Source organism: Amycolatopsis sp. cmx-11-12, assembly GCF_046269425.1.
Lineage (GTDB): Bacteria > Actinomycetota > Actinomycetes > Mycobacteriales > Pseudonocardiaceae > Amycolatopsis.
This window is the reverse complement of the sequence record NZ_JADNQM010000020.1, coordinates 1-57,671: the sequence shown is the minus strand read 5'-3', so window position 1 is coordinate 57,671 and position 57,671 is coordinate 1. Positions and strand designations below refer to the sequence as shown.

The 57,671-nt window shown below is 65.2% G+C and carries 49 protein-coding genes and 2 pseudogenes (1 of these 51 running past the window's edge); 39 read left to right on the top strand and 12 right to left on the bottom strand.

The genetic code is table 11. The annotated features are described in order from the left end of the window. A protein-coding gene (locus tag ACLARN_RS25575; protein ID WP_409493992.1) for a BTAD domain-containing putative transcriptional regulator crosses the window boundary here: on the bottom strand, window positions 1–1,116 show its beginning. The gene continues 1,797 nt to the left of window position 1, outside the view; only the first 1,116 of its 2,913 coding nucleotides appear in the window; it begins with the start codon at window positions 1,114–1,116; the stop codon falls past the left edge of the window. A gap of 158 nt (window positions 1,117–1,274) precedes the next feature. On the opposite strand from ACLARN_RS25575, the gene ACLARN_RS25570 reads away from it, so the two are divergent. Both ACLARN_RS25570 and ACLARN_RS25565 read left to right on the top strand, forming a co-directional pair. Continuing rightward, window positions 1,275–1,919, top strand: coding sequence for a vWA domain-containing protein (locus ACLARN_RS25570; protein WP_409493991.1), 645 nt, complete (start codon window positions 1,275–1,277; stop codon window positions 1,917–1,919). Then, complete coding sequence (locus ACLARN_RS25565; RefSeq protein ID WP_409493990.1) at window positions 1,916–2,800, top strand: hypothetical protein; 885 nt, start codon at window positions 1,916–1,918, stop codon at window positions 2,798–2,800. Before ACLARN_RS25570 ends, ACLARN_RS25565 begins: the two co-directional genes overlap by 4 nt. On the opposite strand, the gene ACLARN_RS25560 is transcribed toward ACLARN_RS25565, so the two are convergent. Next, window positions 2,797–3,378, bottom strand: coding sequence for an adenylate kinase (locus tag ACLARN_RS25560; protein ID WP_409493989.1), 582 nt, complete (start codon window positions 3,376–3,378; stop codon window positions 2,797–2,799). The two genes, ACLARN_RS25565 and ACLARN_RS25560, sit on opposite strands and share 4 nt — an antisense overlap. Window positions 3,379–3,412: 34 nt before the next feature. After that, window positions 3,413–4,065 (bottom strand): annotated as a pseudogene (locus ACLARN_RS25555) (SRPBCC family protein). A gap of 481 nt (window positions 4,066–4,546) precedes the next feature. Between ACLARN_RS25555 and ACLARN_RS25550 the strand changes: the two are divergent. The 6 genes and pseudogenes from ACLARN_RS25550 (at window position 4,547) to ACLARN_RS25525 (ending at window position 14,199) form a co-directional block, all read left to right on the top strand. Next, window positions 4,547–5,275 carry a hypothetical protein gene (locus tag ACLARN_RS25550; RefSeq protein ID WP_409493988.1) on the top strand — a complete coding sequence of 243 codons (729 nt, stop codon included), beginning with the start codon at window positions 4,547–4,549 and terminating at the stop codon, window positions 5,273–5,275. A 133-nt stretch (window positions 5,276–5,408) separates the two neighbouring features. Further along, window positions 5,409–5,627 (top strand): annotated as a pseudogene (locus ACLARN_RS25545) (helix-turn-helix domain-containing protein); the annotation flags it as partial. Next, window positions 5,628–6,698 (top strand): hypothetical protein, encoded by a 1,071-nt coding sequence (locus ACLARN_RS25540; RefSeq protein WP_409494087.1) that lies wholly within the window; start codon window positions 5,628–5,630, stop codon window positions 6,696–6,698. Between the two features lie 61 nt (window positions 6,699–6,759). Next, window positions 6,760–8,004, top strand: coding sequence for a hypothetical protein (locus ACLARN_RS25535; RefSeq protein WP_409493987.1), 1,245 nt, complete (start codon window positions 6,760–6,762; stop codon window positions 8,002–8,004). Then, entirely contained in the window at window positions 8,001–11,324 is a 3,324-nt protein-coding gene (locus ACLARN_RS25530; protein WP_409493986.1) for a hypothetical protein, read from the top strand. The genes ACLARN_RS25535 and ACLARN_RS25530 overlap by 4 nt, the downstream gene beginning before the upstream one ends. A 28-nt stretch (window positions 11,325–11,352) precedes the next feature. After that, complete coding sequence (locus tag ACLARN_RS25525; RefSeq protein ID WP_409493985.1) at window positions 11,353–14,199, top strand: RNaseH domain-containing protein; 2,847 nt, start codon at window positions 11,353–11,355, stop codon at window positions 14,197–14,199. Window positions 14,200–14,501: 302 nt separating this feature from the next. On the opposite strand, the gene ACLARN_RS25520 is transcribed toward ACLARN_RS25525, so the two are convergent. From ACLARN_RS25520 to ACLARN_RS25500, 5 genes are all read right to left on the bottom strand, one after another. After that, a complete protein-coding gene (locus tag ACLARN_RS25520) occupies window positions 14,502–15,710 on the bottom strand; it encodes a DNA adenine methylase (RefSeq protein ID WP_409493984.1) in 1,209 nt (402 codons plus the stop codon). Then, a complete protein-coding gene (locus ACLARN_RS25515; RefSeq protein WP_409493983.1) occupies window positions 15,707–16,906 on the bottom strand; it encodes a hypothetical protein in 1,200 nt (399 codons plus the stop codon). The genes ACLARN_RS25520 and ACLARN_RS25515 overlap by 4 nt, the downstream gene beginning before the upstream one ends. Before the next feature lie 200 nt (window positions 16,907–17,106). Next, a complete protein-coding gene (locus ACLARN_RS25510) occupies window positions 17,107–19,149 on the bottom strand; it encodes a helicase HerA domain-containing protein (RefSeq protein ID WP_409493982.1) in 2,043 nt (680 codons plus the stop codon). A gap of 559 nt (window positions 19,150–19,708) precedes the next feature. After that, window positions 19,709–20,182, bottom strand: a complete 474-nt coding sequence (locus ACLARN_RS25505; protein ID WP_409493981.1) for a GNAT family N-acetyltransferase — start codon at window positions 20,180–20,182, stop codon at window positions 19,709–19,711. 8 nt (window positions 20,183–20,190) lie between these two features. Then, entirely contained in the window at window positions 20,191–23,244 is a 3,054-nt protein-coding gene (locus ACLARN_RS25500) for an orotidine 5'-phosphate decarboxylase / HUMPS family protein (protein ID WP_409493980.1), read from the bottom strand. A gap of 284 nt (window positions 23,245–23,528) precedes the next feature. Between ACLARN_RS25500 and ACLARN_RS25495 the strand changes: the two genes are divergently transcribed. The 11 genes from ACLARN_RS25495 to ACLARN_RS25445 all read left to right on the top strand — a co-directional run bounded on the left by ACLARN_RS25495 (window position 23,529) and on the right by ACLARN_RS25445 (window position 34,154). After that, complete coding sequence (locus tag ACLARN_RS25495) at window positions 23,529–24,608, top strand: thymidylate synthase (protein WP_409493979.1); 1,080 nt, start codon at window positions 23,529–23,531, stop codon at window positions 24,606–24,608. A 326-nt stretch (window positions 24,609–24,934) separates the two neighbouring features. Continuing rightward, window positions 24,935–25,987, top strand: a complete 1,053-nt coding sequence (locus ACLARN_RS25490; protein WP_409493978.1) for an NAD-dependent epimerase/dehydratase family protein — start codon at window positions 24,935–24,937, stop codon at window positions 25,985–25,987. After that, window positions 25,984–26,946, top strand: coding sequence for a thymidylate synthase (locus tag ACLARN_RS25485; RefSeq protein WP_409493977.1), 963 nt, complete (start codon window positions 25,984–25,986; stop codon window positions 26,944–26,946). The genes ACLARN_RS25490 and ACLARN_RS25485 overlap by 4 nt, the downstream gene beginning before the upstream one ends. Then, window positions 26,943–28,670 carry a carbamoyltransferase gene (locus ACLARN_RS25480; RefSeq protein ID WP_409493976.1) on the top strand — a complete coding sequence of 576 codons (1,728 nt, stop codon included), beginning with the start codon at window positions 26,943–26,945 and terminating at the stop codon, window positions 28,668–28,670. Before ACLARN_RS25485 ends, ACLARN_RS25480 begins: the two co-directional genes overlap by 4 nt. Continuing rightward, entirely contained in the window at window positions 28,655–29,710 is a 1,056-nt protein-coding gene (locus ACLARN_RS25475; RefSeq protein WP_409493975.1) for a hypothetical protein, read from the top strand. The genes ACLARN_RS25480 and ACLARN_RS25475 overlap by 16 nt, the downstream gene beginning before the upstream one ends. Window positions 29,711–29,760: 50 nt before the next feature. Further along, entirely contained in the window at window positions 29,761–30,282 is a 522-nt protein-coding gene (locus ACLARN_RS25470; protein ID WP_409493974.1) for a DNA topology modulation protein FlaR, read from the top strand. A 25-nt stretch (window positions 30,283–30,307) separates the two neighbouring features. After that, window positions 30,308–31,129, top strand: coding sequence for a class I SAM-dependent methyltransferase (locus tag ACLARN_RS25465; RefSeq protein ID WP_409493973.1), 822 nt, complete (start codon window positions 30,308–30,310; stop codon window positions 31,127–31,129). Further along, the gene (locus tag ACLARN_RS25460; protein WP_409493972.1) at window positions 31,126–31,836 is read left to right on the top strand and encodes a phosphotransferase; all 711 of its coding nucleotides are present in this window, start codon (window positions 31,126–31,128) and stop codon (window positions 31,834–31,836) included. Before ACLARN_RS25465 ends, ACLARN_RS25460 begins: the two co-directional genes overlap by 4 nt. Continuing rightward, window positions 31,833–32,204, top strand: coding sequence for a hypothetical protein (locus ACLARN_RS25455; protein WP_409493971.1), 372 nt, complete (start codon window positions 31,833–31,835; stop codon window positions 32,202–32,204). The genes ACLARN_RS25460 and ACLARN_RS25455 overlap by 4 nt, the downstream gene beginning before the upstream one ends. Before the next feature lie 77 nt (window positions 32,205–32,281). Beyond that, on the top strand, window positions 32,282–33,565 hold the full coding sequence (locus ACLARN_RS25450; RefSeq protein ID WP_409493970.1) for a UDP-glucose dehydrogenase family protein: 1,284 nt from the start codon (window positions 32,282–32,284) through the stop codon (window positions 33,563–33,565). A 130-nt stretch (window positions 33,566–33,695) separates the two neighbouring features. Then, a complete protein-coding gene (locus ACLARN_RS25445) occupies window positions 33,696–34,154 on the top strand; it encodes a histone-like nucleoid-structuring protein Lsr2 (RefSeq protein ID WP_409493969.1) in 459 nt (152 codons plus the stop codon). Between the two features lie 31 nt (window positions 34,155–34,185). Here ACLARN_RS25445 and ACLARN_RS25440 read toward each other — a convergent pair whose 3' ends face one another. The 3 genes from ACLARN_RS25440 to ACLARN_RS25430 form a co-directional block, all read right to left on the bottom strand. After that, entirely contained in the window at window positions 34,186–34,446 is a 261-nt protein-coding gene (locus ACLARN_RS25440; protein WP_409493968.1) for a DUF397 domain-containing protein, read from the bottom strand. A 110-nt stretch (window positions 34,447–34,556) separates the two neighbouring features. Further along, a complete protein-coding gene (locus ACLARN_RS25435) occupies window positions 34,557–34,775 on the bottom strand; it encodes a DUF397 domain-containing protein (protein WP_409493967.1) in 219 nt (72 codons plus the stop codon). Between the two features lie 4 nt (window positions 34,776–34,779). Then, the gene (locus ACLARN_RS25430) at window positions 34,780–35,706 is read right to left on the bottom strand and encodes a helix-turn-helix domain-containing protein (protein ID WP_409493966.1); all 927 of its coding nucleotides are present in this window, start codon (window positions 35,704–35,706) and stop codon (window positions 34,780–34,782) included. 251 nt (window positions 35,707–35,957) lie between these two features. Here ACLARN_RS25430 and ACLARN_RS25425 point away from each other — a divergent pair, with 251 nt between their 5' ends. The 6 genes from ACLARN_RS25425 to ACLARN_RS25400 all read left to right on the top strand — a co-directional run bounded on the left by ACLARN_RS25425 (window position 35,958) and on the right by ACLARN_RS25400 (window position 42,633). Beyond that, window positions 35,958–36,365 (top strand): hypothetical protein, encoded by a 408-nt coding sequence (locus tag ACLARN_RS25425; RefSeq protein ID WP_409493965.1) that lies wholly within the window; start codon window positions 35,958–35,960, stop codon window positions 36,363–36,365. Then, the gene (locus ACLARN_RS25420) at window positions 36,362–36,691 is read left to right on the top strand and encodes a hypothetical protein (protein WP_409493964.1); all 330 of its coding nucleotides are present in this window, start codon (window positions 36,362–36,364) and stop codon (window positions 36,689–36,691) included. The genes ACLARN_RS25425 and ACLARN_RS25420 overlap by 4 nt, the downstream gene beginning before the upstream one ends. Before the next feature lie 350 nt (window positions 36,692–37,041). Continuing rightward, window positions 37,042–37,893, top strand: a complete 852-nt coding sequence (locus tag ACLARN_RS25415; protein WP_409493963.1) for a DUF5753 domain-containing protein — start codon at window positions 37,042–37,044, stop codon at window positions 37,891–37,893. Between the two features lie 966 nt (window positions 37,894–38,859). Then, the gene (locus ACLARN_RS25410) at window positions 38,860–39,765 is read left to right on the top strand and encodes a sigma-70 family RNA polymerase sigma factor (RefSeq protein ID WP_409493962.1); all 906 of its coding nucleotides are present in this window, start codon (window positions 38,860–38,862) and stop codon (window positions 39,763–39,765) included. 223 nt (window positions 39,766–39,988) lie between these two features. After that, entirely contained in the window at window positions 39,989–41,356 is a 1,368-nt protein-coding gene (locus ACLARN_RS25405) for an MFS transporter (protein WP_409493961.1), read from the top strand. Between the two features lie 86 nt (window positions 41,357–41,442). Beyond that, a complete protein-coding gene (locus ACLARN_RS25400) occupies window positions 41,443–42,633 on the top strand; it encodes a GGDEF domain-containing protein (RefSeq protein ID WP_409493960.1) in 1,191 nt (396 codons plus the stop codon). Here ACLARN_RS25400 and ACLARN_RS25395 read toward each other — a convergent pair whose 3' ends face one another. After that, a complete protein-coding gene (locus ACLARN_RS25395; protein ID WP_409493959.1) occupies window positions 42,634–43,029 on the bottom strand; it encodes a winged helix-turn-helix transcriptional regulator in 396 nt (131 codons plus the stop codon). Window positions 43,030–43,330: 301 nt separating this feature from the next. Here ACLARN_RS25395 and ACLARN_RS25390 point away from each other — a divergent pair, with 301 nt between their 5' ends. The 14 genes from ACLARN_RS25390 (at window position 43,331) to ACLARN_RS25325 (ending at window position 56,805) form a co-directional block, all read left to right on the top strand. Continuing rightward, complete coding sequence (locus tag ACLARN_RS25390) at window positions 43,331–43,969, top strand: methyltransferase (RefSeq protein WP_409493958.1); 639 nt, start codon at window positions 43,331–43,333, stop codon at window positions 43,967–43,969. A 1,297-nt stretch (window positions 43,970–45,266) separates the two neighbouring features. Beyond that, window positions 45,267–45,557 (top strand): hypothetical protein, encoded by a 291-nt coding sequence (locus ACLARN_RS25385; RefSeq protein ID WP_409493957.1) that lies wholly within the window; start codon window positions 45,267–45,269, stop codon window positions 45,555–45,557. Between the two features lie 78 nt (window positions 45,558–45,635). Beyond that, the gene (locus ACLARN_RS25380; protein WP_409493956.1) at window positions 45,636–46,334 is read left to right on the top strand and encodes an SAF domain-containing protein; all 699 of its coding nucleotides are present in this window, start codon (window positions 45,636–45,638) and stop codon (window positions 46,332–46,334) included. Window positions 46,335–46,359: 25 nt separating this feature from the next. Further along, on the top strand, window positions 46,360–47,202 hold the full coding sequence (locus tag ACLARN_RS25375; protein ID WP_409493955.1) for a hypothetical protein: 843 nt from the start codon (window positions 46,360–46,362) through the stop codon (window positions 47,200–47,202). Next, a complete protein-coding gene (locus tag ACLARN_RS25370) occupies window positions 47,199–48,725 on the top strand; it encodes a CpaF family protein (protein ID WP_409493954.1) in 1,527 nt (508 codons plus the stop codon). The genes ACLARN_RS25375 and ACLARN_RS25370 overlap by 4 nt, the downstream gene beginning before the upstream one ends. Continuing rightward, entirely contained in the window at window positions 48,722–49,648 is a 927-nt protein-coding gene (locus tag ACLARN_RS25365) for a type II secretion system F family protein (RefSeq protein WP_409493953.1), read from the top strand. Before ACLARN_RS25370 ends, ACLARN_RS25365 begins: the two co-directional genes overlap by 4 nt. Beyond that, window positions 49,645–50,550: a type II secretion system F family protein gene (locus tag ACLARN_RS25360; protein ID WP_409493952.1), complete on the top strand. Its 906-nt coding sequence runs from the start codon at window positions 49,645–49,647 to the stop codon at window positions 50,548–50,550. Before ACLARN_RS25365 ends, ACLARN_RS25360 begins: the two co-directional genes overlap by 4 nt. An 81-nt stretch (window positions 50,551–50,631) precedes the next feature. After that, window positions 50,632–51,639, top strand: coding sequence for a hypothetical protein (locus ACLARN_RS25355; RefSeq protein ID WP_409493951.1), 1,008 nt, complete (start codon window positions 50,632–50,634; stop codon window positions 51,637–51,639). Beyond that, window positions 51,632–51,886, top strand: coding sequence for a hypothetical protein (locus tag ACLARN_RS25350; RefSeq protein WP_409493950.1), 255 nt, complete (start codon window positions 51,632–51,634; stop codon window positions 51,884–51,886). The genes ACLARN_RS25355 and ACLARN_RS25350 overlap by 8 nt, the downstream gene beginning before the upstream one ends. Window positions 51,887–51,922: 36 nt before the next feature. Then, window positions 51,923–52,345: a hypothetical protein gene (locus tag ACLARN_RS25345; protein WP_409493949.1), complete on the top strand. Its 423-nt coding sequence runs from the start codon at window positions 51,923–51,925 to the stop codon at window positions 52,343–52,345. 107 nt (window positions 52,346–52,452) lie between these two features. Continuing rightward, entirely contained in the window at window positions 52,453–52,815 is a 363-nt protein-coding gene (locus tag ACLARN_RS25340; protein ID WP_409493948.1) for a TadE family protein, read from the top strand. After that, window positions 52,812–53,261, top strand: coding sequence for a TadE/TadG family type IV pilus assembly protein (locus ACLARN_RS25335; RefSeq protein WP_409493947.1), 450 nt, complete (start codon window positions 52,812–52,814; stop codon window positions 53,259–53,261). Before ACLARN_RS25340 ends, ACLARN_RS25335 begins: the two co-directional genes overlap by 4 nt. After that, window positions 53,258–53,671: a hypothetical protein gene (locus tag ACLARN_RS25330; RefSeq protein WP_409493946.1), complete on the top strand. Its 414-nt coding sequence runs from the start codon at window positions 53,258–53,260 to the stop codon at window positions 53,669–53,671. Before ACLARN_RS25335 ends, ACLARN_RS25330 begins: the two co-directional genes overlap by 4 nt. Next, window positions 53,668–56,805, top strand: coding sequence for a BTAD domain-containing putative transcriptional regulator (locus tag ACLARN_RS25325; RefSeq protein WP_409493945.1), 3,138 nt, complete (start codon window positions 53,668–53,670; stop codon window positions 56,803–56,805). The genes ACLARN_RS25330 and ACLARN_RS25325 overlap by 4 nt, the downstream gene beginning before the upstream one ends. Window positions 56,806–57,671 lie beyond the last annotated feature (866 nt).

The window sequence follows — 57,671 nt, the reverse complement described above, 5'->3', positions numbered from 1 at the left end:
CTCCGGCAACAGCGGCCGTACCTGCTCCGGCGTCGCCGCGTTGTCCAGCACCACCAGCGTGCGCGTGCCGTACAACATCGTCTGGTAGAGCGTGACCTTCCGGCCGACAGTGGCCGGAATCTGCTCGACGGGCACACCCAGTTCGGTCAGCAGCTCGGTCAGCGCCTCGGACACGCTCGCGGCGGGGAGGCCTGGCGTGAAGCCGTTCAGCCGGGCCATGAGCTGCCCGTCGGGGAACCGGGAACGCAGCCGGTGTGCCGCTTCGACGGCCAGACCGGTCTTGCCGGCGCCCGGCGCACCACTGACCCAGACCGCCCGGGTGCCGGACGCCGCGGCCTTCTCGATCGTCGCCAGTTCGGCGGCGCGGCCGGTGAACTCACCGGGCCGGGACGGCAGCGAGCTCGGCGGTTCACCCTGCTCCGCCCGCGCGGCGAGGTTCCGCAGCACAGTGCCCGGCTCGACGTCCTGCTCGGCGAGCGCGGCGCGGGCGGTACGGAAGACGCGTAGCGCCGCCATCCGGTCGCCCCCGGCGAGCAGCGCGCGCATGAGAAGCTCGGCGTGTTTCTGGTCTGCCGGATCGGAGTGGACCAGTGGCCGCAGCCGATCGCGGGCCGAGCGGTAGTCACCAGTGGTCAGTTCCAGCTCGGCAAGGTCGCCGACGGTGTCGGTGCGGCTTTCGCAGGGGAAGAGCACCTCCGTACCGCCCACCCGGTCGATGTCGATGTCCTCGAGGAATCGCCCGCGCCACAGTCGCACCGCCTCCCGCAGCAATTCGATGGCCCGGCGTGGATCGCTGGTCCGCACCTGTCCGGCTTCGGCGCGTAGCCGCTCGAACCGGACGGTGTCCAGCTGGTCTTCGCCGAGCCGCAAAAGGTAACCGGTGGCAGTCGTCTCGATGCTGACGTCGGAGTCCTGGAGCACGCCGCGCAACCGTTTTATGTAGGAGCGCACCAGGTTCGGCCGGGTTTCGCGGCCGGCCCAGACAATCTCGGCGAGCCGGGAAGGGGATACCGGCCGGTTGGCGTGAAGGAGAAGCACGACGAGGACGAATCGCTGCTGTTGGTCCCCCAATGAGACGGGTGCGCCGTCGTGCCATGCCTCCAGTGGACCGAGCATCCGGAACTCCATTTGGCCTCCCGGATGCACCTTGGTGGGTGCAATCGTCCTCGCGCAATCGCCCTTCCGGGTTCGGTCGATGCGCTTTTCTTCCACGTTCGATGCACACCTGTCGGACAGACTCCGCCGACCGACTCGGGGTGTGAAGGAGTGACTGGGTGGAGTCCGACGTATTGCCGTGTTATGTGGTCTGTGATGTCTCGCTTTCGATGACCGACCATTTCGGTGCGCTGAACGCCGGATTGCGTGAATTCCGCGGGGGGATCCACGCCGATCCGTCGGTCGCCGAGCGGGTGCTCTGCTGCGTGGTGGGCTTCGCGGAGACGGCGTACGAGGTGCAACCGCTCTATCTGATGGACGACCTTGCCCCTCTGCCGGAACGGGGTGAGTCCGCCGGGACCGGTTTTGGGCCGGCGTTCGTCTTTCTGCGGAAGGCCATCGCCGGTGACGTGCGCGCCCTCGAGGCCCACCGGCTGAGGGTGCACCGTCCGCTGATGTTCTTCCTGTCCGACGGTTGCGCGACCGATCCGATGACCTGGCCCGCCGCGTTCGCCGCGTTGACGGACCCGGCCTGGGCGAGCCGGCCTCGGGTAGTGGCTTTCGGAGTGGGCGACGCCGACGAGGAAACACTCGGCCGGATCGGTACGTTCCGCACGTTCCTGGCCCGTGATGGCGTACGGCTGGGGCCCGCGTTGATCGCGTCGGTGATGCGGGCGCTGCCCCGGAGCGTGCACGATCTGTCCACTTCCCGTCCACACGGCGCTCGCACCATGTCCCGAAACGAGAAGGGGGCAGGACTATGAGCGGGCGTGTGCAGCTGATCCAGGAATTGAAGTCGCTCCGCAAGGGGCGGGGTCTGCTGGCGGGCAGGATCGAGGAGCGGGTCGGCCCGACCTTGCGATCCGCGTGCGCGGTAGCGGATGGTGACGGGCTCACGGTCATCCGGCACAAGGTCACGGCCCGGCTGGTCGAGCTGGCGGAGCAACTGCCGGACGATCTGCGCCTGGCCGCGCTGGCGGCGTTCGCGATCTGCGCGGACGCGGACCAGCCGCTCTACAAGGATCGCCTCCGGTGGACGGCGACGCGGGTGGACCGCGAACCGCGCACGGTGCGCCGCCGGGTGGACGAGGCGATCACGATGCTCGCCGACCTGGCCGCGGCAAGCGAAAAACGCGCCGAGCGAACGGCCCGCTGGCATACGACGGAGCTGAACGTGGCGCTGGTACTGAGCGGCCCGCGCCCGGAGGTGTTCGAGCACCACCGCGTCACCGCCGGCCAGGACGACCTGTGTGAGCTGGACCTGTCGATCTCGGTCCCACCCGACGAAGCAACGCTCTTCCACGGCGGCACACTGACCACCACCCACCACGGCGGCGTCCGGCTGGCGCTGCCGAAACCGTTGTCCCACGGCGAATCCCACGAGTTCGCCATGCTGTTCCACCCGCGACGGCTGAGCGGGCGACTGGCGTACGTCCCGAGCAGGATGTGCGAGCGATTCGACCTCAGAATCCGCTTCGGCGAAGCACCCGAGGAGATTTCCAAACTCGACGGAGTGTTCCAGGAGGACCTCGCCGGTCGTCGCCACCGTGGTGAACTCTGCCGGCTGAACCCGGCGGACGAGGTACACCTCCGCTTCGGCACCCTCACTCCGGGCCTGGCCTACGGAGCCCGCTGGGACCGCTAGCGAAGATTCCGGGCGAAGGCGCCGTCGAGCCAGCGGTCGACCTGACGCTGCCCGCGCAGGCGGACGATGACGAGGTCCGGATACCGGTTCTCCTCGATGACCTTGTGCACGCGAGCCCGGATCAGCGGGTGGTAGCGCCAGGCGAGCTTGACGATGTGGTCGCGATCGGTGAAGAAGGTGCGCAACGGACCCTCGACGTTGCCACCGGCGATCTTCGAACCGCGCCCGACACGGCGTTTCAGCGTCCGGACGACCGTGCGGGTCACGGTCATGGCGCGCGGATGATCGAGCCAGACCAGCGCGTCCAGCCGTTCGGTCATCCGCTCTCGGACTTCTTCGCCCTGCCATTCGATGGCCCACTCGTCGCCGTCGAGGAATTTCAGGACGTCAGCCTGCCAGTCCTCCCGCACCGTCCAATTCGGTCCGTGGAAAAAGGACTCGAACTCGACGAACGGCAATTCCAGGCGCTCGCACAGGGTTCGCGCCAGTGTCGACTTGCCCGATCCGGCCGGGCCCGCCACCGCGATCCGCCGGATCCGTCGTCCGGGAAGGGCATCGTCCGGCCCGATGATCTCCATGGCGGGGAGCATAAGGAGTGGCCGGGGCGGGCTCCTACCGGTTTTCGGCGGCTGTCTTCAGGTCCTTCAACCAGATTTCGAGGCCCTGGCCGAGCATCTCGGTGGAGTTGGGCACATCCTTGTCGACCTGCGGGCCGGTGCGGCTCTCCTCGGTGCGGACGATGACGCCACCGAGGACCTTGACGAAGTTCCAGACGTGGACGCCGTCGATGTGCATGCCGCCGGGGCCGTCGAGGGGCCCGGTCCAGCGGAGGCGTTTGCCGGACTGGAGTTGCCGGACGGTGGAGGTGATGATCACGTCACCGGGCGGGTAAGGCATGCCGGGCGGTACCGGAATGGTCCACCGGAACTGGGAATGCTTGCGCAGCGGGCCCGGATCCAGCCGCTTCATCTCGATGGGGATGGCGGGGTTCTGCCAGGACGGCCAGGCTTCCACGTCGGTTGCAGATTCCAGATGGTGCGCAGTGGGGCCTTGATGAAGGTTTCGGTGCGGTAACGCACCTTGGCCGATCGGTCGATGCCTTTTCCTTGGCAGGTAAGCGAAGTCGACCTGGTGTGGTGATCGGGCGTGGTGGCCTGGGCGGGCGTCGTGACGCCGAGGACGCCGGCGAGCGCCAGCGGAACCGCGAGCAGGGCGGCACGTGCGCCGGTTCGGCGACGTGAGGTTGTTGAGCGAGCACGGAACATGATCTTCGCCTGTTAGGCGAGTACCTATAGAAATTGTTAGAGCCTATAGTGATCGCTAGGTGGGCGTCAACAGGACGGTCTTGGTCGATCCGTGGTCGCTACCCGCTGAACCGACGTGGTCTCGACCGACATGATCAAGGTCTGAGCCCGTCGCGACTCAGTGACGAATCATCACCCCGGGCCGGGTCTCGACAGCGAACCGTGGCGCAGGATAATTACGCGCGGCCGGATCGAACATGTCGAACCAAGGAAACGTTTTCTATTCGTCGTGGTCCGAAGTATTTGCCGGATGTCCGGTTCGGGCGCCGCGAAGGTGATGGATACCAAAAACCGCGCTAAATGTGCTTTAGCGCGGTTCGTTGTGCTGCGTGCCCTCGGCAGGGCTACCAAAGGATGGGAACGGGTCTGACCTGGGGCTTTACGTTGGCACGTTGGTGGTCGAGGCGAGCTTCGAGCTTCCGGGCTCGGGTGGGAGCCCGTTATGAGCGCCAACTCACAGGCTGTAGCTCGGTTCGTCACGGTCATGATGGGGCTGGTCATTGGTCTCACGTTCCTGTTTGGGTTCGGGAACGTGTTGAACCTGGCGTTGAAGCTGCAGGTGCCGGTGTTCGTGGCGCCGCTGGTGGCGCCGGCTGTTGACTTGACGGTGCTGGGGTTGCTCGTCGGTACGCGGCACCTTGCCCTGTCCGGGGCCAGTGAGGACGTGTTGCGGCCAGCACGACGCCTGCTGCTGGCGGCGAGCGTGGTGACTCTGCTGCTGAACATCGCTGACCCGGTATGTGCTAGTCAATGGGGTAAGGCGGCGTTCGACGCGGTCGGCCCGTTGCTTCTGATCGGATGGGCAGAGGTGGGCCCTGGCCTGCTCCGCGCGCTGAGCGCGGCAAGTGATCCTGGAACAGGGCAACAATCCAACAGCTCAGAGCCGAAGGACGACAGCGTCGAGCAGGGGGAGCGCGGGCCCAGACCACTGCGTCGTGACCAGCAGGTGGGCGCGGCGCACGGCCGGGCCAGTGATCTCGACGAGGAACTCGTCGAGCGGGCTCGTCTTGCCGACGCCGACCATTGGCGACGTTACCAGCGCCCGATATCCGCGGAGACTCTTCGCAAGCAGTTCAGGGTTGGCGCGACGACATCGCGGGCTTTGGTGGCGAAAGTGCGGCCGGAGAGTGGCCCGCAGGGCGCGACGAGCACGGAGCTAGAGGTCGCCTAGCTGTGGTGGTCTGTCCTGTGTTCCCTATCTGGGCTGATTCAGTCCAACAGACCGCGGCTGAAGGCGTTGACAGTAGAAGGCCGGTTGCCGTTCGTGTTCGAGTCCAGCGGCTCGGAGATCCACTTCAGTTGCGATGAAGTCTTCATTCACCTTGTATGTGGGTATGCCTCTTCCCTTGCGTGGGATCGACCCGTCGCGGCTTGTAGCGCGGCGTGTGGAGTTGAGTCTCACGCGTGAGGCGTTGGCTGCCCGAGTTGGTGTTTCGGCCAGGATGATCTTCTTTTACGAGGAGGGTAGGCATACACCCACGCCAGCGCGTCTTGAGCGCTTGGCTGCGGCGCTGGACTGTGGAGTGGATGTGCTCACGGGCACTGCACGAGGGCAGGAGACGCTCATCGATTTGAGGTATGCGGCAGGACTGACCCTGGAGCGGGTTGCGGCGTTGCTGCGTGCGTCGCCGGCGGGACGCGAGCTGCGCGTGTCCGCGTCCAAGATCTCTTCGTTGGAAAACGGTCGGTCGGTCCGCGGACGGCGCTGGCAGGACCCGGACGTGACGGGGCAGCTTGTTGCTCCGCTGGCCAAGGCCTATGGGGTTCCGGTGCGGATGATCGTGGACGCCTGGATGCGGACCCGCCATGGCGAACAGTCACCGACTCTGGCGCCACGGAAGATGCCCGAGGCTTCCGCGAAGGCGTTGGCAACCTGGGAGGCGTTGAATGAACGTCAACAGACCTATCTCGGGGAGATCATGCGGGAGGATCGCATGACGGCGACCGAGATGTGGATGCGTCGGGTTCAGAGACTACCCGCGCCGAAGGCTCAGCAGTGGCGGAGCTTGCCGTTGGCTGTGCAAGCCCCATCGTCGGTGGTCGGGCACACGCGGTTGCAGGAGCGGTTGCGTCGGCGCGGCGTACACGACCCTGGCGTCGGGTCGACGGTGCACGCATTGGAGCGGCGTGGTCTGGTGGTAGTTACCGAGGATTCGGTCGAACACCCGGCTGGTGGCACGGTCGTACGGGTGCTGGTCGAGATCACGCGCCGTGGGCGGGCAGCAGCCAGGGCGGGGCTGGGTGAACCACGCGATCCAGGGCCGGCAGCACACCTGCTCTCTGAGTGGCTTTGGGGGGTCGTGGCGCGCGTTGCCGCTGCTGAGCCTGACGGGCTGGAAGACGACCTGCTGGCTGGCCGCTCACTGTTCTTCATCGGTGTGGGCTACCGCGGCAAGAGCGGAGGACGAGCGAGTCGCGGCCTGGTGGACTCGGTGCCCGTCATGGCACCCGGTGGGACGCACGTCGCCGAGTACCGGTGGCGCCTGACCCGGCTGGGCCGACGACACGTCGCCGAGTATCTCGATATCTATCGCGAACTCTATTCACATATCGATACCACTGGACTGGATGGGATCGCGGACGAACAGCCGTAGCGCGGAGGCCTAATTCTCGCGGTCGCTTTTTTGTCGGTGGTGCCCTCTATGCTCTCGGCCCGTGACGAGTTCCACGGACGACGGCGCGCAGACCCTCGATGATGTCCGGGTCCGGTATCTGGTAACCAGGGCCGCTCTGCGTGCGGCGAAGACGATGACTGCGCCAGAGGCGAAGCCCGAGAAGCGCCTGGAAATCCTGATGGAATGCCACGGAATGATGCAGGCGGCGCGTGGGCCGGGCAGCCCGCTGTCGTTCGGGGAGTTCCGACGTGCACTCGGGGGTGACCTGGCCGTCTTGTTGCCCGATGGTGTGACGCCGTTGGACTTGCAAGGCACGCGTGTGGTCGACCAGGACGGGCAGGTGACCGAGGACGCGCTCGATCTCGATCTCGAGCAGGAGATGCTGCTGCGGTTGCTGCACAAGTTCGGAAAAGCCGCGGCTGTGGTCAGCGATCGGGAATTCCAGTCGGAACTCGACCAGGAAACGGTTTTCACGCTATTGCGCAAACATGGCGACCAGGCCATGTATGAGGCCGGCCGCAGAGATCTCATCCGCTGTCCCGCAGGCTCTGTGAATGAGTTGGCCGACCTGCGATTGCCGCCGCTGGTCGCGGACTTCTACCGAGAAATTCCCTACGACTCGGCCTATCGGGGCTGGTGGTTTGCCTGCCCGATCTGCCGGTGGCCTATGCGGATCACCATCCGGAAAAACGCGGGAACCCCTGTGGGCGTGGCGCACTGTTGGCACACACCCCACGCCGAGATGGGCGCCTCCTACCTGTTCAGTCTGCCGACGGACACCAGCGCGCCGCGGCTGCTGCCCGAGCCCGCACCGCCGCGCCCCGGGGGACGCGAAGCGGTGCTGTATCCGGATCTCGGCGACGTCCCGACGGCACTGGCCGCCGAAGGCCACAAGGCGCTCACTCGGGGGATCTGGCGCTACACCACCATTCCCGGCCTGCCAGAGCTGGCGCTGCATGACCAGTTGGCCGCACGAGGGCTGAAGGTCAGCTTGTGGCCGGGACTGGATGCCTTCGACCTGCTGGTCGAGGTGGGCCCGAAACGAGGCAAAAAGATCCCGTTCAAGGTCGACATCAAGGACTACACCTCGGCGATGACGTTGGCCGCCCTCATCCACGCCCAGGAAGGCGATCGGGGCGGAGCCGACTGGCTCGTGCTGCCCGACTACCACGGCGGTCACGTGCCACTGCTGTCGGGAGTATGCGCGAAGTACGACATGCAGGTGACCACCGCCTCGGAGTTCGGCGAGATGGTCTGCGAGAAGGCTGGGGTGAGCTGGGCATGAGTGACCTGCCGATCGAACAGACCGCGGTCTACGCCGCGTTGGCCCTCGCGACCCACTACTTCCCCCAGGCCGTCGATGGGGATCCCCGCGGCGCCGCGCCGTTCGCTGAAGCCGCTTTCCTACTGTCCGGGAAGTACCGGGCATGGGACCGCTGGAGCGGACTGCCCCACGATGAGAAGCAGCGGATTGCCCAGGTCTGCTCCATCGCTCCCAGCGAACTCGCCGACATCCCGAAATTCTCGGTCGTGGCACGGTCGCTGCTGGCACAGCTGAACTCCGACGAACCGGGCGACTCGTCGGTTATGGCGCCCTTCGAACTGCCGGGCGGCAACCCGTTCACCGCCACCGCCGCGCTACCCAGGCTCGGAGGCGACCCGCTCGGCTACGTCGACCGTCTGACCGCGCGGTTCCGGCGTCCGAGCGCTCGCCCCAAGCCCGCGGAGTTCGCCGGACCTGGCACGTGGAAAACCGGGGAGATCTTCGTCAAGGACGTTGGGCAGATTCATGGACAGTTGACGATCCCCGCCTATCCCCAGTTCACCGAAGCGTTCGGTCACGACAGTCTGCCCTCCGTCGCGACCGTGCCGCATCTGGCGGACCTGCGCATCCCTACGCCCGAGCTGCTGGATCTCGCGAAGAAGATCGACTCGCGATACCCGGAGGACAAGCGCTACCTGCACCGCGTCCTCGCGCAGCTATTCGCCGTGCTCAACACCACCGACACTGTGTCGCCCGCGGAGGCGTTGACGCTGACCGCCGGCGGCATGGAGATCTTCAACGCGCCGACCGGCACCGGCAAGAGCGTGCTGGTCCGTGTCATGGCCGCATGGTTCGCTGCGCGCGACCTGCGCGTGGCGATCGTCCTGCCGGACATCAAGGCGTGCCTGGCCCTAACCCGGAACGTTCGCGAGGACCTGGACCACCTGCACCGTAGCGAGGTCATCGATCACAAAGCCACCTGTGCGCATCTGATGTCGTCCTCGGGGATGCACGACCGAGCGATCAAGCTCGCCTCCTTGATTAAGGAGGATCCGGACGCGCCGGGCGAGTGGGGCGAGCGAGCCGAACGCGATGTAGACCCCCTTGCGTACGGATGCGCCCTCAAGACATTCCTCGACGCCACCGGCGACTATCCACCAGGCCGCGAACCCTGCCTGTCGCTGCACCGCCAAGGAGTAGGGGCGGCAGCCTGCCCCTGGATCCCCACCTGCGGGAAGTACACCCCCGTGTACGAGTCCGCTAAGGCCAACGTCGTCATCATGAACCACTTTGTGTTCATGCAGGGCAACCTGCGCATCGGCGTCAACCTCGACGGCCGTGCCGTGCGCGGTATGACTGCCGCCGAGTTCGCGCTGCGGAGCTGCCACGCGGTTCTGGTCGACGAGGTCGACCAATTCCAGTCCCGGGCAGTGGACAAGTGCGCCAGCGAGATCATCCTGCACTCCCGCCGGCACTGGTCGGCCGCGCCCCAGGAGATCGACACCGACGCCAAGCGGCTGCCCCTCGACGACGAGCACAACCTCCTGCCCGCGGTCAGCCACGTTCGGCTCATGGCCGAGTTCCTGCTGCTGAGCATCTGCAAGAGCGCCCTGAGCCTGCACCTCACGGAGGATGACCGGGCGCAGGCACGTATCCCGGACCAAACCAGCACTCGCTGGCACCTGGCCCGTGGACGTGACCGCGTCCTGCTGCGGCTGCTGTGGCCGGACGAGGCCGCAGAAGACGAGACGTCCATTCCGGTCGAGCTGTTCCAGAAGCTCAACGCCCTCATGCCCGCCAGGTACCAGCGCCTGGATCCGCTCGGTGGGCAGACCAGCATGCTTGAGCCCGACTTGCCCGAGGTGCGGGAAGCGCTCACTGCGCTGGTCGCACCCCGGGGCGAGCACCTGCTCGACCAGGTCAAGATCGAACTGCATCGTCTCCTCGAGGACAGCGTCAAAGACCCGCACCGACGCGCCCAGGCCATCAACCTGCTGGTCACCAGAACCGCCATGATCGAACTGGACGAGGCACTGGCGGTACTGCAGGGCAAGGCCCACGACTACCGATCCTCGGGCCTGCGATCGGCCCACAGGATCGTGGAAGGATTGCAGCCCAGCGCCGTCTCCGCGGTTTTGCCGCTGGGCATGCTGGGGCGCTCCATCACCGGCTACCGCGTCACCGGACTCGACGACAAGGAGAAGAACGCCGCCTTGGTCGCCCAGACCATCGCCGGCGACCCACACACCTTCACCGCCGAACTGGGCGGGATCGTCTCGCTGGTCCTGGCCGGTGTCGAGCGGCCGGTGATGGGGCTGTCGGCCACCGCCTACTTCCCGGAGGCGGTTCGCGAGCATCTGCACGCCCCGGTGCGCTGGTGGATGACCGATGCCCAGGCCAACTCCATCCGGGCCAGGAAGCACCGCATCGACTACGGCGAGGGTCATCCCCTGTTCGGCGAGCCCATCAAAGTGTCCGGAACCCATCCCAGCCGTAAGAAGGACGCACTCGTCGAACTCGGCAGCAACCTGTACGACCAGCACATCCATCGCGAGCTCAACCGCGCCAGCAAAGACGACCGGGGCCGCGTCCTGGTCGTGGCCAACTCCTATCAACAGTGCGCGTGGCTGGCCCGCGGTATCGCTCAGGCCGGACGATACGACGGCGGACTCTGCCTGGCCGTGCGTGCCGAGGATCTGCACAGCGCCGACCCCGACCTGCCCAGGCAGAACGTCGCTGTGCGTCTGACGGCCGAGGAGTTCGAAGACTTCCCACGCCACGGGAAGATCCTTGTCGTCCCTTTGTCGTTGATCGCCCGCGGGCTCAACATCGTCATCGGCACCCGTTCGGCGGTCCGGTCCGTGTACCTGTGCGTACGTCCCCTCGCGCTGCTCAACGAGCCTGCCGAGATGTACGGCAGCATCAACGCGGCCGGACTGCGCGCCTTGCCGGAAGGAGGGTCTTCGGTCCCGTCACAGGCTTTGGCCGAGGCAAGTGATGCGGCATGGGAACGGCTGGCGCTCCTGTTGCGCACGGCTCCCCAGTTCACGGCGATGCACAAGTCACTGCAGGACGAGGTCGTCGCGGGCATGATCGTCGACTTGATCCAGCTCGCAGGACGTGCCCGCCGCGGCGGGACAGATGCCGTGCTGCACATGGTCGACTACGCCTTCCACGAAGACACCTGGAGCGCCGACCTAGAGACCGTCCTGTGGCGCATCCACTCCCTGTGGCCTCCCGAAGTACGGCAAAAAATGAACGACCTGTACGGGGAGGCACTCAATGCCTTCCTCTCCTACGCCGGCATCGAAGCCCCCGCACCCGGCCACCAGAGCAACTGACCGAAAGCACGAGAGAGAAACAAAACACGTGATCGAAGACGCCCCCGCCCCTGGCAAGTACCTCAACGCCCTCGCCGTCCGTTGCACCCCCGAGCTGGTCGGCAACGCCGTGGTCCACGTGCGGCACCTCGACGAAGTGACCTGGAAACTGTGGGACGATTTTGACCGGCACTGCAAAAAGAGGTTCAACAACAGCGACGCCCAAGCGCCCTACTCCATCGCCACAACGGTCTTGAGCGTGATCAGCGGCGGCTACGTCCACTTCGACCCGGGCCGCCGCGCCCCGTTCCTCGCTTCACTCAATCCGATCGACGACGCGCTGCTGCGCCGCGTCATCACCCTCACCTACCACCTTGCCCTCGGGCAGGACGTTGGCACGATCGATCTCACCGCACCGCCAGAGCTGGCCAAGCGGATCGCTGACACAACCGAGCACAAGTACCTTCTGTCGGACCACCTCCAGCCCGCCCGCAATAGCCAGCCCACAGCTCCCGGCTGGCTATTCCGCACGGTCGCTTGGGAACTCGCCGAGCGCATCTCTTCTCAGCCCTGGTCGATCTCCGAGCACAGGGCCATCACGCTTCGGCCAGACTCCACGGGTGGACTCGTCGCGTTCGACGATCCCTGGCAGAACGAGCAAGGTGGCCGCTACGCGCTGTCCCGGACCGCGCTGAAACTGAAGACCGTTCCCAACATCCACGATCCCGTGCTGATGCTGAGTTCGCGAGTGACCCGCATCTCCTCCTCTCTCGTCTTCTCGAAAACCGCGCTCGCCGAGCAGCCTGGTCGGGGGCGTCCCCTGCTGGAGGTCAGCCTCACCGGCCGAGGCGGTGCCCGAACCATCAACCGCCTGGCCCTGCAGGCCCTCGGCCGGCTGGAGATGGACTACTCCATCCTGCGCACCATCGACGAGCGGTCGAGGAGGGAGCAGAAACTGCTTGCCGACGCGAAGGAGAAGAAGGAATCGGTCCGCTTCCCCCGCGGACATCCCGGGCAGGTCTGGCCGATCCTGCCCAAGAGCTACTCGTTTCCCATCGGCACCGGCACCGGCATGCACCACCTCAGGCTCCTGCATCGCCACTTCACCAACGTCTTCGCCGACACGGCAGCGCCGCTGGAGATCCGCGAGGTGCGCATGAGCATGCCGCACCGCCCCACCGACGCGGAGAACATCTCCAAGCAGGAGTACTTGCGCCGTAAACAGGAACGGGCCGACCATCCGGAGCCGAAGACGCTAGGTCCGATCCGTGCACGCGGCAGTCTCTTCCCGACACCGGAGTCCATCACCGCTTCTATCGAGACCGCTGGCTTCGCGAAGCTGCGCGTCGTCTGCCTGTGGTACCGCGACGACACCCGCTTACGGATGCTCGACACTTTTTGCAAGAACTTTGACCTCGATCCCAAAGGCCTGGACCCACACGACGGCAAGGAGTTCGCCCTCTACGGCGACCACATCACCGCGGTGTTCCACCACGCCGAAGACTTCCTCAAGCCCGGACCCGCCGGCAACCGCACCGCGGCGCTGGCCGCTACCGGGGCTTCGCTGCTCTCCCAGGACGGGGTGCTCGTCGGTGCCTGGTGCGAGACCGAGATCCCCGCTGCCGCCGACATTGCCGACGGCAGCGAGGCAAGCATTGACGACGTCGACGCTAAGCCACAGACCAAAAAGATCCTCGCGGAACGCGGCGTGCCCAGCCAGTATCTGCGTGGCAATGACGACAAGGGCGTCATCAAGCCCAAAGCCAAGGACCATCCCGCCGAGATGGCCCTTCTCGACCTCTACCGCTCGTTGGGCATCATCGATGACCGGATCGCTAACGCTCTCCGGCCCGAGAAGGCGGGCTACCCGGTCGATCGCATTGCCCACGTCGGTATCTACGTGCGGCAGCAGAACAGGCGCAAGGGAGAGTTCGGCCAACCCAAAGTGATCATCACCGCATCCGCTCTCGTCCCCCCGCAGGATGACGGCGAGGCCTGGACCATGCTCGGCTGGAGCTCCATTCGACCGGATTGGCAGCCCTACCGCACCGCTCAGCCCGCGTTCCACGCCAGTGCATACCCCGAGGGCACAGGCGACAAGAAGAACTACCGGCAACGCTGGGACGACGCGGCCGAGACTGTCGAACGCGCCCTCGCCGACCTAGCCGACGAGTTGGACGGCACCCCGTACGTCGTCACAGTGGACTCCCTCGCTTCCCGACGAATGTGGGACGGCCTGCAGAACATGCACCTGGGCGGCTCGCCTGAGAAAGCGAACAGCCGCTACTGGCTCCCCGGCAGCACCCTGGCCCGGGACGAGCGACCGCACGGCATCATCCGCATCAACATCGACGACGAAGAAGTCCTCCAACCGGTCGGCACCACCTACATCGCCAAGGGCAAGGACAGCGAGCCCGTGGAAAAGGAGACCGCGAGAACCCTCTACAAAGTCACCACAGACTTCAGCACCCCGGTCTGGATCCTATGCAACGTGCCCCGCGCCTTCGACGGCGACGGCGCGGGCCGACTGGGATCGAAGTACACCCGATGGGACGCGAAGCCCTCCGTCTCCTCCGAGAAGAAAGAGGAACGACGCAAGGGCGAGATGCCCCAGAACTGGTACTCCATGACAGCCAGCGAAATCTACCCCCTCGCATGCGCCGACGGCGTGTCGCTGGAAGCTCTTGCCATCACCACGGCGAAGCTCTGCCACCAAGCCCAGTTCTGGGACGGCCGCTCCCGTTTCCCCGTCCCTCTTCACGCCGCGAAGCAGATGGACCTCGACCACCCCCAGTACCGGCGTACTACCGCCCCGGACGAGAAGGTGAGCACCGAGCCGGGCGCCGAGGACCTGCTCGTTGAAGGCGGAAAGGGCCAGGACGAGCAGCTGGCGTAGAAACTCTGCGTTCCAGCGCGGGTATCAATCGACAGGTTGTCGCGGTCGGTCCGGGTACCTCCGACGCCGGACCGCCGATCGCGCTCCTGATCAGACAGTCCGTATCTCGTGGACACGCCCTCGCGCAGAGGTTTGGCACTTCCGCCAGCGACCCTATTTGGGCCTGTCCGGACGATAGTCCGGACAGGCCCGTGCAGGGAGCCTATGGACGGGTCCTAATCTCTGTGTCCCGCAGCATCGGAGTCGCCAAGTACTGTTCATCGAACAGCGTGATCGACTCCTGGAAAGACCTCCGAACCCGACTACATGGGCAGCTCTCGCAGCTGATGATCTATAGGAACGGTGGAAGAAGGGAGGGTTGTGATGAGAAGTTCGTCGGCGTTGCGTTTGCCGGTTTTGCCACTAGCCGTGTAGCGCATCTTCACCAACCGTTTAGTTAGGTTCCAAGAGCGCACGCCGAGTGTCTCGCGGTCCTCTTTGCTCGGCGTCATGCGTGCGTGCGCGTAGAGCCACGGGCTGTCAGTCAGGAGCGGGTTGTTGTCGTAGCTAAGCAGCCAACGGAATTGAGCCTTAGTGCGCAGGTATGTAGCGAGCTGTATATGGAGCATGTGGTCGTTTGGTCGCGACTTACCTGCCCCATCTCCGCCATATCCACCGCTTGGATCGAAGGACGTGCGGTATAGGTGTGAGGCCTTCTCGAGGTACGGCGGGTCGAGGTACGCGACGACTCGGGACGGGATGAGCTGCGGGTAGTGCTCGGGCACGTCAGCGAGCGTCTGTTTCCAGTCTTTACGCCAGACGTCGACGAGTCGGCCGGTCTCATACAGGTGACCGATGTATCGAAGTCGTTCCTCGATCGAGGCAGGGTTCCAGCGACATCCGATGCCGTACTGGCTTTCCTGCTTTCGCCCGCCGATCGGGCCCGCCTTGCCATGCAAGATCCCCGAGAACGTCGTGCGGTTTAGGAACAGGCACTGTACAGCCAGGCCGAGCCGAACTGTGGCGGGTTTCGCGTTCCGAGCGGGCGTCCATGAACGCCAGTAGTCCCACCGTTCCACTCCGGTCATTCCGCCCGGCTTGACGTACCGGCTCCACTCATCATGCATACGATCGATGAGCGAGTCCGTGTCGGCGGCCGCTACCTGCCAGAAAGCGGTAACCAGCGGATCGACATCGGCTAACAGCACCCGGTCGACAATCCCGTGGCCGACGAGTCGTAAGGAGGCAGACGCTCCGCCGGCGAACGGCTCGACCAGCAGGTTGATCTCCGGAACCTGGCGCGACCCCTTGGCGGCCTCCAAGATCCGGGCGATCATCGGTGCAAGGGAGGACTTTGCTCCAGGGTAGCGCAACGGCGACTGATAGCGCCCGGTCGTGAGGCCGTGGTTGAGGGTACCGAGCGGCGAAACGAGTCGACGAGCGTTGTCGAGGATGTGCGTCGGAATAGCGGGCGTGGCAACGGAGGCGACTCGCCCGGGCACGACCGCCGACACGTCCACATTCCTGATCATGGAGCAGACCGTACCGGACTCCTGGCTCCACCAGGCGAGTCGAGACCGAGTCGAGTGGTGGCCACTAGGCGGAGTACGTCAGTGCCTACGCCGATTGGAAACGCCGCCTTCCCGTGCGCGGCCGCCACCGGGATGATGCCATCGACATACATTGAGGAGCCGGTGCGGTCGATCACGTCGAGGATCGCTGGCAACGTCGGGTAGTCCGAGGGGTCAGCTTTGCCGCCATTGGCATCGTATGGTGCACCGGTTGGCGGTGGCACGGTCAGTACGACGACGCGACCATCGAGCGCGCGGTAGACGAACTTGCGGCCCCAGTAAGTCTCCTTACCATAAGCGCGAGCATTGTTGGCGTTAACGACGCGGGCGATGACCTGTTCGTCGCATATCAGCAATTCGCCCCGCTCGATAATATCGTGACGAGCCAGTTGTCGTGCGTAATCAACCAGAGTTCCCGTTTTCTCGATTCCGCAGACATACGGTGCTATACCCGGCGCAGAGTTGCCCATCGCCTGGAAGTATTCAAGGGCACGCCCGCGCAGCTTCGCAGGCGTGCCGAACACAGCTAGTGGCCCATCGACGATAAACAGAGTCTTGGGCAGAGCCTTCTGGCGAGACTGTTCCCACAGCAATGTCGCCAACCCTGTGAGCACTAACAGTTCGATGACGGACATAAGGCGCCCGAGTGCGGACTGGTTCGTGCCTTCTTCGCCGACTTCCTCATGGATACGGAGAACGTCGGTGGGATAGAGGTGCACGTCGCATGCATTGCAGCTGATGCCAGCGGACGGCACGGGTACGTCCTTCTGGCAGTCAGGGGTCGGGCAGTTGACTGGCACGGTTGCTGCTGGTGCACCGGGGGCACCGTGGAGAAGGAAGAGTAGGTCAACCAGCGACTGGTCGAGGCGATTGACGTCGATCTTTTTCTGTCGGAACAGCTCATTGATCGCCTCGCGCCACGACGTCACGATGTCAACGCCAGGACGCGTGTACGCGCCGGCTACAGGCAAGTCCAGCGTCACGATGGCGGTGTTCAGCGCTCGCTCAATCCTGTAGGGATCGACGAATCGCTCCGCCCGCTGTGACTCGAGGATACCGAGATCCACGTACGCAGCGGCAGCCTGTGCGAATCCGTAAAGAACCGACGGTAGGCCGTCACGGACCTGCTCGACGACGTGCGAACCATCGATCGCCAAGGCGGCAGTGAGGCGCACTGCTCCAGACGGGACGGAGAAGTCGCTTCGCGGGCGGATTCTCTCGCGTATTAGATCTGGGTCTTGGATCGCCTCGGCAGGAACGTGGAAGGTGCGTTGGTCCGCGACAGCCTTAACTGCCGCTGCTGAATGGCCCAGTCGCGACGCGATTTCGTGGGCCCCGCCGACGGTCTCATATGGCATCAGGACGCCGTCCCATTCGGTGGCAACGCTGGATCGCCAGCTGCGGCCCGCGCCTCGTTGACGAGCGCGACGTCGTATCGGTCAATCTGAACAGGGACGATGTAAGGCGAGGACAAGGTTTTGAGCCGTACGTACCCGCGGTCCTCGGAAGAGATGATCGCATCCGAGAACGCTCCGAAGTCATAGAACTTGGCCAGCTCGCGCACTTCTGTTGTGTTGTTCAGGTGGGCGACGACCCAGTTGGCGGTGTTCGCCTTGACTTGGTGTGCAACGCCGGAGACCTCCTGCGTTGCGTATGTCATACCGAGGTTCAGCTTGCTGGCTTCCTTAGCGAGCTTGACCCATACATCGAGGGCGTCCTTGTAGCGGTCGGATGAGAACAGGTTGTGAGCCTCCTCCAGCATCACTTGGATGTGCGGTGGCTCCTCCCCAGAAGTGAAAACCTCGGTTTGCTTGGAAAGGAGCCGACGCGTAATCGACTCGCTCAGCGCCTTCGTTACGGCCTCGGCGCCGACATGCAAGTCGACGATCACAATGCGTCCCTGGACCAGCTCTTCGTAAATCTCGACCGCAGGGTCATTCTGGGTAGCTGGACTGTGAAACGGACGCAGGGGCCCTAGGTTTCGGTAGCCTCGGACGCTGCGGTTACCGCTACGAGTGGTGAAGATCGGTTCGACGCTCTTCCAACGAATATCCTTCGTAAAATTGGTTGCGTCATTGTCTCCGGCGTCACATAGCTCCACGATCTTGTCGACAACGTCTTCGATGTCTCCTGCTGCGATAGAGGCGAAGTTGGGAGCGCTTCCGCTTTGCCTGAACGGGTTGCGAGCGATCCCGGCGGCAATTTTTTGCTGAAACGCGACGCTAATGTTGATTTTCGCGCGGAAGTTTGCTGGTGCAGTGAATCCCGCTCGCTTGAGAGCGCCGTAGAGGACGAGTCGGGCACGCTCCGCATGCGTGGTGGCGGATCGGTCGCCAGGTACATTCGCGTATGACGTACCAGCGAAGTCCTTGACGTAACCGGCCTCATCGCCGCTGAGGGTGTCGGAGATCAACCCCTGAACGGCATCAATCTGGTTCTCGGAAAAGAAGTTGATGTTGAGAGGCTTTACGTGTGACTGCGTTCCATCTGCACCGAACATGAAGATGCGGACGTGGTCCGCGCCGATCGCCGCGATCTCGGTTCCGTCTTGCGTGTTCGGGTTCGCGTACTCGCCCTGCGGGTCGAAGATAAGCTGGCCGATGGGGTGCCCGCCTGCGGCACGCTGCCGCTCGGAGACTACGAACGTGCGCGCAATGATGATTTTCGCAGTGTTCGACTTGCCCATTCGGGTCATGCCGAGCAGAGCGGTCTTGTTGCCGATAAAGTCTCGGATATTGACTTCGACAGCGGCGTCGGCTTGCTTGGAGGTCTTGGCTCGCCGCCTGGTTGCGGAGTACCGCACCGCTCCGATGCGCACGCGTTCGACTGGGCGCCCGGTCGGCTTGAGGTAGGAAGCGATCGTAGCGAGTCCGTCACCAATCGGCTTCAACACTCGATACGTGGAAGTGGCATAGAAGTTGTCGACGTCGGCGCCGAATTCCAGTACCTTCTCGCCGTCCACGTCGTCTTCATAGAAGGTCCCGAGAATCTTGCACCGCACGCCGGTGAACGACACTCGGTTCTTGGTGAACGGGTCAAGGTCCGCGTCGAGCACGACCGATGGCGCTGGATCCTGGTTATTTGAAAGTGCTGTGCGCAGCGACTCTTCACGCACGGCGTGAAGATCGCGCTCAAGCGACAATGGCGCCGTTCCCTCAACACGCAGAAGCAAAACCTCATCGTCATCAACGTGAGGATCGTTCACGTCCTGCGCTGTTGCCAGGAGGAACGAGAACTGCGGAAGCCCGCCAGCGTCGAACTTCCAGCGATCGTGCGTCAGCACCACGGCCTGGCCGTAGTCGAGCTGGTGGATTGCGCCGATCCGGGTGGACCGCCCATCGACAAGCAGCTCCGACCGCAGCAACGACCCGGCACCAACGCCAGGGATGAACTCTGTCATTCTCACCCTTCTCGAGAGACACCAAGGGGACGCACTCTCGCACAGCTTACCGACAAGACCGACAACTCATGGTGCTCTGATGGCCCGCAGCGTGGGCACGGGCGCGGCCCGTCTTTGACCAGGGACAATTGCTGCTTTGCTGAGTTGAACGCATCGTGATCATGGTGTCGTAGCACGTGTAGGAGTGGGCTGTACAGCTTGCTGGAGGGCTGGCACGACTCAGCCGACGACGCGCTTGTGAGTGCACGGCGGCCGTGTCGCCGCTGGCCCTCCGGTGGGGGTGACTTCGAGCTCGCGCGCGTCCGGGCCTCCTGTCGGCGCGGGCGAGTTCGGTAGATCATCGCTGGATCGCGTCACTCGCGCCCGGCACGCATGACAAAGCGGGCAAGCCGGCCGACGTGGTGGAATGCCTCGCTTCTCAGTCGACAGGTGGATGCCCGCAGCATCCTGGGACGTAAAGCTCGACGGTCGCGGGTGCCTCAATGCTCCGATCTCCTCCTCCGTCCGTGTGGCGTTACCTTCGTCTCCCAGATAACGAGCGACGGAACGGAGCGGCTACTCATAAGTGATGTTCGTAGACCGCGCGGTCCTTGCCGGGGCCTTTGAAATCGGCGGTGACCCAGATGTCGTTGACCTTGTAGTCGCTGGGGTGGTTGATGAACCCCATGGCTGGCCACGTCGCGTGTGCCGTGGTGTTTTCGGGCTCGGACGTGAGGTAGAGGCGATCGATTCCCCACGAGACAGCTTGTTCGCGGACGGCTGCGATCAGGGCCTTCGATATGCCCTGCTGCCGGTATGAGGGATGTGTCATGACGTCCTGGATGTAGACGTCGTCCGGGTTGTCCTGGCTGCGGAATGCCATGACGGCTCCGGCGAGCGCGTCGTCGATCGTGGCGACGGGGCAGGTTGAAGAGAACAGGGTGGCGTAGAGCCAGTAGTCCGAGTAGGTGCGTGGCCGAATGTACGGTGCGCCGAGTTCCATCAGGTCGATCACCTGAGGAATGAGTTCCTGGCGAAGCGGCGAGATCTTCATGTGGCTCCTCAGTCGTTCGAGTGGACGAGTTCGGCAATGCGTTGAGCAGCGGTTGCGGGGTCTACAGCGTCGGCGACACTGCGGCCGACAATGAGGATGTCCCAGTCAGGGCTGGCGATGATCGCGTGGTCAGCCGGGCTGAAACCTCCGGATACCGCCACGGGGAGCTGGGTCCACGACCGTATCCTGCGGGCAGTGGTCAGGGAGGTCGTGCTGGCGATGCCGATGTCGATGTTGGTAGTGATCGTGAAGCCATCGACCCCGGCGCGTTCCATGGCGCTGACCCACTGCTGTGATAACGACGTTGTCGGCGCGTCGAGCATGATGGGTATGCCGAGGCGTCGTCCGGCCTCGACAGCCGCCGAGACGCTGGCCGTGCTGGCTGGGCCGATGAGTAATACGACGTCGGCGCCGGCCTCGGCCGCGAGGACAACTTGGTCACGGCCCCAGTCGGCCGACATCATCTCCGCGATCACGGTCGTCTCCGGTACGTGCATCTTGATCTGCTCGATCGCACGCAGGCCGACTTCCTTGATCAAGGGATCACCGACTTCGATGAAGTCGACCCCGGCGGCTGCTGCGGCCTGTGCAACTCGGATGGCGTCGTCGAGGTTGTGAATGTCCAGCGCAACTTGGAGGGCACGGTGACCGCGTCGCCGCCTGAACGTCTCACGGTGCGACCGCGGGTCACTGATGGCAGATCTGCCAGGCTGGATTCCGCGGGCAAGTTCGGTCGCGAGGCCGTCGGCTTCGCGTCGAACGAGCCAGTCAGTGCTCTGTTGCCCACGCGTGACGATTGCGGCACGTGCGGGATCGGTAAGGTTCGCCCAGCCAGTTCGCGATTCTCGCAGGATGGAGAAGAGCGCTCGCGCAGTGGCGTTGGACTCTTCAGCGTCGACCGTGGGGGCGTGCAGAATCCGGAGCCGTTGCAGGATCGTATGTACGTGGATGGGGCACTGCGCCCACGTCGGCTCGGCCTTCACGACTGCCAACGCTTCCGCGATGAGCGGGTCTCGAGACACTGAGATCACGTGCTGTGAGAGAAGCCCATGCAGGACGCGTTCTCGCACGTGCCAGTTTTCGTCAGCGAGCAGGACCCGCAAGTAGTCGTGCGCCGCCGTCCGCGACGCCCGCGGCAGGGCAAGCGCGGCCGCGGCTCTGACTTTGTAGTCGCGATCGTGCACCAGCCGACCGAACACGGCTTGGCTGGTCGCGTTCGTGGGGGCGTGGTCGTCGCGCAGGCCTTCGGCGAGTGCTGCGCGAACTCGCCAGTTCCGTTGGTTGAGGAGAACCTCGAGCGGACCGGTCAAGTCGGCGATGTCACCGAAGAACAAGAAGAAGTGCCGGGCGAAGAAGGTTGCTTCTTCGCCTTCGGCGAGGTCGGCCGTATCGAGAAGCGCGTAAGCGCCAGCCGCGTTGAGGTTCTGCTCGACGAATACCTTGGCGTCGTTCCAACACTTGGAGCCGAAGCGACGAAGGAGGCCGAGGAGCCATCCGTTGGCGTCTGGCCCGAGTGCCGGATAGACATCCGGCGTCATCAGCAGCGCCTGGGCGAGTTCAAGGCCGGCCTCAGTGTCGCTGCGGCGAGCGCAGGTGCGCAGGACTTCCCGGTTGGCGAACCTCGCTCCTTGTGCGGCGATACGCAGCATCATCGGCAGCGTTGTGTGCGTGGAAATCGTTGGCGCCATCGACGCTTCAGTGACCAGGTCACGCGCAGTGTCGTCGAGACAGCTGATCGCGAGTTCGAAGATGTTGCGCGCTGTCGCCGAGTTGTGTGCGTGAGCAGCCAGCGCGTTGAGCGCGTTGACCAGAGCGATGGACCGGCCGCGGGTTCGCAGGACGGAAGCGATTCTCGTCGCGAGGGCAAATTCGCGGAGAACGTCGTGGGCAAACTCGATGTCGCCGGTTGCGGTCACGCGTGTCAGCGCTGCGGCCGAGGAGCCGAGCCTTGGCTGCTGCTGTGGCTCAGGCTCTTGCTCGCGGGGAACATCGAGGGCGATGTTTGCAGGTATGAGGTTAGGTGTCTTGCGCTCGGCGATGTCTGCGAGCGCGGCCAGGGCCTGATCAGCATCCTGGCCGTCCTCGCGGAGGATTGTCCGGACGCAATGATCGATGAGGGTGTAGGCGTTGCCATCACTCGTTGTGCTCCCTTGCTTTGCAGCAAGAACAAGCTGCATGTAGAGCGGGAGCCGGATCAGTTCTTGTACCGCAGTGGGAAGGTCAGCGAACGCGGGATGCTCGTCAGTTCTTGCTGCATCCCATGCCGCCTGCGTCTCGACCAGGTTCCACGAACCAAGCATGAAAGGCCCGCCAGGTTCGTGCTGCCCTGGGGGATCGAAGAGAGCTGCAGTCAGGACGGGGTAGGGGGCTGTCTCGATATCCGGCGGCGTGCGCATCACCAGCATGAAGCGCAACGACGGCGAGGTCACCTGACGCAGGATTGTATCGATATGTCGACCGATCTCGTTGAATTCGACTTGAGATGAAATGCCGTCGACGATGACCACGCACGTTCGCGACGCGGCGGAGCTGGCTGCTTCCAAGGTGAGCAGCGCATCATGCTGGCGGGGAATCGAGGCATATCGGAGGATCTCGACAGCCAGGTCGAGCCCAGGTAGGTCCCACGAGTTCGCGGCGAGCAGCTGAACGTCAGCTTCAGTGCTCAGCTCGGTCGCGAGGTGGTAGGTCAGGTGCGTCTTACCACTCCCCGCAGGGCCTGTGACAGCGCAGACCCGCGACGAGGATGCTAGAAACCGACGAACGTGCTGGATCGCTCCGGGTGGTGGGCGGTAAGGCATCTCAGCGGCCTGTTGCGTCGTCAACATGTTCAACAGTGCATCGGTACGCGCCCGAGAACTGACTCCTAGCTCACCGTGTGGTGTCTGGCCGGCAGCGAGTGCGAGCTCAAATCGCTCCCGGACGTCTTCCGGTGCAAGGGAAAGATCAGTGTCGAGAACTTGCTGTGTTGCTGTCCTCAGCTTCGCCTTTTCGCCGCGAGACTCCCAATTCGAGACTGCGGCGTCGTTGAAGCCGAGGTGGCCGGCGAACTCGCGCACGCTCATGCGCCGCGCCTCCCGCAGGGCCCGTGCCTCGCGCCCGGACCACTTCACAACAGCCACAACCTGCACGCCCTTCGTGTCCCCACCTCGTCGACCGCAGTCGAGCGTAGCGATCTACGGCCTTCGGCAGCGATCAACTCTAGGACATAAGTAGGACAGCAGCGAGTTCCGGGCCGGTCACTATCTGTTGCACGCTGGGTTCGTGGCCCACCGTCAGCCGCCAGCGTCGATAGGCAGCACGACAGGCGGACAGGACGTGGCTATCAACGACCACGAAGGAGCTGGATATGCCCTCAGGACCCGTGTCTGGCAGGTCGTTGAGTCCTACGGTCTTCGCCGGCTTCCATGACGCTTACCTCGCGGTACTCGATCACGTGGGTCGACACGCGGAGTATCGCAACGCTCCCCGCGGCAACCCCACCAGGGAATGTCTCAACGTGTCGTTCCAGCTGGCCAACCCCTTAGCACGCCTGCCGTTCCTGCCAGCACGAAGAACCGATGTCGTGTTCAACCTGGCCGAGACGTTGTGGTTCCTCAGCGGGCGAAACGACGTGAACATGATTACCTACTACGAGCCCCACATGCGGTCCCTATCCGCGAATGGCTCCACCATCGACGGTACTGCCTACGGAACTCGGCTGTTCCGTCCGGTGAGCGGACGCAACGGCCGGTCAGCGTTCGACGCCACCGTGGACTTGATTCGGCACGCTCCAGATACCAAACGGGCCGTCATGCCGATCTTCACCGAGCAAGAAGTCGGTGAACGCATGCACCCGGACGTGTCGGGAGCCCTGGCGTTCCAGTTGTTCCAACGAGACGGCGCCTTGCACGCGGTGTGCTACGCACGGGCCAACGACGTCATGGACGACTTGGCCGCGGCCGTCTTCTCGTTCACATTCGTCCAAGAGCTGGCGGCACGGCTGCTTGCGTTGGAGTTGGGAACATACACGCACCACGCAGGGTCGATGCACATTCAGGACGTCGAGCATTCACGTGTCGAACGAATCCTCAGCCATGCCGAGAGTTCCACGAGTCCGGTCAGCTTCCCAAATCTGCGGATGCCACTGGACACGACTATGGGTGCGGTTCGTGAACTGTGTATCCAAGAGCAGCTTTTGCGCGGCAACCAGATCCGTCACACGCCTGAGTCCATCGAAGAGCTTGACCTCGACCGGTACTGGCAGCAGCTCGTTGCCCTTCTCGAGGCATACCGGCAGATCAGATATGCCCCCGACGGAGCAGCAGTCGACTTCGAAATTCTTGACTTCCTCGATCCCGCCCATCGCTGGTTACTTGCACGCAAATGGCCCGATCGCGTACCGCAGGACCTACCTGTCACCGCTCGGTCGCACCATGAGCCAGCATGAACCGGCGATACCGGACGGCGACGTTCGCGCAGTTTGCGCCGTGGTCGTCGCGACCGACAGTCCTGCCGGGCTATCTGAAGAAGCTATCGACCAGCTCACCCGGCATCTGCCAACACTCCGCGCGCCGGGCACGTGTCCGACATGCGCAGGTCGGTACTGGCCCTGCGCGCCCTTCGACGAGGCCGCTAGGACCTTGCTCGACAGGGGAGTACGGCTCGCCTCGTTTGTGCCCGTCGATCTGCATCCCAAGCTGTGGCCGAACCAGGCCCGGCAACGATCACACCGTCCACAACCGACGCACGGCAGAGCCGGTGAGGAGCCTAGTCATGGATAGACCGGTCGAATCGGCTGACGACCGCGGAACGGTCCTCACCGGGACGAGTGTTGAAGGTCCCACGCGCGTCATGGTCACGGGTGCTGCCGGTTTCATCGGGTCGCACCTCGTGGATGCCTTGCTGGAGCGGGGCGCACACGTGCTCGCGGTCGATCGCCGCCCCCCTGGCGACGTCACTGCGGCGGTCAACCTTGCTCAGTCGATTGATCACCCGTGTCTGCGCGTGGTCACGGCGGACCTGCTCACTGCGGATCTCGACGAGCTGGTGTCCGGCGTCGACACAGTCTTTCATCTGGCGGCAGTTCCCGGCGTCCGTACCTCCTGGGGACCACAGTTCACCGACTACATCAACTCCAACATCGTTGCCACTCAACGACTACTGGCTGCAAGCGGGACTGCGGGCATCCGGCGGATTGTGATGGCGTCGTCGTCCAGTGTGTATGGCGAGACGCCTGGACCAAGCCGTGAACACGATCCGACCGGACCGATTTCTCCGTACGGCGTAACCAAGCTCGCCGCGGAACAGCTGTGTCTGGCCTACGCCGCACGTCCGGACGTTCCTTTCAGCGTGGTCGCCTTGCGGTACTTCACCGTCTACGGTCCGCGGCAGCGCCCAGGCATGGCCATAAGCCAAGTGCTGTTGAGCGCACTCAACGAAAGCCCGGTGCCGCTCTACGGCGACGGTCACCAACGGCGCGAGTTCACGTACGTCAGCGATATCGTTGCGGCCACTCTCGCGGCCGCAACGGCCGATGTCCGCGCCGCAGTGATCAATGTCGGGGGCGGTGCCAGCGTCACCATGCTCGAAATACTGGGCTTGGCTCGCGATGTCACCGGTAACCCCGTGCCGATTATCCACTGTGCAGAGCAGGCCGGAGACATACCGGCTACTGAAGCCGACCTCACCTTGGCCCGGCGCATTTTGGGCTATCACCCGTCCGTCGACTTGAGAGACGGCATGGCGCTGCACGCGGCGTGGCTGGCGAGCCTTCCCGACGAGCAACGTCGATCCCGACTACTTGGGCCTCTGGAGGCAACCCGATGATCACCCTCACCGGCGACACAGCTAACGACCTGTTCCTTCAGGCCTGCCATGCAGTACGACGGGACGGAGCGACCGTGAGTCCGCGTGGGATGGCGACGACCGAGATCCTCGGCGCCCATCTGTGCTTGACCAACCCGCGCAGCCGCTTTGTCGACGTGCCCCCGTTCCGAGTGATCAATCCGGCGTTCGCGGTAGCGGAAGCGTTATGGATCCTGTCCGGTTCGGACGGTCCATGGATCTTCCAGTACAACCGGGCCTTGACCCGCTACACCGACGACGGTCGTCTCCAAGGTGCCTACGGTCCGCGGATGCGGCGGTGGCGTGGTCGCATCGACCAGCTTGATCAAGTCCGGCGCCTGCTTTCCCGCGATCCTGACTCGCGCCAAGCCGTGATCCAGCTGTTCGACCCCGAACGTGACACACGAGGCCACCGCGACGTGCCTTGCACTCTGGGGTATCGCTTCTTCTTGCGCGAAGGGCGGCTGCATATGCACACCACCATGCGCAGCATGGATCTCTGGCTTGGTTTCCCGTACGACATCTTCGCCGCCACTCTCCTGCAGGAACTGCTCGCGGGCTGGCTGAACGTCGACCTCGGCGAGTACCACCATCACGTGGATTCGCTGCACCTGTACGAGAAACACGCCACAGGTGCCGCGGACCTGCCCACGCTCGATGTCTCGCCGTCACCCTCGATGCCGCCGATCGACGTGGCGTGGGATGACCTGTCGGGCCTGCTGACCGAGGTAATCGCCGGCCGGACCCCAGACAACGGCAACGAGGTGTGGACCATGTTCGCCGCGCTGATGGCCAGCTACGGCACCTGGTCTCAAGGCGACCGAGACCAAGCACGGATGAGCGCCGCAGCGACAACAGGTGAGCTCGGTCGCGCCTTGGAACGCTGGTATGTCCACCTCACCTCTTCGCCTGCCGTTGCCGCAAACGGGGAACGGCGATGACACCCGCACTGAGTTCAGGCCCGGTGGTGTTGGGGTTGTGTTCGTACACCCATGACTCGTCAGCCGCGCTGATCGTGAACGGAGCACTGGTCGGGTTCGCCGAGGAGGAACGGCTCGTTGGCGACAAACACACCAAGGCATACCCTGCCCATGCGGTCGCGTGGCTGCTTGCGGAGAACGGCCTCACCGCCGACGATGTCGACGTTGTCGGCTACAACTTCCAGGCGCACCGCTACCTCGGCGCTCTTCCCCAGGTTCCCGGCCAGCTGATCCGCCGAGCTGAACGAGAGCGCGCGTTTGCGCGGGCACGAAGCTTCGCCGACGTGGCGTCTCGCACACGCGCACGAACCAGGGAGCTGGCCATGCGTTTCCCGTACGCCCGAGTCCGCTCTGTGCAGCACCATCGGGCCCACGGCTTGTACGCGTTCGCGTCCTCAGGCTACGAGGATGCCGCCGTGCTGGTCGCCGACAGCCTCGGTGAGCTGCAATCCACAACGCTCGGCTACGCCCACCGAACCTCTGACGACCGTGGCGACTACCGGATCATCGAGCACATCGACGATCCCGCATCGCTGGGCTACGCCTACGGAGCGGTCACCGAACATCTGGGCTGGCGCCGTGGCGACGAGGAAGGCACGGTGATGGCGCTGGCCGCGTTGGGTGACCCAGCTCGGTTCCGATCGCTTTTCGCGCAAGCGATTCCGATCACCGACCGTGGCTTCGCGCTCGACCCCGCCTTGCTCCCCTTGCGCGTGCTGTCACGCCAATATCCCCGGATCGGGCCAGCCTTCACCTCAGCCACCTGTCCGCCCCGTCTTCCAGGGGAGCCGCTCACGCAAGTACACGAGGATCTGGCCGCCGCGCTGCAAGAACGCACCGAACAAGTAATGGTCCATCTCGCTCGTCGTACGCGCCAGCTCACCGCGTCAAGCTTGCTGTGCGTTGGCGGTGGCGTCGCGACCAACTGCGTGGCGATTGGCAAGATCGTCGATAGCGGGTTGTTCGACGAGGTTCACGTCCCGCCCGCGCCGGGCGACGCCGGCACGGCGATCGGTGCAGCCGCCGCCGCACACCTTTCCAGCACAGGCACACTGCCTCTCGGCGTGGCGAGCCACTGCTACCTCGGTCCCGCTTATTCTCCACTCGTCCTGCCTGAAGCGCCTCGTCCGGGCCTGTCGGCGGCACAGCCTAGGGTCCCGGCCAAGTTCCTCGCCCGCCAGCTCGCCGACGGACGTATCGCCGGACTGTTCCATGGCCGGATGGAAGCCGGGCCCCGTGCGCTGGGTAATCGCTCGATGCTGGCATCGCCCCTGCTGCCCGATGTCGTCGACCGGCTCAACAACACCGTGAAGTTCCGCGAACCGTTCCGCCCCTTCGCGCCGGTCGTCCTCGCCGACGACGCTCCCGACTACTTCACACTTCCGCAAGCAACCCCGTACATGTCGATCGCATCCGGCGTCACCGACCTCACCCGCGACAAGATTCCCGCGGTCGTCCACGCCAACGGCACAGCCCGGGTCCAGACCGTCACCCGTGCCCAGAACCCGTTTCTTGCCGAGGTACTGACCGAGTTCGCCGCCATCACCGGTGTTCCCGTGCTGATCAACACCTCGCTCAACGTCAAAGGCCAGCCCATCTGCGGCACCCCGGACATGGCTCTGGACTGCCTCATACGCAGCGGCCTCGACGGCCTGATGATGGAAGGCTGGTGGATCACGAAGTGAAAATCGGATACAGCTTCTGGGGTTTCCTCGGCTCCGGCATCCTTGACACCCCGGACGGCGGACGTAGTCACCGCCGCACGCTGGTCGACGGGCTCCGCTCCCGCGGACACCAGCTGATATTCCTGCAACCCGACCGCGACCAGGCCGAAGCCGGCCTGGACCTCTCCGCGCACTACACCTGGGACATCGGCCTGCCCGAGGTCGACGCGATATTCCTGGAGTGGCGGTGGCCGATCGCCGGCCGCAACACCACCTGGTGTGGCGCTGCCGGGCACACCTGTGATCTGCATCGCCAGCAGGAGCTGCTTGACCACTACACCTACCGACGCGGCACCTTCACGGTGCTATGGGACAAGGACCGCAAGCTCCCACCCGACGATCCGCTGCGTCATATCCCCAACGTCGTGGTCTGCGAAGCGGCACTGCACCCGACCCCCGGCGCGATCACCTTGCTGTTCCCGATCGCCGACCACACTCTCGAGGAAGCCGACCCGGTCGCCCTGGCCACGCAGCCGCGGGACCTGCCCTTGGCTTACGTCGGTAACCAATACGACCGCAACGACACGTTCGACACCTTCTTCGCCCCGGCCGCCTCGCAGCACCAACACGTCGTCGCCGGGAAATGGCCGCGCACTCAGCCATGGCCCCACGTCCAGTTCATCGGGCGCGTGCCGTTCCCTGAGGTCGCCGAGATCTACGGTCGTGCGCTTACGACCGTCCTGCTCCTTCCGGACCGGTATGCGGCCGCCGGACAGATGACGCAGCGCCTCGCTGAGGCCGTCCTGGCCGGATGTCTACCTCTGAGTCCCACCACGCTCCGCAGCGGAGCCGCCTTCGCGCCCCGAGACCTTCACGTCGTCGATGGCGCAGCCGCTGCGGACCGCATCGCTCATCTGCAGGGGATCGCCGGGACCGGCGAACACATCGATCTACTGCGGTCATGCCTGGCATTGCTGGACAGGTTCCGGGTCTCACGCCAGCTGGACGTGCTCCACGCTGTACTGGCGGAGCAACTTGCCCCGACCGGGGTAGTGCCATGACCGGCCAGCCTCCGAACTGGCCGAAACTCACACCGGTAGCGTCGCGGCCCATGGACAGGATCGCCATCATCGGCTGCGGTGGGTCCGGCAAGACCTACCTGGCCAACCAGCTCGCCACGACCCTTAACCTGCCGCTGACCCACCTCGACAGCGTCTACTACGACGCCGACTGGAACCCGCTCCCACAAGACGAGTTCGCCGCGCTCCAGCGCGCCCTCGTGGACAAGCCCCGCTGGCTGCTCGAAGGAAATTACGCAGGAACCCTGCCCGTCCGCCTCGCTGCGGCCGACGTCGTGATCTTCCTTGATCTGCCCGCGATCACCTGTCTGACGGGGATCCTGCAGCGCCGGTGGCGGTACCGCGGTGGACAGCACGCCAAGGACGGCGTCTACGACCGCATCACCTGGGACTTCGTCCGCTACATCTGGGGCTACCGCAAAACGATGCGCCCCAAGGTTCGCCAGCTGCTCGGCGAACACGGTAGTCACGTAGCGCTGATCACATTGACCAGCCGACGCCAGGCGGCGCGATTCCTCGCGTACGTCAAAACCGAGAACTCCACCTCGACCTAACCCGCTCCAGGGGAGGCGCCTGTCCATGCCCGCCACACCCTTCACCGACCCCGATCTGATTGCCGGTCAGCTGTATGCCGACGCCGACCGAATCCAACAACGCACCAACGCCCTGCACACCGCGAAAATTGCTGGTGACGACGCCACCGCCACTCTCGTGGAGCTCGCTGCCCATTCCGCCCCGCCGTCGCCGGTGGTCTGCGACATCGGCTGCGGTCGAGGCTCAACCACGCTGCAACTCGCGCAACGTCTCGCCCCGGCACGGCTCATCGCCCTGGACCAATCCGCGGCACTCCTCAACACGGTTCGAGGACGCTTCGACGCTGCAGGACGTACGGTCGAGACCTGTTGCGCGGACTTTCACCATCTGCCGCAACTGGATGCCAGTATCGACGTCGCTGTCGCGGCGTTCTGCCTCTACCACTCTCCGCAACCAGCCAGCGTCATCGGCCAGGTCGGGCGCTGCCTGACACCTGGAGGGCGTGCCGTCCTGGCCACCAAGTCCGCGAACAGCTATCGCGAGATCGACCAGCTCATCGCCGAATCCGGGCTCGACATCCACGCGGCCACGCGTCCCAGCCTCTACACGTCCTTCCACAGTGAGAACGCAGCGGAGATCACCGCTACGGCACTGTGTGTCGAGCAAGTCGTTCACCACGAACACGTCTTCCGGTTCAGCGGGCTCGACCACCTCGCCGTCTACGTTGCGACGTCGCCGAAATACGAGCTGCCGGACGGTCTCGTTGCCCAACCCGGCCGGTTGGCGGCCGAGCTGCATCGACGGCTCGATGACCATCCCGTGGTCACGACGTCCACCGTCACGTACGTATCGGCGGTACGGCCATGACCGGCATGACCTTCGTTAAGCACTACACAGACCCGCAGCGGGCGCGAGGCGCCACGGCGCACTGGGCCTGGCTCGCGGAACTCGAGTGTGGCATCCGGCTTCCTGAACTGCTGGCGGTCGAGGAACACAAGCTGACGTTCGAGTACCTAGGTCACCAGCAGCCAGGGCCTGCCGATCTCGTAGATCTGGCACAGGCACTAGGACAGCTGCACGCTGCGGCCTTCATCGCCGAACTCGGCACGGCCGTCTTGAACCGCCCACATCGAGTCTCGCCTCATCTGACGATCCAGGATTTCGTGTCTCCACGTCGAGAGCTTCTGAGCCGGGCGCCTTTGTCGGTCGCGAGCTCTCCCGCGGCGTTTTACAAGGACGCCAACATCCGCAACTTCCTGCTCACCGATCGCGGTGTCGCGATCGTCGACTTCGACGATCTGACCCTCGCTCCGTTCGGCTACGACCTCGCCAAGCTCGTCGTCAGCACGGCCATGACCAACGGCCGTCTCGACCCGCGCGCCATCGACGACGCGTTGGCCGCATACAACACAGAAACGGCCAACTCGTCTGACAGGACAACCTGTCAGCTCGACCAGTTGCAGCTCTATGCAGAGCTTCATCACCAGCTCACCGCTCGTTACCTGCGTCGCAACGGCTATCGCTACGCCTGGCCGGATGTACGGCCATGGCCGGAACCCGAGGCGCCAGCATGACTATCTCACCGCCGGACTGTTTGGCTTTCGGGCCTCACGTCGGTCTCGGACGCGTCCTGGCCGACATCATTGCCGAACGGGAAGCGCAGCATGGGGTCCACGGCGTACAACATCACCTGCCGGACGGCACCGGACCAGAATGGACATACCTCGCCGAGCAGGCCCGCGCCGAGTGTGAACGGGCTGCCGCTGCCGGCCAATTGACCTGGCGTCACATCCTCTTTGAAGAAGTCGCCGAAGCTCTAGCCGAGAACAACACCAATCGGCTTCGCGCTGAGCTCGTTCAAGTCGCCGCAGTCGGCGTCCAATGGCTTCAGGCCGTCGACAACCGTTCAGTTCCAGCCACGGCCACCGGCCAAGAGTCTTAAAGCACCTGAGTCTCATGCGGTGGACGGCCGTAAGAACGGCGTGCCTCCGCAGACTCTCCGCACTGTAGGGGGCCTTTATGACGCTCGACGAGCGTGTCACAGTTATTGGCAGTGGTTATGTCGGACTTACTGCAGGCGCATGCCTCGCCTCGATCGGGCATGTTGTCACCTGCGTCGACCACGACGCCGGCCTGATCGCCGCGCTGCGGCAGGGGCGCACATCTCTTGCTGAGCCTGACCTGGAAAGCCTCATCCAGCGGGGAATTTACGCACAAACACTAAGTTTCGACACTTCGGTCGAAGAAGCGGTTCGTGCATCCGACATCGTTCTTCTTTGCCTGCCAACTCCTTCCATGCCGAACGGCGCCGCGGACCTCACGGCGATCTGCGACATGATCGCCCGCATACGTCATCTGCTGCTGCCAGACTCAGTGCTCGTCATGAAGTCGACGGTACCCGTTGGCACAAACGAAAAGGTCGGCGCGTGGATGGGACGGACCGATATTGCGATCGTCTCCAATCCCGAGTTTCTTCGCGAAGGTCATACTGTCTATGACTTTCTGCACCCCCACCGCGTTCTCATCGGTGCCGACGATCCCGCCGCCGGAAAGCGAGTCGCCAGCCTCTACGACGCTGTCCGCGCACAGATCATCTTCACTGATCCTGCCACCGCCGAACTGGCAAAGTATGCAGCGAACTCCTACCTGGCAACAAAAATTTCCTACATCAACACCGTTGCAGAACTTTGCGAAGCCTTCGGTGGCAACATGTCCGACCTCAACCATGTCTTGGGTACGGATCCTCGCATCGGCGCCGACTACCTCCAGCCTGGTCCCGGTTGGGGCGGGCCCTGCCTGCCTAAAGACGCACATGCCTTGCTACGACAAGCGTGGCACGCAGGCGTCGAATTTCCTGTACTGGCAAGCGCGATCGAGAGTAATGGTCACCATCAGCGTCGCGTGATCGCGCGGCTACGCGAAGCTCTCGGAGCAGAACTCAAAGGCTTGCGTATCGCCGTCTTGGGGCTCACCTTCAAGGCCGGTACCAACGACACACGAGATTCCCCCGCGCTACGGATCGCACGCGCGGCTGTGGAGTGCGGGGCCGTCGTGACGGCCCACGATCCCACTGTGCAGGGCCTGGTTCCAGGAATAACGGTCGCCGTGACTCCATACGATGCCGCCAAGAACGCTGATGGGTTGGTTCTCCTCACGGATTGGCCGGAGTATCCGAACCTAGACTGGGAAGCCATTGCCACGGCGATGACTGGGGACGTCGTCGTGGACACCCGCAACGTGCTCGATCGATCCCGTCTCGTCGAGGCAGGACTGAAGGTGAGTACCTGGGGCGGGTTGTGTTGATTGGACGGTCGGCGTGCCGACACGTCGTGCGCGCGGGATGGTCGTACCGCCGATCGGGTAAGCAATCGGTAGGGTCATCTCTGCTGCGCTGGCTCAGCCCTCCCGCTCGACTTGGTGAAAGGCTCTCCCCATGGCTCAGAAGGTTCTTGTTGAAATCGTCGATGACCTCGATGGCGGCGCAGCCGCACAGACCGTGCCCTTCGCCCTTGATGGTGTCCAGTACGAGATCGACCTGTCCGACGAGAATGCGCAGGCTCTGCGCGACGTGTTCGGACAGTATGTCGGGGCGGGCACGCGAACCGGTGGACGTAAGATCCGCGTCGCCGCCGGTCAGTCCACTGCTGCAGGGACCGGTCGTCCGACGGCGCCGGCTGACCGTGAGCGCAACCAGCAGGTGCGCGCCTGGGCGGCTGAGAACGGTTACGCGATCGCTGACCGGGGCCGGATCCCGAGCGAGATCTACGAAGCGTTCAATGACGCCGAGTCAGCTGTCTCGCAACCTGTCGACGTCGAACCGGAGCCGGTCGAGGAGGCGCCGGCGAAGCCGGTGCGCAAGCGAGCTCCGCGGAAGAAGAAGTCCGACAGCTGAACCCTGTGAGGAGACTTGGTGCTCGTCGCCGTCAGGCAGGGAGATCGAATTCTCCGGCCTGCACACCCTTGGCGAATGCGTCCCACTCCGATGGCGTGAACACGAGGGGCTGGCCATCCGGATTCGAGGGTTGGCGCACCACGGTGTAGGTGATCCCGTCACTGTGTCGCACGTGAGCGTACTCGACGGCGTCCTCGACAGTGACGCCTTCAGGCAGCGTCTTGGTCCAAGTCGCTGTGCTCAGGTCCAGCTCACGGCGCACGTGGACCTTGTTGTCGACCGGCCTGCTCATACTTCCCTCGTCTCTTCGAGTTGGTCCGCCATGGATGCCAACCTGCAACGATGGCGGGACCTGGCGCGATCTCGTAGCCAGTCCCGCCATCGTCGGATCAGTCTTGTGTGCTAGTTGCCGTCACGCCGGACGGTCTCGAGAAGGCCGTTCCACGCTTCAGGGGAAAGGCGGTACGTGCCTCCTTCCGGATCGCTGCTGTCCCGCACATAGGTAACGCGGCTGTCTGGCCTCCTGCCCGCTTCGACGCAGTCCGTCTTGTTGACGTCCTCGCCGGAGTAGGTGCTCTTGTGCCAGAGCACGCCATCGATACCGTTGGCATCATCGGTCATCTCGCTATAGCACCTTCATCTGTTGGTGGACGAAATCGGCTGTCTTGTCAGGGGACAAGGCAGCCCGTGCGGCGCGTTTGAACGTCTTGGTGAACCGCTGCACGTCTTGTTGATTCTCCACCCAAGCGCTCCCGGCGGGGTACTCGAAGTACACGGCAGACTCAGCTTCGTCGCCCTTGCCTTCGTCGTCCGCGGCCGTGTCGTCGAGCTCGAAACTGAACCGGTCGTACTCCACGATGACGAGGCCACCCGTGGACGCACCGTATGCGCCTGCTTCCGCCTTGACGACCTGGATCATGACGTTGTCGAGGTCCATCACGTCGAGGATGTGGCGGAGCTGCTTACGCATGACATCACGGCCACCGACAAGCCGCGTCACGACAATCTCGTCGACGATCGCATGGAAGTTGAGCGGGCTCGGCTCAGAGGGGTCGAGGCGTCGTTGCCTGGCACGTCGGACGTTGTTCGCGCCGCCCGATCGACTACTCGGATCGTGTAGCTGGTCGCCGAGGGCCAGTGAGTACTCCTCGTGCTGAACCAGCCCGGGCCAGACCAGCGGCGCCACCGTTCGGATACCGGCGGCGGACTGTTCTTCGTTGACGAGGCGCCGAAAAGCCGGCGGTGTCTCTTTTGGCAATCGAACCGGCTTTGGCGCGTTCTTCGCGGCCTCGTAGAGCTGCCGAGCCACGGCGAGATCCGTCTCGGTGCCACCGTAGAGCCCGAGAAGTGCTGTGACGGTGACCCATGAGACCCGAAGCTCTCCGAGTTCGTATCGGCTTACGGTGCCGGCCGTTTGATCCAGATGCGCCCCAACCTCGATCGTCGTCAGGCGGGCACGCTCTCGCCACTTGCGGAGGAAGGCACCGAGGGCGCGTGACTCACGCGTAGATACGGCCATGTGCGCAGCATAGCGCGAGACAAAAACGCGCATGTGCGCACTTTCGGGCTATTGCGGAACGCATGTGCGCGTGTTTAGTCTGCGTGTGTTGGTCTAGTGACCCTCGGTGGATGCGGCGCTCTGGTGAACCCCGCTGCCGACTCGGTCACTGACCAGCCGAAAGGCAGGTGGGGGTGCGATCTTCATCCGGTTCGACCCGGTTTCGCCCCCTGCTTGCCCCGTCAACTGCACCTACGGATGCCGTGCGTGGCTGACTGCTCACCTGCGGACTAGGGGTTGATCACATGTCGTTGGTCTTGGCTCTAGCAGTGTCAGATCTGATGGCAGGGGCAGATGCAGGCGTCTGCGTCGGCTTCGGCCTTGCCATCGTTGCCGTGTCTAGTGGCGTCGCCCTCAAGACTCGCGAGGTCCGTATGGCGCGGTACGGGCGGCACTCGCCGCAGTACGTCCGTCGGCACCCCGCGGAGACCACGCAGGAGATGTGGCCCGTCGCGCGTGGACTGGTTCCTATCGACCCCGGTCTGGTCGGCGAGAAATTCGTTCCCGTTCCTATCGACGATGACTGGAAGAGGTCGCGGATCCGCGACTACATCGATGGCCTGCCCGAGCGAGTGAGGCCAGTGGCGGCCCCGAGGCAGCTGCAGCGGATCGTTGATGGCGCGGTTCGGGACTCGGGGTCGGTGGCGGCATGACCGGGGCCTTGCCGTCGTGGTTGACCGAGGGCACCCAGATGCGAGTGCGGGAGATGGTCAACAGGGGGTTTGTCTTCGACTTCGGCGGACGTCCTGACGACAGCCAGCACGTCTTCGGGGAGACGCCTGGCGGTGAGTTCGACAAGGTCGTCATGGCGCACGACCCGGAGCGGAAGTCGTTCGCCTGGCGCCTGAAGACTGATAGCCCCACTGGGCCGTCGTCATTGCATGCGGAAGGGCGGCTCGATGCCGTTCTGGACGCTGTCCTGGGGTGGCCCGCCCTGCCGTCCGCGGAACACCCGGCGTCGAAGGGGGAGTCCTCGTGAAGCTCCTTAGACGCCGCGGCAAGGTCGCTCCGCCGGACTGCGAGCTGGACTATCTGCTTCTCGCTCTTAACGCGTTGTTCCCCATGACTCCGGTCGTTCGCCAGTTTCAGCCTCCGCTTGCGAGTGACCGGCCAGCGGCACCCTCCGGGGAACATGGGCCCCGTAACCTCCCGGAGGGTGCTGCTTTCCATTGCGACTGGCGGTCGACGTGAGCGGGTGCCCGAGCTGGGTCACGCCAGAAGTCGCAGACGTAGTCAGTCGGCTCGACAAATGCGGCTACGAGTTCACCGTGTTTGTCGCCCATCGCAACCACCGGCGGGATTCCGCCACAGCAGCAGGAGTGGTCAGCAATGACACGTGAAACGGCAAGCCAGATGAGCCGCGTCATCGGAACGGAGATCCGGCGTATCCGGCGTCGCGCCGGTATTCAGGCCGTATATGTGGCGGAGATGGCTGGTTGGGAGCCTTCGAAAATGTCCCGAATCGAACACGGATACCGGCTCCCCGTACTCGATGAGTGTCCGCGCCTCCTGGGCTTGATCAGGGCCACGCCAGGCGAATTCTCCGAACTCATGAGCCTATTTCGTACGGCGCCGGATGGCTACTACCTCTGGAGGCATGGCCCGGGGCAATCTGAGCAACTCGACTGCCTGCACAAACTGGAGCTGGAAGCGGACTCTCTTGCGATGTACGACCCCGCCGGGGTGCCTGAACTCTTGCATGAGGAGTCCACCATCAGAGCCTTCCTGGCGTTGGGCTCGACGGAACCTGGTGGCCTGGTCAAGTCGCGAGTGCAAGCGCGGCTGAAACAACAATGGGCCTTCGCTGAGAGCACTCTCGCCCGCGCGACCTTCTTCATTGACGAGCGTTGTATCCATGGGTTCGCTGGTGTATCAGATATCATGCAGAAACAACTGCGCCATCTGGAATTCCTGGCGATGACATCCCGGACACACGTTAGGATCATTCCACTGTCGGCGACAATGGTTGCGCAGCATGGAGCCGTGACCATATTCGAATCTGATTCTCTTCCTGCCAGTGTGAGAATTAGGACTCCGCTAGCCACCCTTGTTCTTGAAAACGAGGAGGACGTGAGCTACTACAAGCACGTGCTCGCCGATATCGAGCAGTCTGCCCTGTCGGAGGATCAATCACTAACACGGCTGGGCGAGCTGATCCAAGACAGCGAAGTTGAGATTTGAACCTGCTCCGCCTCGGCGGGCAGTGAAGGTGGTTTGGCCGATAGACTTCGAAGGAGCGCATTGCGATGAAAGCACAACTTTGCATCGCCGCTGCGAGGATCATGCTCGCCCCCAGTGCCGTACGAGCCCCTGCTGAATCATCGTGGGGGTCTGGGTTGGCGATCGCCGCGGCGCTTCTTCTCATGGCGGGCTGCGTGGTCGGAGCCGGTGTCGGTTGGTGGTATGTGGCTGAGTGGCGTCGGATCCTGCGATGCCGTCAGCAACTGCCATCGCGCCCAACCCCCGAGACATCGCAGACGACGGTGGGTTCTTCCCTTGCCTCCCAGGGTGTTGAGCACGCCGTCGCCCGGTCGCGCAGTCCCCGGCATATAGTCACTCGTCGTCGAGCGGTCGAAGCACCATGACCGGCCGAGCACTCCGCCTTCGGGACACTGTCGCAAGCCGGACTGCGTGGGTTCGGTGAACCATGCGGCAGGCGCAGGCGAATCCCTTGCTTTACTGGGGCATCAACCAGCAGGGCGGGACCGCGGACCGCTACGCGGGTCGCGTCCACGTCGTCTGGCCGGACAATGAATATTTCGGCCTATGTGGGCTTCCCATCGAAGAGATCTGGGAGCAGCGACCTCCAGTCCCGAACACCTTATGTCCATTGTGCTGTGTGCGCGCCATGACTGTCCTTTTTCCAGCGTTCGCTGCTTCATTGCTTGACCATTTTCCAGTGTCAGGGCGACACGAACTTTCAGGGGAACGTTGTGAGCGCCGCCACTGAGGCTAAGGATTCGCTTACCTGCTAGCGAATCTATGTGCACGCACGTCCGCAGTCTCTTTGAGGTAACCAGGAATCGGGGTGTACAGGTGGTGGGTCAGCTTGGAGAGCCGGGTGGTTGGACCGGGCGTGTTCGCTGTATGCGCCCCGGCAACTCGCGGAACGAGACAACGCGAGCTGTCGAGCAACGACGAGCTGGTGTGGTTGCGTCGCGTGCGTCGGGTTGTTCGCCAGTTCGACAGGCACTTGAGTCATACGGTGACGAGAACGATCAGAACGTCCAGTCGCGTGCCGTCGCGCCGATCGGCGAAACTCAGGGACAGGACTCCCGGCTGATCGTAGCCGTACGGAATGGAAACGTTGCCGCGTATGGCGAACTGTACGAGCGACATGTCGCTTCGGCTCGCAACCTGGCGCGCCAGTTATCCCGCTCGACCATGGAGGCTGATGATCTGGTCGCGGAGGCGTTCGACAAGGTGCTCCGCATGCTTTGCAAGGGCAGAGGTCCGGACTCCGCCCTTCGTCCGTACCTGCTTGCCGCGCTCCGTCACACAGCCTACGACAAGATGCGAAAGGATCGAAAGGTCCAGTTGTCCGGGAGCATCACATCAGTAGTCGATCATGCGCTCGCAAGCGCGCCCTTTAACGATACGGTGATCAACAGTCTGGAACGGAGCTTTGCGGCGAAGGCGTTCGCCCGGCTACCTGAGCGCTGGCAGGCCGTGCTCTGGAACACTGAAGTCGATGGCAAGGCGCCAGCGGATATCGCACGCGAATTTGGCCTTACGGCCAACGGCGTATCGGCTTTGGCTTACCGGGCGAGGGAAGGTCTTCGTCAGGCTTACCTCCAGGTTCATTTGACAGATGGCCACCCGAAGTTGTGCCGGCCCTCGGTTGAACGCCTTGGCGCGTGGACCCGAGACGGTCTTGATGCGCGGGAGGCCAGACAAGTCGAGGTGCACCTTGCTCACTGCAGGTCATGCCGTGGGTTGGCCGAAGAGCTCGCCGAGATCAACAGTGCTTTGTGGGTCGGCAGGGCCGCAAAGCGGTCGCGTGTTCGAGCCGCTATGGTCGGGGGCCCTGCACTTGCCGAACCGGCCGGATGAGGTTGCACGCCCGTTCAGCTCGGGAACGCCGGTCCATTGTGACCGGTTCACTCGGACACTCACGTTGAGTGACACCGTACGTGCGATTGGGTGAACATCGGCGGAAGGTATCCATTCGGCGACTCTCCGGGCATACCGTGGCTGGTCCAGACGTGTGACGCCTTCATGGCGACTGGATCGTCACAACCGCGTGGTGGGAGGCCAAGTGCGGGGTGTGGGAGGGGTGGGTTTTGCCGACTCGTTGAGAGTTGGCGAGTTTCGTGCGCTGTGGTCAGCTGAGGCCGTCTCGATACTCGGCGATCAACTCGCGAGGGTTGCTCTCGCGGTTCTCGTCTTCGACCGGACGTCGTCAGCCGCGCTCACCGCGTTGACCTACGCGCTGACGTTCGTTCCTGCCGTTCTCGGCGGGTTTCTGCTCTCGGGACTGGCCGACAAGTTCCCGCGTAAGCGCGTCCTCGTGCTGACCGATCTGGTACGTGCGGGGTTGGCCGCGGCGATGGCCGTGCCAGGTGTGCCGCTATGGGTGCTTTGGGCATTGATCGGTCTGCTGACCATGGTGTCGGCGCCGTTCAAGGCGGCTCAACTCGCGCTCTTGCCGAACGTGCTCGGCGAGGATCGATACCAAGCTGGTCTAGCGCTTCGTCAGATGACTGTCCAGATCGCACAGGTGGCTGGGTTCGGGCTCGGCGGCATTCTTGTCGGAGTGCTCAGCCCGTCAAGTGCGCTTGTCGTCGATGCCGCCACCTTTGGGCTGAGCGCGCTGATCATCGCGGCAGGAGTTCAACCAAGCAGAGCGGCGAAGGAACGCGCGGACGAGGAAGGCGGCGTCGAGGTGCAGCGCCGCGGCATCGATCTCAGGTTGGTCGTGCCGTTCATATTGGGGGCGTTGATAGGGCTTTTCGTGGTGCCCGAAGGCCTTGCCGCCCCGTACGCGGGAGCTCTTGGAGCCGGCTCAGTCGCGATCGGTCTGCTGATGGCTGCCGATCCTGTCGGCAGCGTCATTGGAGCTTGGTGGGCAGCCAAGACCGGCACGTCGACGATCCCGGCCCGTCGGGCTGTCGTGCTACCGGCGGCGTTGGCGGGGGTACCGCTCATCGCCTGCGCATTCTTGCCGGGAATCGGTTGGTCGATCGTGTTGTGGGCGGTGTCCGGCGCCTTCTCGACGATCTACCTGATCCGCCTCCAACCCATGATCGTCGCCATCGTGCCGGATTCGCGGCGCGGCGCGGTCATGGGCAGGTTCAGCACCACCGTCTACGCCGGCCAGGGGGTGGCGATCTTGGGCGGCGGGATGGTGGCCGAACTCATCGGGCCGACGTACACCGTCGCTGTCGCTGGGGCGCTAGCCACAGTCCTGGTCGTTGCCGTCGGCGCTGCCTGGAAGCTGGCTCGTCCTCGGCGAGCTCGCGTCACCGAGGACGAGCCTGCACAGGCTGAGAAGGGCGTACGAAGACCATCAGACTTCCTTGTTACGCATCGTGGCCTCCTCCCGGGACGTCCGGCAGCAGGAGGAGGCACCGGCCAGGAAGCGGCGACTTCGGGGACCGGCTCCTCCTCCATAGGAACGGAAGTGAGGTCAGTATGCCGGTAAGGTCACGCAGCGCGCATGGGCATAGCCCGAACGGACGTGTCGGTTGGTCTGTCTGGTCTCACTCTCTGTACGCGCGCGGGTTCGTCGTGTTCATCGAGTTGGCCGCAATTGCCGCGGTCGGCATCAGCGCGGCTCTTGATCCGCCCACGCGGGCAGACTTCCGCGCCTGCCTGTTCGTGATGGCCTTCGGGCTAATCGCGGCCGAAGCAGCGCGCAGCGTTGAACGGCGTCGCCGACGCTTCGCGGACACACCACACGTCAATTTCTCGTCAGTCTGGACACTCGCTGGCGCTCTCCTCCTGCCCCCGGCTCTCGCGGCCGTCCTCGCAGTCGTGCTCTACGTCCACCTCTGGCTCCGTTGCTCGCGCGACGTTGCCGGGACCTTCGCCTCAAGGTTCGCGTTCAACGCGGCCAACGTGATCCTGTCCTGCCAAGTTGCCGGGTGGTTCGCCCAGCGAATGCAACTGGTGCCCATGACGCACGAGTCCGACTTCGCGGACGCACCGGTGTGCGTCGCGGTCGTCGTCGTGTACTTCGCCGTCAACTCCCTGATCGCCGCGGTCGCCATCGCGATCGTGCGCTCGGACAGGACACTGACGAGGCTGCTCGGCGAGTTCAACGAGAACGTGCTCGAACTCGCGACCCTGTTCATGGGTGTCGCGACCGCTATCTTGCTCAGCGTTCACCCCGCACTGGTGATGGTGATCTTCGTACCGTTGTACGGACTGCACCGTTCGGCCCTGATCAAGCAGTTCGAGCATGCGGCCACCATCGACCCGAAGACCGGCTTGCTCAATTCACTGGCTTGGCACGCGCTTGCCAAGGCCGAGCTCGCGCGGGCTCGACGCAATAGCGCGCGGATCGGGATCCTGATGATCGATCTTGATCACTTTCGTCGCATAAACAACAACTTCGGCCATCTTGCAGGAGACCGAGCGCTACGAGCCGTCGGACAGGTCCTCCAGGACATCGCCGGCGAAGACTACTGCGGTCGATTTGGTGGCGAAGAGTTCGTCGTTCTGGTTCCCGGTGTAACTCCGGACGAGTTGGAAGGGCTCGCCAACCGAACTCGTGAGGCCATCCTCAAGGTACGCGTCGATGGGGTGCACGACCAAGCAGCGGGACTGCACCAGCCGGTCAGCGCGTCGATCGGCGCCGCTGTGTTCCCGGATGTCGGGGCGAGCCTCGAGGAAGTACTCCTTGCTGCCGACCTGGCTCTATACGCCGCAAAGGACAGCGGGCGGAACCAGGTCCGCATGATGAGGAGCGAAACCTGATCACATGTCGTCGTCTGAGGTATCGGCTTTCAAGCTGTCGCGGTTCTGCTGGGCCCAGCTAGCCAGCGGCCGGAGCGCTCGCAGCAGTTCCTTCCCCTTGGGAGTAAGCCGGTACCAGACGCTGTTGCCCATTTGATCGCCCTCGGAGCGGCGGGCGATCAAACCGTTCTCTTGCGCGCGTTTCAGCGTGCTCCCCAGTACCTTCGGCGTGACCGGTTTTGGATGAGACACCCATCCGACACGTGCTTCAGCCTCGTTCACCTCCGCCTTGAGGTCCGTGTAACGGCGCTCCCCGAGCGCAAGGGATGACAGCATGGCAACGGTCCATTGACCGTTCAGCATGGCCAGCGCCTCATGAAGACTCTGGCGGTAGGGGACGTCCCAATCACTGGTCACGACCATTGCCTACCACGGACGAACTTGCGCCAGCGCAATTCAATCGGGATTTACGTCGACCATTCGGGTGAAGATCGCCCTGGTGAGCCCAGGATCAGTCGGTACTTACCTTGCGGATAGTCGGGGTTGACCAGCTAAAACCGGATTGTCCGGACGTTCAGCGCCGGAACGGAAGTAACAGGTGGCCGGCTGGGTCCGGAAGCGGCGAGCACACCGAACCAAGCCGGTCGCCACCACAGGCAAGGAGGCGTGGCCATGACGATTCGCTCAAGTCCGCGCGCTTCGCAGGGGAGCGTCGCCAGTGCCGATCTTGGAATACGCAGTCGGAGCCGGGAGCTTCGTTGCGGGCCCGGTGATGCTCTCCGTCGCGGAGCGGACGACGAACACGGAGCTGGTGACCGGGAACCGGCCACGGTTCGTGGTCGCTGCCACGATGTCGGCCGCGACGGTGGCAGCGAGCTGGATCGGGTGGCTTCGGCTGGGCACGACGCCGACCTGGTTGGCATGGTGCTGGGTCTGCGCGCTCGGCGTCGGTCTCGCGCTCACGGATCTCCGGTGTCGACGACTTCCGTTTCCGGTGGTGACGACGTTGGCGGGCGGTTGTGCCGTGGTCTTCGTCGGCGTCGCGATCGTGGACGGGGCATGGTCGAGGTTCGGTTTCACCTGCGCGGCCGCTGTGGTGGCGTTTGGCCTCGCGTCTCTGCTCCAGCTCTGCATGCCGGACCACACCGGCGGAGGCGATACAGCGCTGTACGGCGCGCTCGCGTTGTTCCTCGGTTGGTTCGGATGGGACGCCCTGCTGCGGGGCCTGCTGATCGCCACCGGACTTACCGCAGCGGTTGCCCTCGTTGTCGCGGTGTCGTCCAAGAGCGTGAATTCCACGTTCGCTGCTGGACCGTCGCTGCTCGGCGGAGCGCTGGCGAGCGTCCTCATGGCATAGACATTCTTGTGACCGTGCTGGCGAGGTCTGGCTCGGCATCGGAAGCACTAGGGGAGGAATCTGTGAGCAACCTCGGCCCGCGTTGTTGGCTAACCCTCGTCTCGAGCGGCATGGTCATCCTTGTCTCCGCCGGGTGTGGAGGCGACGGCGCGCCGACATCGTCGACCGCGCCCACGTTGTCGGCACCAACACAGGTGCCCACGACGCTGCCGTCATCCGGTCAAGAGCAGCGGCAGGCAGTCGAAGCGGCATATACCGAGTTTTGGCCGCGGTCGCTGGCTGTGCCGAATTCTCCGGAGGACACGTGGCGGGAAGCAATGGCCGCACTGGCGGTAGACCCGCAACTGTCAACGACCCTGGAAGCCATGCGCCGAAACAAGCTGGTTGGGGTTAAGCCGTATGGGGATGTCACTACGCGAATCAATAATGTTGACGTCCGCGGAGATCGGGCTACCGTGCAGGACTGCCAGGACGGATCTCGCTCGGGGCAAGCCGATGCGACTACAGGTGACCGCAAGACCGTCGGATCACCTCGTATCCCAATTCACGCCCAGATGGTTCGCGATACTGCGGACGGGCGATGGAAAGTGTCACAGCTCGACTACCCAGGCGGGCCGTGCTGATGGGAATTCGGAACGCAGTTGCCTATGCGGCAGGGGTGGTCGTTGTTGTAGGTGGCACGGTTGGACATGCCGCAGCGCCGGTCCGGGCGGTGACTGGCCAGCCGAGTCCGCAGGACGACGGCCAGGTCATTGTCGTCCCTAACAACACGGATCAGTTCGGTCAGTACGCTCCGCCACGCATTGACATGCGGGCGTTAGACCAAGGAGGTCAGGCACCTGTCCGGCCAGGCGGACCCGGAAGGAGACCATCGGGTCAGGACCGGCGGGCGGCAGCAGGTAACGGAGAACAGGCGCCGTCGGACGGGCTTCCTGCCGGTTGTTCGCTCGGCGGTTTCGGCGTTGGTGGTTCACCTGGTGTCGGTCGTGCAGGTGGCAGTGCGTTCGGGATCCGTTGTCTTCCTTCGCTGCCTGTCGACGAACTCGCGGCTTCAGGTGGACCGGTGGCTCCGCCTTTGCCGACTCCGGCGGAACTTGCTGCGCGCGCATTCGAGCAGCTGCAGTTGCCGTTGCCGGTTCCTCGGCACTCACCGGACGTGCGGTTGCCCGATGGCCGGAGCGCCACGATTGTCGGGGAGAACACCTGGATCTGGACTGATCGAAGCGTGTGGAAAGCGGCGGTCGAGCGGGTACAGGCCGGCCTGGTATGGGCCGAAGTAACCGCGACACCGGTGGGAATGACGTTCAACTCGGGGTCCGGCGGGTCGATGGCCTGTTCGGGACCAGGGACGCCGTATGACCGTTCGCGCGGGTTGCATGCCGCCAGCCCTGATTGCGGTTTCGTGTACACCCGCAGTTCGGTCGGGCAGCCGAACGATCAGACCACCGCGGAGTGGGCGATCCAGTGGTCGGTGAGCTGGATCGGCTCGGACGGGACCGGTTCCGTCGGCGGCGACTTTCCGCTGATGCAGTCCCGGGCGAGAGCGACGTTCGCCGTCGCCGAGGTTCAGGCCCTGCGCGCGAAGTAGAACCGCGCTCTGCGAAAGAAATTGACGGCATTCTAGACGTCGTTAAGCCGCAATCAAGAATTGTGGAGGAATACCGCAATGGGTACCGCTTTGTCTTTTTCGCGCCCACCGAGAGCGCACGGCAGCGACTCGGCGTTCGCCGAACAACTCGGGGACGACGAGCCGCCGCGGGTGCCACGGCGACGGCGCTGGTGGCTCTTGGGGGTCGCGGTCGTGCTGGCCGTGGTCGTCGCGTTCGGCAACTACGCCCTGATCACGGGGCAGGACGACCGTGTCGATGTCCTCGCGCTTACCCGTGAGGTGAGCTGGGGGCAGACGATCGGAGAGGGCGATCTCGGTGTGGTCAAGGCAGTGCCGGACCAGCCGCTGGCCGTTATTCCGGTCGGTGACAAAGCCAGGGTCGTGGGGCAGGTCGCGCGGTCGAGCCTACCCGCGGGGACGGTACTGGCGCCTGGGCAATTGTCCGGGCAGCCGATCCCGGGGCCAGGCGAGTTACTGGTGGGGCTTCCCGTTCGGCCGGGCCATCTACCGGCCCGTGGCCTGTCGGCGGGGGATCTGGTGCAGGTCACCCCGATCGCGGCCAGCAACGGGCCGGACGTGGGGCAGGCTCCGGCGAGCACGTCCGGTCCGTTCCGTGCGCGGGTGCTCGGTGTCGGCCCGCCGGACTCCACCGGAACGGTCACGGTCGATGTCGTCGTCGGCGCTGACGCCGCCCACACCGCGACCAGCGCCTCTGCGGGGCAGGTCGTCGTGGTCCAGCTCGGGCCGGGCGCGTGAAGAGAAAGCAGCTTCTGAAGGAGTGATGAGCGAGATGGCGATGATCGCGATCGTCTCGGGCAAGGGGTCGCCCGGCGGGACGACGACGCTGGCCGCGTTGGCGGCGGCGTGGCCGGCGCCGGTGCTGCTGGCCGACTGCGACCCCGCCGGGGGTGACTTGGCACTGGGCTGGCTGGGGCATTGGGTGGTGAACGGGTTTCTCCGTACTGATGTCGGTGTGTTGTCGCATTTCGTCGCGACCCGGCACGCGACGTCCGGGGATCCGGTGTCGCTGATCGAGCACGTGCAGGCGGTGCCTCCGGCGCGGCATGTCGGCCTGCTGGCCGGGCTGAGTACGCCGGGCCAGCACGCCGCGGTCGGCACGGCCGGATGGACCCGCCTGACCGTGGCGTTGGCCGCGTTCAAGACCGTGGCCGGGCATCCGGCTGATGCGCTGGTCGACCTTGGCCGTTTCAGTTCGGCGACGCCGTGGCCGGTGCTGCTCGCGGCGGATCTCGTGCTGGTGGCGGTGCGCCCGACGCAGCGGCATGTGCTGGCCGCACGCCCTGTCCTGGCCGAGCTCGCCGAGCGGATTCTGCCGCAACGGCTGGGGCTGGCCGTGTGCGCGACAACGCCCGCGGGCACCCGCGAAGTCCGGGTGGCGCTGGGACGGGAGGCCGCGGTGGAAGTCCCGATGGCCGCGCGGACGGCGGCGGTGTTTTCCGACGGGATCGACGGAGGAGCTCTTCCTAACCGGTCGCCACTGCTGCGCAGCGCGCGCCGTGTGGCGCGACGCCTGCACGGCACCTATCACGCCTACGCGCCGAGTGAACCGCGCGTTCCGGCCGTGTCTCCTTCGGCTCGTCTGCTTTCCGGAGGTGCACGATGACGGTGCCGAGCAACGCCTTTCGCCCTGTAGCTGATTCGGCGGTCGCGCCGTATCCAGCTCTGTTGCCGCCACCGCGGAGCAACTCGGCGGGAGCGGCGACAGCGATACCGCGTGCACCGCTGCCGCGGGACGGCGTGCAGACGGGGAACGTCGATCCCGGTGCTGTCCGGGAGATCCGTGAAGCGGTCGCTGCCCGGCTGGAACGCGTCGCCGCAGGCGAGTCTCATATGGACACACCGCCGACGGTCGAGGAGCAGCAGACGCGGATGCGTGCCTACGTGGCCGACGAGGTCGCCGGCTGGGTGCAACGCCGCGCGACCGCCGGACACGCGCCGCTGCCCGTTGCCGACGAACGCCGGCTGACCCGGGCAGTCGTCGCGGCGCTGTCCGGGCTGGGTGCCTTGGAGGAGCTGTTGGAACGCGACGATGTCGAGAACATTCACGTGCACGGCTGTGACCGGATCCTGCTGGAGCTGGCGGACGGCACGGTCGAGCAGTGGCCGCACCCGGTGGCCGACACCGACGCCGATCTGGTGGAGATGTTGGCGGCGATGTTCGCCCGCCAGGGCCAGACTTCCCGGGAGTTCAACGCCGGCCGCCCGCTGGGGAACCTGCGGATCGGCGCGGGTGGCCCGTTGGGGGCTCGGGTGGCCGCGGTGATGGAGGTGTCCGACCGGCCGCGAGTGGCGATCCGCCGCCACCGGCTGGTCGACGTCGGCCTGACCGATCTCGTGGCCAACGGCACGCTCGATCCGCTGCTCGTGGCGTTCTTGCGGTCGGTGGTACGGGCGGGCTGCAACGTGATCGTGTCCGGTGGCCCGGCGGCGGGCAAGACGACGTTGCTGCGCGCGTTGTGCGCGGAGATCCCGGACTACGAGCACGTTGTCACGGTGGAGGAGGAGTACGAGCTCGGTCTGCACATCGGCGCACGTCCCTTGGTCACACCGCTGGAGGCTCGTCCGGCGAACTCGGAGGGGATCGGGGAGATCTCTTTGGACGATCTGCTGAAGCAGACGCTGCGGCATTCGCCGAGCCGTGTGATCGTCGGGGAGGTTCGGGCCGGGGAAGTGACCGCGATGCTGCGCGCTCTCGGGAACGGCGCCACGGGCGGTATGTGCACCCTGCACGCCACGAGCGCCTCGGCGGTGTTCGACCGGATCGGCGCGCTCGGGCAGCTCGCTGATCCACCGTTGGCGATCGAGGCAGCTCACCAGTGGACTGCCTCGGCGATCGACCTCGTTGTGCACGTCGCCCGCGCTGACCACGACACGGCTGGTGGGCGGCGCAGGCAGCGGTTCGTCACCGAGATCATCGAGGTCGGCCCGGTCGGCGATTCCGGTCGACCGGACACCACCAGGATCTTCGCCCCACGCCCGGAAGACGGCCGCGCTGTCCCGGCCTACCCACCGAGCCGTGATCTGCTGGAGCGCTTGACAAGGCACGGGTTCGACCGCCACATGCTCGACACCGCCGGAGCCGACACCTGGCAGACCACCGAGCTGCCGGGCGGGGGCGGGCGATGACGGGCGTATGGGCCGGCGTGCTCGGCGTCGCCGCGGTAGCGGCGATCGCCTGCGCCGTCGTCGCCTTCCTCCCACCCGCCGCGCGGTCGACGACACCGGTCACGGCGCGCAGGACGAGCTGGAAGACGTTCGTGGCACGGGTACCGCGGCGGCGGGTCGTCGTCGCGGTCGCCGCGGGTGGTGTCGTGTGGTGGGGCACCGGCTGGCCGGTCGCCATCGTCCTGACCGTCGCCGCGGCGCTGACGGTGCCGATCCTGGTCCGCGGACACGACGCCCGCCGCGTGATCGCGAGGTTGGACGCCCTTGCCAGCTGGGTCCGGCGTCTCGCCGATGTCCTGGCCTCCGGCGCCGGGGGACTGGAGCAAGCGATCGCCACCTCCGCCCGCACCGCCCCCGAAGCACTGAGCGGCGAGATCGAAACCCTGGCGGTTCGTTTGCGGACGCGGGGCCTGGAGGCCGCGCTCCGCGCTTTCGCCGAGGATGTGGGTGACGAAGCCGCCGACGAAGTCGTGCTCGCGCTGATCCTGCGCGCCCGCGCGGGCGGACGTGGACTGGTCGACATTCTCGACAGCAAGGCCACCGCCCTGGAACGCGAGGTCGTCGCCCGCCGCGACATCGAAGCCGACCGCGCTAAGCCCCGTACCGATGTCCGCGCCATCCTGGGCATCACCGCGCTCCTGCTCGCCGGACTGGTGGTCTTCGCGCACGAGTTCCTTACCCCGTTCAACGACCTGCTCGGCCAGCTCGTGATGGCCGGGATCGGTGGTCTGCTGGGCGCTGCCGGGTGGTGGATGCACCTGCTGACCCAGACGCGCCGCCCCGCTCGCCTGCTTGGCGCCGCCTCGAGGATCCCGCCCGGGGCACCGAAACCGAAGCGCACCCCGATCGCTGCCACCGATGTCGACGTGGAGGTGCCGCGATGAATCCCGGGATCACCGCTGCGTTGCTGGGCGCGCTGGGCGGGTTGGCGCTGGTCTGCGTGCTGCTGGCGCTGGTGCGCCCGGCTCCGGTCAACGTGGCCGCCGCGGTGGCCGAGCTGGACGACCGTGCCGCCCGCCGTGCTGACGGAGCGTCGCCACGCAGCCGCTGGTCGACCCGGATCGAACGTCTGGCCGGAGTCTCCGGACGATCGTCGAACCGCTGGTGGGGTATCCCTGCCACCGACCTCGATGTCCTCGGTCAGACCGCCGACCGCTACCTTGCCCGCCGTCTGACCTGGGCTGCTGCCGCTGCCGGAACTGTGTTGGTGATGGCCGGGCTTAGTTGGTTCGGCGGCATCGACCTTTCCGCCCCGGTGGTGGTGCTGGCCGTGATCGCCGGCGCGGCGGCCGGATCGGTGGTGCCGGTCCTGGCCGTGCAGGAGGACGCCGCTCGGGCGCGGGAGGAATTCCGTCGCGCCACCGCCGCCTATCTCGATCTCGTCGCGCAGGAACGCGCCACCGGCCGCGCCCCCAGCCAGGCACTGGGCGAGGCCGCCACAGTTGGAGACTCGTGGGTGTTCGCCCGGATCAGCCGCACCCTCGGCCGCGCGACACAGGCCGGTCATACCCCGTGGGAAGCCTTGTCCCGGCTGGGGAAACGTATGGGCGTCGTCGAACTCAGCGACCTGGCCGACATCCTCGCCACCGCGGCCGACGGCGCAGCCATCTACACCACCCTGATCGCCAAATCGAGCTCCCTGCGCGCCGCCGCGCTGGCCACCGACAAAACCGACGCCAACGCCCGATCCCAACGCCTCGCGCTCCCCGTCGCACTGCTGCTGGTCGCGTTCCTGCTCCTGGTCATGTACCCCGCCATGATCAGGTTGGCGGCAGGAGGGGGCTAGCCAAAAGCGCGACGACTCTCGTCGCCACCTCCGCTTTCCTTTCCAGAGAAAGAAATCGGCCCCGGCTGAAGGAGAAGCCTGATGCACAACCATGAAGCGCCTGTAACGGTGCCGCCGGTACTCGACTGCGTGCTCCCCGACGGCTACGCCACCGTGCTGCTCAATCCTGCGATGACCCCGCGGCAGTGGCGGCGAAGGCAAGCCCTCAGTCTCGTTCGCCCGACGACCATCCTCAAAGGACTATTCGCCGCGGGGCTGGCCATTCAGCTGTCCTGCGCCGGTGATGGATTCGGCGAGAAGTTCGGCATCGGCGTGGGGACCTTGATCGTCGTGCTGGGTGTCCTTCGCCTGCTTGGCCACTCAGCCAGAGAGATCTCGTTCGAGCACGAAGGAGTGCCACGGCTCCGGCTGCGGCGAGGGGAGTTCGTCCGGCGCCGCGATTTCGATGACCTGGGTGCAGATTCGCGTGAACTGGTAGCCGAGTTACTGACGGGGCTGGAGGAACTGCACTGGAGTCCGGCGCGTGCCTGGCTCGATCCCGCACTACCGGGCGAGATCCATGCCGTGGTGTGGCGGGCCTTGGGGTTCCTTGACCGCAGCCGCGAGGCCCGCGCTCTTGCTCAAAAGGTCGCCTCCGAACTCGATACGGGCGACGACTTGGTAACCGAGACGCAACGAGCAGTCGACAACGTCGATTCCAGCCTGCGGGAAGTAGCCCGGCATGTGCGGGGTTGCGTCGTGCTCACTCGCTCGTGGGAAAAGAAAATGCGGCGACACGATCTTGCCGCCCGGGCCAGCCACACCCTGGCCTCCGTTCCGGGACAGGACCACCTCGCCCGGTTGTCGTTGGACTCGGACGCATTGCCGCGAAGCGTGTTCGCCCATGTCACTGCCGCACGGGATATCACGCGTTCCGGGCCGTTCCCGTGGGAGCAACCTCCGTCCGAATGGCCCGGAGCAGGTCCCCTACCGGCCGGGCGAACCATCAACATGCCCAACAGTGAAGAGGCAGCCGAGAACGCGAATCCGACCGATAAGCCTTATAGGCCAACGACCTCATCGGGCAAGGAGAACGAGACGCATGCTTAGCCATCTCAAGCGCTGTGCGACCACAGTCCGGCGACGCGGCGCCCAGTTCGGGCTGTTCCTCGCCGCGTGGGTGCTCAGCCTCGCCGTCACAGGAGAAGACCAGTGGACGCGCGCCCGCGCATCCGGAGACCGCGGATCAGAGTCCGTGGAAAAGGCGGTCCTCGTCGCGATCGGACTCGCCGTGGCGATCGGGCTTGGCTTCGCCATCCGCGCCGCCGTCCAGACCTACCAAGGCCAGATCAAATGAGCTTCAGTCAGAAGCCCTGAGGCGTAAGGAGCCGCGATGCCTACCGCTGAGGAGATCGAACGGCGTGTCGAAGCAGCCGACGCTGCCCGGAGCGAGATGAGGTCTGCCGCGGCGCGGCGCGTCGGCGACTTGGCAGAGCGCCACACTGAGCTCGCGGAGGAACTCGGCGACGTCGAACGAGAACTGGGCGACGTGCTCGCCGAGTGCGGCGACATCATCGAGATCGACGAGCTAGTCGCATTTACCGACGTACCCGCCGCCGAGCTCACCCGCTGGCGCACCAACGCCAAACCTAGCCGTTCTAAGGGGAAGAAGCCTGCCGGAATGGGCCAAGCGAAGAGTGTCCAAGCGCGGAAACCGGCCGCACCCAACATACCCGCGAAAACGAAATCCTTCGCATCACAGGATGTTCCGCTCGCACGCGGCGCCGACACGCCCACCCCGGCAGTGGCGTCGTGAGCACCCAGGCCCGTCCGCGACGAACAGACAAGCGACCAGGGTGGATACGCTGTCGAGAGTTCTGCCGAATGCGGGTGCGCGACGACAGGGGGGCGGAGTCAGTCGGGTTGGCCGTGCTGTTCCCGTTGGTGTTGCTGCTGATTATCGCGGCCGTGCAAGGTGGGTTGTGGTGGCATGCGCACTCTGTGGCCTCTCAGGCGGCCCAGGTCGGCGTGGACGCTGGACGGCCAGTCGGTGCCACGCAATCCACCGCGACCGCGGCCGCACGGTCGTTCGCCGACCGTGCCGGCCGCGGAGTCCTCACCACGCCCGAAGTCCACGCCACCATGACCGCCGACATCGTCCAGGTCGCGGTGTCCGGCACGGCCGTCCGGCTGCTGCCGATTCCTGGCCTCGATATCGAGGTCGAAGTGGTAGCCCAGGCAGTCAAGGAGCGCTTCACCACGTCGCTGGCCGGGGGCGGCTCATGACCCGCCAAACACACGCGCACCACATCCGTCGATTGTGGACAGACACAGGTTCCATCAGCGTCGAAGCCGCGGTACTCATGCCCGCCGTCATCATCGTCGGACTGCTGATCATCGCCGGTGCCCGTGTCAGTACCGCGCAGCAAGCCGTCGACAACGCCGCCACCGCGGCTGCACGCGCCGCGTCGATCGCCCGCAGCCCTCACTCGGCGCAGCAGGCCGGGACGACCGTGGCTCGCGACCGTCTCGGACGCGAAGGCATTACCTGCCAGGAAACCAGCGTGTCGGTCGACGCGAGCCAGATCGCCGTCGGCCGCGCCGGACTGGTCACGGCCAGCGTCACGTGCCGCGTCGCGCTCAACGATCTCGCCCTGCCACTTCCCGGAGGGACCCGCATGATCACCAGTTCGTTCACCAGTCCAGCTGATCCGTACCGGGGCACCCCATGACCACCCCGGCACGGCCACGCGACGCCGGGTCGATCACCGTGATGATCGCGGTCCTCGTGCCCGCGCTCCTGTTCGTGCTCGCCCTGGTCGTCGATGGCTCCGCCCGCCTGCGGACCATCGCCCGCGCCGACGCCCTGGCCGCCGAAGGCGCCCGTGCCGCGAACACCGCCGTGGACACCCGCAGCCCGCACGTCGGCATCGACACCACCATGGCCGCCCGCACCGCGGCCGATTATCTCGCCCGCGCAGGGCATCCCGGCCAGGTCACCGTCACCGGAATCCGCACGGTCCGGGTGGTAGTCACGGTTACCGAGTCTGCGCCCATCGGCCTTCTCAGCCACAGTGTCCAGGCCACCGGGACCGCGCTGGCCGAGCTCGGTGTCGGCACCCGCGACGGCGGCCTCCCATGACCTCCCCTGCGGCGCAGCAAGTGCGCGGCGCGCTCGCCGCCGTGGCTCTGCTCGCCTTCGTCGGCGGCATCCCGAGTGTACTTTTCGCCCTCGGTGCCGATCCTGCTCGCCTTCTGCCCGACCGCTGGCCAGACCCGATACCGATCAACCACTGGCCCGAACGGATCTGGTCCACCCTGCGCTGGGCATGGATCACCGGCGACCTCGTGATCTGGCTGATCGTCGCCGTGGCATGGACAGGCTGGCTGGCAGTCACCCTTTCCGTGATCGTCGAAGTGATCCGCCAGACCGGGCGCGGCGTCCGTACCGCTCGCGGTCTGCTGCTCCGAGTACCGCGTGGCCGATGGATCGCCGGACTCGTGGCTGCCGTTCTCGTGGCCACCTCCGCCGGTACCGCAGGGGCATCGACGGCCCCGGCAACACCGGTTGCGGTCACTGCACCGCCATGGCCCCACGAACGCCCCGTCACGGCAGCCCGGGTCTCCGCAGCGGACACCGCGACCGACCAGACTGGGGGGACTGTCGGCGCCCCGAGCACGTCGTCTCCCGCGGCGGCGCGAACGGAGGACGTTGTGCCTTACACGGTGGTGCACGGCGACACCTTGTGGGACTTGTCCGAACGCCACCTCGGCCGTGGCACCCGCTACCACGAGATCGTGCGGCTCAACCCTGCACTGCTCGCCGACAGCCCCGGCGACCTGGAACCGGGATGGACGCTGCTATTTCCACCGGACGCCGCAGCCTTACCCCATCCTGCGGACATCACCACAGCGAGCGGGCGCACCGTCACCGTCAAGCCCACCGACACGCTCTCGGCCATCGCTGAACGCGAACTCGGCAACCCGGATGTCTGGCCCGCGATCTTTGACCTCAACGCCGGCCGCACCCAACCTGATGGACGCGCGCTGCGGCACCCCGACCAGATCCTGCCCGGCTGGCACCTCGTCCTTCCCGCCCAGGCGGCACCACCATCCGAGCAGCCCGCGACGCCACCGAACAGCCCGACACCCGCGTCCGCCCCAGAAGGCCCGGCTACCTCCGCCGAGCAGTCCGCCCCGCCGCACGCACCTCGGGGAGAACAGCAGGACATGACCGAGGCACAGCCCGGAACCGGTATCGCACTGCCGACAGGTGCGTTCGTCGGTCTCGGACTGGCTGCCCTGATCACCCTCGCGGTGATCACAGTCCGACTTCGGCGCCGCCGCTGGTACCACCCCGGCGTACGCGACGACGCCGACCCCGCCGGGCTCCCGGTCGTCCGCGCGCTGCGGATCGCCCACGACACCGCCGCGCCGCATCTGACCGACGACAATCCGGCCACGCCACCTGGCCACGTACGACCGGCCGACATCCACGCCCGCGACCGAGCCCAGGCCACGGTCCGTGCTGTGCTTCCTGTGCCTCGGGACACTTCGCTCGGTGTACGCGACGGGCACGCCATCGCGCTCGACCTCGCCAGCACGCGGGGACTGGGACTCACCGGTCCCGGTGCCCATGCCGCCGCACGGGCCTTGATCATGACCCTGCTCGCGCAGGCCACCAGCGACGGCCTCGACGCCATGATCGTGATGCCCGCCGCCGACGCCCGCGTGCTCTTCGGACACGACCTGGCGGATCCCGTCCCGGACCGGCTGCTCATCGTCGATGATCTGCCCGCAGCGCTGGCGACGTTGGAGGCCGAGCTGGTCGCCCGCACCGACACCGGCGACCTCGCGCGGGACGACCCACCAGCGAACACAGCGTTTTCGGGCGGCGGCACCGGACCTGCTGTGGTGGTGGCCACGCCCACCGCGGACACGAACCGGCGCGCGCACGCCGTCCTCGACAACGGCGCGCACCTCGGTCTGGCTGGCGTGTTCCTCGGCCCCTGGCACCCCGGCGGCACCGTGCGCGTGCGCGACGACGGCACCGTCGAAGCGACCAGCCCCACCCTGAGCGAAGACTTGGCCGGCACCCGACTGTTCACACTGCCGGACGCCGACGCCCGTGACCTGCTCGCACTCCTGCACGCGGCCGAACCCGGCAGCGACGACCCGATCCGAGACCACACCGTCGCCAGCAGCGCCGTGGAACCGGGCACACAGCGGCAAAGCCGGGCCGAGAGCACGACGGCGAATCCCGAGCCACCCGTCTTCGAGTACGAGTTCGCTACGGCACCCGACGCCGCAGCCGTGACCCCACCGCCGGAGACCGCCAGCGACAACCGCGGCGAGTACCCGACGACCGGACCGCCCGGACCGGCTGAATCAGAAACGACCGAGCCATCCCCGACGGAGGGCAGCAACCACCGGCGCCCCTCGGCCGCCCGGCGCGACGACACCCCGGCGACCGCGTCGCGCCCGGCCACAGATCCAGCCCCGGCCCCGCCGCTGCACCTGCAGGTGCTCGGCCGGCTGCACCTGACCAGAACGGACCCCGAACCCCGTGACCTCATCGACGTTCTCGCTCCGCGGCAACGCGAGATCCTGGTCTACCTGGCGCTACACCGTGACGGGTGCCGACGCGAAACCCTCAGCGCCGCGCTCTGGCCGGACGCGCCCGGCGAACGTCCCTACAACAGCTTCCACGCGACCCTGTCCCAGCTACGCCGCGGCCTTCGCCGGGCAAGCAACGACGACACCCTCGACATCATCGTCAATCAGGGCAGCCACTACCGGCTCGACCAGACGATCCTGACCGCCGACCTCTGGCGGCTCCAGGACGCCATCACCGCCAGCCGCCAAGCCCCGGCAACAGAGGCCGTCGCGGCGGCGAATCGCGTCACCGAGCTGTACCGCGGAGACCTCGCCGAAGGCATCACCGCAGACTGGATCGACGGGCCCCGCGAAGCACTCGGCCGCGACGTCCTCGACGCGCTCAGCACCCTGATCCGCAAGATCAGAACCGACAGCCCCGAACAGGCACTCGCTCTGCTGGAACAAGCCCGCCACCTTGACCCCTACAACGAGGCGATCTACCGCGACCTCATGCGCCTCCAAGCGCGACTCGGCCAGCACGACAGCATCCCACGCACCCTGCACCTGCTCACCACATCGCTGGCCAACCTCGACCAACGCCCCGCCCCAAGCACCCTCAGCCTCGCGGACGTCCTACAACAGCCGAGAAATCACATATCCAACCGGCAAGCCAGCTAAACGAACCCAGCGCCTCACGCAGAAATAGCCGCGATTATCATTGCGACCCGCCAGCTTCCGAAGACTGTCCAACACGTGCCAACCTCGCTATACTGGACTGATTCCTCACGGATACTTTGAACGCCGTAACGTGAACTTATTCGTGTGATTCCGGGAAGCGGCGGCGGCCGCGGAGGCAAGCTGCAGCACGACCCGAGGCCAGCACTCTGCCGCGTGTACAACCGGCACGGAGTCGGCGGCGAACCCCATAGACCTCTCGCCCGTCCACCTTCCTCTCCACCTTCCTTTCCGTCTTCCTTTCCGGACTCCCACTAGAGAGGAAGGGGCGCGTCAAAGCCTTGTTGCAGGCCAAACGCGGGGCAACCCCTTCCTCCGTGTCCCCCGACTTCGGTGCCGGCAGGCACGTGAACAGTCGGCTTGGGTGGTGTGGTGGCTATCTGATGCTCGCACTGCCGTCCGTCCGCAAGTCCTGTTCTGCTGTAGCCAGCTTCTTCTTCATTCTCCTTCGCCACAGCTTTCCTTCCAGTCTTCTTTTTTGATCCTAAGTGGCCGCATAGTGCTTTCTGCCTTTTCCTTGTGCGCAAGATAAACCTAACGATACAGAAACATGACTCATGGGTGTTGACAACCACATAAACGACGTGGCCGCAAGTGGCGTGAATCGAAAACCGCAAGATATCCAAAGAGAATTCATGCTGAATCCAAGCTGTGCGGGTCGCGGGCGCGGGCGCTGGCTGGCGCTGTGCGGGTCGCGGGCGCGGGCGCTGGCTGGCGCTGTGCGGGTCGCGGGCGCGGGCGCTGGCTGGCGCTGTGCGGGTCGCGGGCGCGGGCGCTGGCTGGCGCTGTGCGGGTCGCGGGCGCGGGCG

What these genes read in the sequence shown, in the direction of transcription:
- ACLARN_RS25565 (WP_409493990.1), top strand. Translation starts at nt 1,916, where the DNA reads ATGAGCGGGCGTGTGCAGCTGATCCAGGAATTGAAGTCGCTCCGCAAG.
- ACLARN_RS25560 (WP_409493989.1), bottom strand. Translation starts at nt 3,378, where the DNA reads ATGGAGATCATCGGGCCGGACGATGCCCTTCCCGGACGACGGATCCGG.
- ACLARN_RS25550 (WP_409493988.1), top strand. Translation starts at nt 4,547, where the DNA reads ATGAGCGCCAACTCACAGGCTGTAGCTCGGTTCGTCACGGTCATGATG.
- ACLARN_RS25530 (WP_409493986.1), top strand. Translation starts at nt 8,001, where the DNA reads ATGAGTGACCTGCCGATCGAACAGACCGCGGTCTACGCCGCGTTGGCC.
- ACLARN_RS25520 (WP_409493984.1), bottom strand. Translation starts at nt 15,710, where the DNA reads ATGATCAGGAATGTGGACGTGTCGGCGGTCGTGCCCGGGCGAGTCGCC.
- ACLARN_RS25510 (WP_409493982.1), bottom strand. Translation starts at nt 19,149, where the DNA reads ATGACAGAGTTCATCCCTGGCGTTGGTGCCGGGTCGTTGCTGCGGTCG.
- ACLARN_RS25505 (WP_409493981.1), bottom strand. Translation starts at nt 20,182, where the DNA reads ATGAAGATCTCGCCGCTTCGCCAGGAACTCATTCCTCAGGTGATCGAC.
- ACLARN_RS25500 (WP_409493980.1), bottom strand. Translation starts at nt 23,244, where the DNA reads ATGAGCGTGCGCGAGTTCGCCGGCCACCTCGGCTTCAACGACGCCGCA.
- ACLARN_RS25495 (WP_409493979.1), top strand. Translation starts at nt 23,529, where the DNA reads ATGCCCTCAGGACCCGTGTCTGGCAGGTCGTTGAGTCCTACGGTCTTC.
- ACLARN_RS25490 (WP_409493978.1), top strand. Translation starts at nt 24,935, where the DNA reads ATGGATAGACCGGTCGAATCGGCTGACGACCGCGGAACGGTCCTCACC.
- ACLARN_RS25485 (WP_409493977.1), top strand. Translation starts at nt 25,984, where the DNA reads ATGATCACCCTCACCGGCGACACAGCTAACGACCTGTTCCTTCAGGCC.
- ACLARN_RS25480 (WP_409493976.1), top strand. Translation starts at nt 26,943, where the DNA reads ATGACACCCGCACTGAGTTCAGGCCCGGTGGTGTTGGGGTTGTGTTCG.
- ACLARN_RS25470 (WP_409493974.1), top strand. Translation starts at nt 29,761, where the DNA reads ATGGACAGGATCGCCATCATCGGCTGCGGTGGGTCCGGCAAGACCTAC.
- ACLARN_RS25465 (WP_409493973.1), top strand. Translation starts at nt 30,308, where the DNA reads ATGCCCGCCACACCCTTCACCGACCCCGATCTGATTGCCGGTCAGCTG.
- ACLARN_RS25460 (WP_409493972.1), top strand. Translation starts at nt 31,126, where the DNA reads ATGACCGGCATGACCTTCGTTAAGCACTACACAGACCCGCAGCGGGCG.
- ACLARN_RS25455 (WP_409493971.1), top strand. Translation starts at nt 31,833, where the DNA reads ATGACTATCTCACCGCCGGACTGTTTGGCTTTCGGGCCTCACGTCGGT.
- ACLARN_RS25450 (WP_409493970.1), top strand. Translation starts at nt 32,282, where the DNA reads ATGACGCTCGACGAGCGTGTCACAGTTATTGGCAGTGGTTATGTCGGA.
- ACLARN_RS25445 (WP_409493969.1), top strand. Translation starts at nt 33,696, where the DNA reads ATGGCTCAGAAGGTTCTTGTTGAAATCGTCGATGACCTCGATGGCGGC.
- ACLARN_RS25440 (WP_409493968.1), bottom strand. Translation starts at nt 34,446, where the DNA reads ATGAGCAGGCCGGTCGACAACAAGGTCCACGTGCGCCGTGAGCTGGAC.
- ACLARN_RS25435 (WP_409493967.1), bottom strand. Translation starts at nt 34,775, where the DNA reads ATGACCGATGATGCCAACGGTATCGATGGCGTGCTCTGGCACAAGAGC.
- ACLARN_RS25430 (WP_409493966.1), bottom strand. Translation starts at nt 35,706, where the DNA reads ATGCGCGTTTTTGTCTCGCGCTATGCTGCGCACATGGCCGTATCTACG.
- ACLARN_RS25425 (WP_409493965.1), top strand. Translation starts at nt 35,958, where the DNA reads ATGTCGTTGGTCTTGGCTCTAGCAGTGTCAGATCTGATGGCAGGGGCA.
- ACLARN_RS25420 (WP_409493964.1), top strand. Translation starts at nt 36,362, where the DNA reads ATGACCGGGGCCTTGCCGTCGTGGTTGACCGAGGGCACCCAGATGCGA.
- ACLARN_RS25415 (WP_409493963.1), top strand. Translation starts at nt 37,042, where the DNA reads ATGACACGTGAAACGGCAAGCCAGATGAGCCGCGTCATCGGAACGGAG.
- ACLARN_RS25385 (WP_409493957.1), top strand. Translation starts at nt 45,267, where the DNA reads ATGACGTTCAACTCGGGGTCCGGCGGGTCGATGGCCTGTTCGGGACCA.
- ACLARN_RS25380 (WP_409493956.1), top strand. Translation starts at nt 45,636, where the DNA reads ATGGGTACCGCTTTGTCTTTTTCGCGCCCACCGAGAGCGCACGGCAGC.
- ACLARN_RS25375 (WP_409493955.1), top strand. Translation starts at nt 46,360, where the DNA reads ATGAGCGAGATGGCGATGATCGCGATCGTCTCGGGCAAGGGGTCGCCC.
- ACLARN_RS25370 (WP_409493954.1), top strand. Translation starts at nt 47,199, where the DNA reads ATGACGGTGCCGAGCAACGCCTTTCGCCCTGTAGCTGATTCGGCGGTC.
- ACLARN_RS25365 (WP_409493953.1), top strand. Translation starts at nt 48,722, where the DNA reads ATGACGGGCGTATGGGCCGGCGTGCTCGGCGTCGCCGCGGTAGCGGCG.
- ACLARN_RS25360 (WP_409493952.1), top strand. Translation starts at nt 49,645, where the DNA reads ATGAATCCCGGGATCACCGCTGCGTTGCTGGGCGCGCTGGGCGGGTTG.
- ACLARN_RS25355 (WP_409493951.1), top strand. Translation starts at nt 50,632, where the DNA reads ATGCACAACCATGAAGCGCCTGTAACGGTGCCGCCGGTACTCGACTGC.
- ACLARN_RS25350 (WP_409493950.1), top strand. Translation starts at nt 51,632, where the DNA reads ATGCTTAGCCATCTCAAGCGCTGTGCGACCACAGTCCGGCGACGCGGC.
- ACLARN_RS25345 (WP_409493949.1), top strand. Translation starts at nt 51,923, where the DNA reads ATGCCTACCGCTGAGGAGATCGAACGGCGTGTCGAAGCAGCCGACGCT.
- ACLARN_RS25335 (WP_409493947.1), top strand. Translation starts at nt 52,812, where the DNA reads ATGACCCGCCAAACACACGCGCACCACATCCGTCGATTGTGGACAGAC.
- ACLARN_RS25330 (WP_409493946.1), top strand. Translation starts at nt 53,258, where the DNA reads ATGACCACCCCGGCACGGCCACGCGACGCCGGGTCGATCACCGTGATG.
- ACLARN_RS25325 (WP_409493945.1), top strand. Translation starts at nt 53,668, where the DNA reads ATGACCTCCCCTGCGGCGCAGCAAGTGCGCGGCGCGCTCGCCGCCGTG.